50 protein-coding genes (2 of these 50 cut by a window edge) are annotated in these 57,671 nt (G+C 47.2%); 29 read left to right on the top strand and 21 right to left on the bottom strand.

What is annotated here, in order from left to right; all coding sequences use genetic code 11:
- Together ASC49_RS13935 and ASC49_RS13930 are read right to left on the bottom strand one after the other, a co-directional pair.
- A protein-coding gene (locus tag ASC49_RS13935; RefSeq protein ID WP_055463868.1) for a response regulator crosses the window boundary here: on the bottom strand, nucleotides 1-592 show its 5' portion. The gene continues 218 nt to the left of window position 1, outside the view; only the first 592 of its 810 coding nucleotides appear in the window; the start codon lies at nucleotides 590-592; its stop codon lies off the left edge, out of view.
- 212 nt (nucleotides 593-804) lie between these two features.
- Entirely contained in the window at nucleotides 805-2,586 is a 1,782-nt protein-coding gene (locus tag ASC49_RS13930) for a Na/Pi cotransporter family protein (RefSeq protein WP_055463867.1), read from the bottom strand.
- 242 nt (nucleotides 2,587-2,828) lie between these two features.
- Here ASC49_RS13930 and ASC49_RS13925 point away from each other — a divergent pair, with 242 nt between their 5' ends.
- Complete coding sequence (locus ASC49_RS13925) at nucleotides 2,829-3,848, top strand: alpha/beta hydrolase family protein (protein WP_055463866.1); 1,020 nt, start codon at nucleotides 2,829-2,831, stop codon at nucleotides 3,846-3,848.
- Nucleotides 3,849-3,917: 69 nt separating this feature from the next.
- On the opposite strand, the gene ASC49_RS13920 is transcribed toward ASC49_RS13925, so the two are convergent.
- Nucleotides 3,918-5,135 (bottom strand): BCCT family transporter, encoded by a 1,218-nt coding sequence (locus tag ASC49_RS13920; protein WP_055463865.1) that lies wholly within the window; start codon nucleotides 5,133-5,135, stop codon nucleotides 3,918-3,920.
- 808 nt (nucleotides 5,136-5,943) lie between these two features.
- On the opposite strand from ASC49_RS13920, the gene ASC49_RS13915 reads away from it, so the two are divergent.
- Nucleotides 5,944-6,159: a VF530 family protein gene (locus ASC49_RS13915; RefSeq protein ID WP_055463864.1), complete on the top strand. Its 216-nt coding sequence runs from the start codon at nucleotides 5,944-5,946 to the stop codon at nucleotides 6,157-6,159.
- Between the two features lie 229 nt (nucleotides 6,160-6,388).
- Entirely contained in the window at nucleotides 6,389-8,275 is a 1,887-nt protein-coding gene (gene gss, locus ASC49_RS13910) for a bifunctional glutathionylspermidine amidase/synthase (protein WP_055463863.1), read from the top strand.
- Nucleotides 8,276-8,372: 97 nt separating this feature from the next.
- On the opposite strand, the gene ASC49_RS13905 is transcribed toward gss, so the two are convergent.
- Nucleotides 8,373-9,263, bottom strand: a complete 891-nt coding sequence (locus ASC49_RS13905) for a LysR substrate-binding domain-containing protein (RefSeq protein WP_055463862.1) — start codon at nucleotides 9,261-9,263, stop codon at nucleotides 8,373-8,375.
- Between the two features lie 179 nt (nucleotides 9,264-9,442).
- On the opposite strand from ASC49_RS13905, the gene ASC49_RS13900 reads away from it, so the two are divergent.
- Nucleotides 9,443-10,222, top strand: coding sequence for a HalD/BesD family halogenase (locus ASC49_RS13900; RefSeq protein WP_055463861.1), 780 nt, complete (start codon nucleotides 9,443-9,445; stop codon nucleotides 10,220-10,222).
- A gap of 119 nt (nucleotides 10,223-10,341) precedes the next feature.
- Here ASC49_RS13900 and ASC49_RS19645 read toward each other — a convergent pair whose 3' ends face one another.
- Nucleotides 10,342-10,566 (bottom strand): EamA family transporter, encoded by a 225-nt coding sequence (locus tag ASC49_RS19645; RefSeq protein WP_245624724.1) that lies wholly within the window; start codon nucleotides 10,564-10,566, stop codon nucleotides 10,342-10,344.
- Between the two features lie 330 nt (nucleotides 10,567-10,896).
- Entirely contained in the window at nucleotides 10,897-11,208 is a 312-nt protein-coding gene (locus ASC49_RS13895) for a DUF1840 domain-containing protein (protein WP_055463860.1), read from the bottom strand.
- 302 nt (nucleotides 11,209-11,510) lie between these two features.
- Between ASC49_RS13895 and mqo the strand changes: the two genes are divergently transcribed.
- Nucleotides 11,511-13,148 (top strand): malate dehydrogenase (quinone), encoded by a 1,638-nt coding sequence (gene mqo / locus ASC49_RS13890; RefSeq protein WP_055463859.1) that lies wholly within the window; start codon nucleotides 11,511-11,513, stop codon nucleotides 13,146-13,148.
- 162 nt (nucleotides 13,149-13,310) lie between these two features.
- On the opposite strand, the gene ASC49_RS13885 is transcribed toward mqo, so the two are convergent.
- Both ASC49_RS13885 and hutF read right to left on the bottom strand, forming a co-directional pair.
- Nucleotides 13,311-14,531 carry a ribose-phosphate diphosphokinase gene (locus tag ASC49_RS13885; protein WP_055463858.1) on the bottom strand — a complete coding sequence of 407 codons (1,221 nt, stop codon included), beginning with the start codon at nucleotides 14,529-14,531 and terminating at the stop codon, nucleotides 13,311-13,313.
- Nucleotides 14,532-14,828: 297 nt separating this feature from the next.
- Nucleotides 14,829-16,187, bottom strand: coding sequence for a formimidoylglutamate deiminase (gene hutF, locus ASC49_RS13880; protein ID WP_055463857.1), 1,359 nt, complete (start codon nucleotides 16,185-16,187; stop codon nucleotides 14,829-14,831).
- Nucleotides 16,188-16,301: 114 nt separating this feature from the next.
- Between hutF and hutC the strand changes: the two genes are divergently transcribed.
- The 8 genes from hutC (at nucleotide 16,302) to ASC49_RS13840 (ending at nucleotide 26,175) form a co-directional block, all read left to right on the top strand.
- Nucleotides 16,302-17,057, top strand: a complete 756-nt coding sequence (hutC, locus tag ASC49_RS13875; protein WP_072242121.1) for a histidine utilization repressor — start codon at nucleotides 16,302-16,304, stop codon at nucleotides 17,055-17,057.
- A gap of 148 nt (nucleotides 17,058-17,205) precedes the next feature.
- The gene (gene hutU / locus ASC49_RS13870) at nucleotides 17,206-18,885 is read left to right on the top strand and encodes a urocanate hydratase (protein WP_211262065.1); all 1,680 of its coding nucleotides are present in this window, start codon (nucleotides 17,206-17,208) and stop codon (nucleotides 18,883-18,885) included.
- 21 nt (nucleotides 18,886-18,906) lie between these two features.
- Nucleotides 18,907-20,445, top strand: a complete 1,539-nt coding sequence (gene hutH, locus ASC49_RS13865) for a histidine ammonia-lyase (RefSeq protein ID WP_055463855.1) — start codon at nucleotides 18,907-18,909, stop codon at nucleotides 20,443-20,445.
- A gap of 13 nt (nucleotides 20,446-20,458) precedes the next feature.
- Complete coding sequence (gene hutI, locus ASC49_RS13860; protein ID WP_055463854.1) at nucleotides 20,459-21,685, top strand: imidazolonepropionase; 1,227 nt, start codon at nucleotides 20,459-20,461, stop codon at nucleotides 21,683-21,685.
- The gene (gene hutG, locus ASC49_RS13855; RefSeq protein ID WP_055463853.1) at nucleotides 21,682-22,485 is read left to right on the top strand and encodes an N-formylglutamate deformylase; all 804 of its coding nucleotides are present in this window, start codon (nucleotides 21,682-21,684) and stop codon (nucleotides 22,483-22,485) included. The genes hutI and hutG overlap by 4 nt, the downstream gene beginning before the upstream one ends.
- A 177-nt stretch (nucleotides 22,486-22,662) precedes the next feature.
- Complete coding sequence (locus ASC49_RS13850; RefSeq protein WP_211262064.1) at nucleotides 22,663-23,736, top strand: cobalamin-independent methionine synthase II family protein; 1,074 nt, start codon at nucleotides 22,663-22,665, stop codon at nucleotides 23,734-23,736.
- Between the two features lie 10 nt (nucleotides 23,737-23,746).
- On the top strand, nucleotides 23,747-25,234 hold the full coding sequence (locus tag ASC49_RS13845) for an ATP-binding protein (protein ID WP_055463852.1): 1,488 nt from the start codon (nucleotides 23,747-23,749) through the stop codon (nucleotides 25,232-25,234).
- Between the two features lie 245 nt (nucleotides 25,235-25,479).
- Nucleotides 25,480-26,175: a phosphoglycolate phosphatase gene (locus tag ASC49_RS13840; protein WP_055463851.1), complete on the top strand. Its 696-nt coding sequence runs from the start codon at nucleotides 25,480-25,482 to the stop codon at nucleotides 26,173-26,175.
- Between the two features lie 71 nt (nucleotides 26,176-26,246).
- Here ASC49_RS13840 and ASC49_RS13835 read toward each other — a convergent pair whose 3' ends face one another.
- Entirely contained in the window at nucleotides 26,247-27,737 is a 1,491-nt protein-coding gene (locus ASC49_RS13835) for an FAD-dependent oxidoreductase (RefSeq protein WP_055463850.1), read from the bottom strand.
- A gap of 233 nt (nucleotides 27,738-27,970) precedes the next feature.
- Complete coding sequence (locus ASC49_RS13830) at nucleotides 27,971-29,437, bottom strand: DASS family sodium-coupled anion symporter (RefSeq protein ID WP_055463849.1); 1,467 nt, start codon at nucleotides 29,435-29,437, stop codon at nucleotides 27,971-27,973.
- A gap of 333 nt (nucleotides 29,438-29,770) precedes the next feature.
- Between ASC49_RS13830 and ASC49_RS13825 the strand changes: the two genes are divergently transcribed.
- Both ASC49_RS13825 and ASC49_RS13820 read left to right on the top strand, forming a co-directional pair.
- On the top strand, nucleotides 29,771-31,216 hold the full coding sequence (locus ASC49_RS13825) for an FAD-dependent oxidoreductase (protein ID WP_245624723.1): 1,446 nt from the start codon (nucleotides 29,771-29,773) through the stop codon (nucleotides 31,214-31,216).
- 86 nt (nucleotides 31,217-31,302) lie between these two features.
- On the top strand, nucleotides 31,303-31,839 hold the full coding sequence (locus tag ASC49_RS13820; protein ID WP_211262066.1) for a DUF924 family protein: 537 nt from the start codon (nucleotides 31,303-31,305) through the stop codon (nucleotides 31,837-31,839).
- A gap of 6 nt (nucleotides 31,840-31,845) precedes the next feature.
- On the opposite strand, the gene ASC49_RS13815 is transcribed toward ASC49_RS13820, so the two are convergent.
- On the bottom strand, nucleotides 31,846-32,253 hold the full coding sequence (locus tag ASC49_RS13815; RefSeq protein ID WP_245624722.1) for an acyl-CoA thioesterase: 408 nt from the start codon (nucleotides 32,251-32,253) through the stop codon (nucleotides 31,846-31,848).
- On the opposite strand from ASC49_RS13815, the gene ASC49_RS13810 reads away from it, so the two are divergent.
- Nucleotides 32,252-33,283 (top strand): DUF3080 family protein, encoded by a 1,032-nt coding sequence (locus ASC49_RS13810; RefSeq protein WP_055463846.1) that lies wholly within the window; start codon nucleotides 32,252-32,254, stop codon nucleotides 33,281-33,283. The genes ASC49_RS13815 and ASC49_RS13810 overlap by 2 nt on opposite strands.
- Here the strand turns inward: ASC49_RS13810 and ASC49_RS13805 are convergent.
- Complete coding sequence (locus tag ASC49_RS13805; protein ID WP_055463845.1) at nucleotides 33,280-33,603, bottom strand: hypothetical protein; 324 nt, start codon at nucleotides 33,601-33,603, stop codon at nucleotides 33,280-33,282. The two genes, ASC49_RS13810 and ASC49_RS13805, sit on opposite strands and share 4 nt — an antisense overlap.
- A 208-nt stretch (nucleotides 33,604-33,811) precedes the next feature.
- Between ASC49_RS13805 and ASC49_RS13800 the strand changes: the two genes are divergently transcribed.
- The 5 genes from ASC49_RS13800 (at nucleotide 33,812) to ASC49_RS13780 (ending at nucleotide 38,649) form a co-directional block, all read left to right on the top strand.
- Nucleotides 33,812-34,876 (top strand): GGDEF domain-containing protein, encoded by a 1,065-nt coding sequence (locus tag ASC49_RS13800; protein ID WP_055463844.1) that lies wholly within the window; start codon nucleotides 33,812-33,814, stop codon nucleotides 34,874-34,876.
- Nucleotides 34,877-34,983: 107 nt separating this feature from the next.
- On the top strand, nucleotides 34,984-35,958 hold the full coding sequence (gene glk, locus ASC49_RS13795; RefSeq protein WP_055463843.1) for a glucokinase: 975 nt from the start codon (nucleotides 34,984-34,986) through the stop codon (nucleotides 35,956-35,958).
- 21 nt (nucleotides 35,959-35,979) lie between these two features.
- On the top strand, nucleotides 35,980-37,455 hold the full coding sequence (zwf, locus tag ASC49_RS13790; RefSeq protein WP_055463893.1) for a glucose-6-phosphate dehydrogenase: 1,476 nt from the start codon (nucleotides 35,980-35,982) through the stop codon (nucleotides 37,453-37,455).
- Between the two features lie 18 nt (nucleotides 37,456-37,473).
- Nucleotides 37,474-38,097 carry a bifunctional 4-hydroxy-2-oxoglutarate aldolase/2-dehydro-3-deoxy-phosphogluconate aldolase gene (locus tag ASC49_RS13785; RefSeq protein ID WP_055463842.1) on the top strand — a complete coding sequence of 208 codons (624 nt, stop codon included), beginning with the start codon at nucleotides 37,474-37,476 and terminating at the stop codon, nucleotides 38,095-38,097.
- A gap of 168 nt (nucleotides 38,098-38,265) precedes the next feature.
- Nucleotides 38,266-38,649, top strand: a complete 384-nt coding sequence (locus tag ASC49_RS13780; protein ID WP_055463841.1) for a RidA family protein — start codon at nucleotides 38,266-38,268, stop codon at nucleotides 38,647-38,649.
- 41 nt (nucleotides 38,650-38,690) lie between these two features.
- Here the strand turns inward: ASC49_RS13780 and ASC49_RS13775 are convergent, their stop codons facing one another.
- The 4 genes from ASC49_RS13775 to ASC49_RS13760 all read right to left on the bottom strand — a co-directional run bounded on the left by ASC49_RS13775 (nucleotide 38,691) and on the right by ASC49_RS13760 (nucleotide 41,607).
- Nucleotides 38,691-39,455, bottom strand: a complete 765-nt coding sequence (locus ASC49_RS13775; RefSeq protein WP_055463840.1) for a M90 family metallopeptidase — start codon at nucleotides 39,453-39,455, stop codon at nucleotides 38,691-38,693.
- 74 nt (nucleotides 39,456-39,529) lie between these two features.
- Nucleotides 39,530-39,901, bottom strand: coding sequence for a glutathione S-transferase N-terminal domain-containing protein (locus tag ASC49_RS13770; protein ID WP_055463839.1), 372 nt, complete (start codon nucleotides 39,899-39,901; stop codon nucleotides 39,530-39,532).
- 86 nt (nucleotides 39,902-39,987) lie between these two features.
- Nucleotides 39,988-40,434 (bottom strand): pseudoazurin, encoded by a 447-nt coding sequence (locus ASC49_RS13765; protein WP_055463838.1) that lies wholly within the window; start codon nucleotides 40,432-40,434, stop codon nucleotides 39,988-39,990.
- A 78-nt stretch (nucleotides 40,435-40,512) separates the two neighbouring features.
- Nucleotides 40,513-41,607, bottom strand: coding sequence for an ABC transporter substrate-binding protein (locus ASC49_RS13760; RefSeq protein WP_055463837.1), 1,095 nt, complete (start codon nucleotides 41,605-41,607; stop codon nucleotides 40,513-40,515).
- Between the two features lie 175 nt (nucleotides 41,608-41,782).
- Here ASC49_RS13760 and ASC49_RS19970 point away from each other — a divergent pair, with 175 nt between their 5' ends.
- Complete coding sequence (locus ASC49_RS19970; RefSeq protein WP_082443847.1) at nucleotides 41,783-42,646, top strand: N-acetyltransferase; 864 nt, start codon at nucleotides 41,783-41,785, stop codon at nucleotides 42,644-42,646.
- Between the two features lie 5 nt (nucleotides 42,647-42,651).
- On the opposite strand, the gene ASC49_RS13750 is transcribed toward ASC49_RS19970, so the two are convergent.
- From ASC49_RS13750 to ASC49_RS13740, 3 genes are all read right to left on the bottom strand, one after another.
- Nucleotides 42,652-45,078 carry a putative bifunctional diguanylate cyclase/phosphodiesterase gene (locus tag ASC49_RS13750; RefSeq protein ID WP_055463836.1) on the bottom strand — a complete coding sequence of 809 codons (2,427 nt, stop codon included), beginning with the start codon at nucleotides 45,076-45,078 and terminating at the stop codon, nucleotides 42,652-42,654.
- Nucleotides 45,079-45,094: 16 nt separating this feature from the next.
- Complete coding sequence (locus ASC49_RS13745; protein WP_055463835.1) at nucleotides 45,095-45,889, bottom strand: substrate-binding periplasmic protein; 795 nt, start codon at nucleotides 45,887-45,889, stop codon at nucleotides 45,095-45,097.
- Nucleotides 45,890-46,066: 177 nt separating this feature from the next.
- Nucleotides 46,067-46,981: a LysR family transcriptional regulator gene (locus tag ASC49_RS13740; RefSeq protein ID WP_055463834.1), complete on the bottom strand. Its 915-nt coding sequence runs from the start codon at nucleotides 46,979-46,981 to the stop codon at nucleotides 46,067-46,069.
- An 87-nt stretch (nucleotides 46,982-47,068) separates the two neighbouring features.
- On the opposite strand from ASC49_RS13740, the gene ASC49_RS13735 reads away from it, so the two are divergent.
- The 4 genes from ASC49_RS13735 (at nucleotide 47,069) to ASC49_RS13720 (ending at nucleotide 54,501) form a co-directional block, all read left to right on the top strand.
- Nucleotides 47,069-48,409, top strand: coding sequence for an aspartate aminotransferase family protein (locus tag ASC49_RS13735; protein WP_055463833.1), 1,341 nt, complete (start codon nucleotides 47,069-47,071; stop codon nucleotides 48,407-48,409).
- Between the two features lie 42 nt (nucleotides 48,410-48,451).
- Nucleotides 48,452-49,948, top strand: a complete 1,497-nt coding sequence (locus tag ASC49_RS13730) for a CoA-acylating methylmalonate-semialdehyde dehydrogenase (protein ID WP_055463832.1) — start codon at nucleotides 48,452-48,454, stop codon at nucleotides 49,946-49,948.
- Between the two features lie 253 nt (nucleotides 49,949-50,201).
- Nucleotides 50,202-51,347 carry an efflux RND transporter periplasmic adaptor subunit gene (locus tag ASC49_RS13725; protein ID WP_055463831.1) on the top strand — a complete coding sequence of 382 codons (1,146 nt, stop codon included), beginning with the start codon at nucleotides 50,202-50,204 and terminating at the stop codon, nucleotides 51,345-51,347.
- Nucleotides 51,348-51,363: 16 nt separating this feature from the next.
- Entirely contained in the window at nucleotides 51,364-54,501 is a 3,138-nt protein-coding gene (locus ASC49_RS13720; RefSeq protein WP_055463830.1) for an efflux RND transporter permease subunit, read from the top strand.
- 64 nt (nucleotides 54,502-54,565) lie between these two features.
- Here the strand turns inward: ASC49_RS13720 and ASC49_RS13715 are convergent, their stop codons facing one another.
- Complete coding sequence (locus ASC49_RS13715; RefSeq protein WP_055463829.1) at nucleotides 54,566-55,492, bottom strand: LysR family transcriptional regulator; 927 nt, start codon at nucleotides 55,490-55,492, stop codon at nucleotides 54,566-54,568.
- A 231-nt stretch (nucleotides 55,493-55,723) separates the two neighbouring features.
- On the opposite strand from ASC49_RS13715, the gene ASC49_RS13710 reads away from it, so the two are divergent.
- The 3 genes from ASC49_RS13710 (at nucleotide 55,724) to ASC49_RS13700 (ending at nucleotide 57,504) form a co-directional block, all read left to right on the top strand.
- A complete protein-coding gene (locus ASC49_RS13710) occupies nucleotides 55,724-56,167 on the top strand; it encodes a YkvA family protein (protein WP_055463828.1) in 444 nt (147 codons plus the stop codon).
- On the top strand, nucleotides 56,164-56,856 hold the full coding sequence (locus ASC49_RS13705; protein WP_055463827.1) for an aspartate/glutamate racemase family protein: 693 nt from the start codon (nucleotides 56,164-56,166) through the stop codon (nucleotides 56,854-56,856). The genes ASC49_RS13710 and ASC49_RS13705 overlap by 4 nt, the downstream gene beginning before the upstream one ends.
- 111 nt (nucleotides 56,857-56,967) lie before the next feature.
- Nucleotides 56,968-57,504 (top strand): NADPH-dependent FMN reductase, encoded by a 537-nt coding sequence (locus ASC49_RS13700; RefSeq protein WP_055463826.1) that lies wholly within the window; start codon nucleotides 56,968-56,970, stop codon nucleotides 57,502-57,504.
- 69 nt (nucleotides 57,505-57,573) lie between these two features.
- Here the strand turns inward: ASC49_RS13700 and ASC49_RS13695 are convergent, their stop codons facing one another.
- Nucleotides 57,574-57,671, bottom strand: partial view of a PhoH family protein gene (locus tag ASC49_RS13695; protein WP_055463825.1) — the 3' portion only. It continues 1,300 nt past the right edge of the window; the window shows 98 of its 1,398 coding nt (coding positions 1,301-1,398); its start codon lies off the right edge, out of view — the gene reads right to left on this strand; the stop codon is at nucleotides 57,574-57,576.

Below are 57,671 nucleotides of genomic sequence, written 5' to 3'. Positions count from 1 at the left end.
GATTGAACAGCTGAATGGTATCATTGTCATTGAGTGGTATGCTGATGTGCATTCTAATATTGGAAAATAGTGCGAGAGCAGAGTGGAATGGTAAATCCAATAGAGCCCCTGATCGACTAATGTTTTGAATTCTGCCATCCAGCATTTGCTCGGGTGTGGCAATTTTCAAAATATGTTGCGGTAATCCAGCATAGCGCATTTCTTTTCGTTTACGAGAGGATGTCCATGAGCGACGAATAGCGTCCTCAAGCTTTTCCGTTGTAAACGGTTTAACCACATAATGACTTACACCATTTTGTATCGCTTCTAGAACCGACTCTTTGCCGCCTCGTGTCGTCATCATGATAAATGGTATTTTACTGAGCTTTTTGGACTTTTTCACGAAAGCTAAAAGCTCTTGCCCACTCATCTTCGGCATTTCCCAATCGGAAATAATCACATCCACTTCTTTGGACAAGAGAATATCTTTAGCTTGAACGCCGTTACTGGCAGTAAAAATTCGATTTGAGCCAAATTGAGTAAATATAGCCGTTTTTACTAAACTACGAACTGTTTGCGAATCATCCACGACTAAAAAAGTTAAGTCTTTCATTTGTCTCACATAGCATCCATCTTTGCACTTTGTTGAAACAATATGCAAAAAAAAGTAGACGTTTCAAGTTATTGTTTTATATATATATTTTCTAATTCCATCAAATCTAATTAATAAAGAAGCTGAATATTTTTATTAAAACGTAAAGCTAACCCTGATTGAGCTCTTTTAGTACATGAGATGAACCAAGCTAGTTTAGAGTTATTTCTAACTTACACACTTTCACTTAACTGCATCTTGGCAATACGATCGGTCATGGCGTAGATATTCTTCAAAATATGCGCCCATTCCATTTCATAGCGGAACACGCGTAGGCGGTTAGGCTGGTCATCCGATAAATGCAGCGCTTGATGCGCCAATACCGCATCCAATAGCGTGTAGAGCTCTTGTTTTGCTTCCACCGCCCGTCGGGCCAGTTCTGGCTCATTACGACGAATACCATTCACGCAATCCAACAGCAGGCTATTCACCATGTCTTGAATGGTATCCAAGGTTTGGCGCATGGTGGCGCTGACGGTGAGCTGGTCATTAAGTGCTTTATTGGACAAGGGGAGCAGGCCGTGGATGACCAAGTCGGCGATGTTTTCCAAGTGATCAGTCATGCCCACCAAGGTTATTTGCCTTGTGCTTTGCTCGGCAGAAAGCGGGCCGCGGCGCAGTTTCCCGAGATGAATCAAGATGGCGACGTGCAGTTGATCCACTTCTTCTTCGATGGCTTCAATGTCTTTAAAGGTGGCGCGGACTTGTGCTAACTGCGCTGGTGTTTTGGCGTTGGGTGCCAAAGGAGGCAGTTGCGATAGCATGCGACAGACGCGGCGGCCAAGGCGGGCCACTTCCAATTGGGTTTGTTCAAGAGCAATGTCAGGCGTGGCCAGAAAATCGTCATTGATATACTGAGGTGTGATGGGCGTTGCGGCATTTTTATCGGTTGGTGTTGGCGGGATCAATTTGCGCACGGCCCAGACAAACGCTCCAGCAAACGGCAACATAATCGCGGTGTTGAGCACGTTAAAGAGGGTATTGGCGTTGGCTATTTGGCGTGGAATCTCCGCGGCAAGACGCTCAATGCCGTCAAGCTCTGGATGCGTCGGTGAAATGGCGATACTGCCTTGTCCCAAGTAGCTGATCAGAGGCAACCAAATAATCACCCCGATCACGTTAAACAATACGTGTACGGTGGAGGTTTGCAGCGCTTCACGACCTTTACCTATGGCGGCCAAAATAGCCGTCACGCAGGTACCAATATTCGCGCCCATAGATAAGGCAATACCCGTTTCTAGGGGAATAAAGCCTTGGGCTGCCATGACAATCACAATCCCCGTGGTGGCCGAAGAGGATTGCACCAGTGCGGTAAACAGAGCAGCAATTAGGATGGCTAATAAGGCATTGTCCATTTGTGTCATTAGATTGATAAATGGCTCATAGCTACGCAATGGTGCCATGGCATCACTCATCAAATTCATACCGAGGAAGATCAAGCCAAGGCCAAAAATCATATTGCCGTAGTGCTGTATGCTTTCTTTTTTGGAAGCAAAAAACATCATAAAGCCAATCCCTATCATCCCTAGGGCGGCTTTGGTAACTTTAAAAGCGATGATTTGAGCGGTCATCGTGGTGCCAATATTGGCGCCCATAATGACGCCAACGGCTTGCGGCAACGACATTAAACCCGCGGAAATAAAACCGACCACCAGTACTGTGGTGACTGAAGAGGATTGAATCACCGCAGTGAGCCCAGCGCCGCTGAGCATGCCACTGAAACGGTTGGTGGTGAGTTTCCCTAACAGGTTTTTGACCTTGGTACCGGCAACCCGTTTCAACGCATCCGACATGGTTTCCATACCGAATAAAAAGAGTGCGAGCCCGCCTAACAGCCCAATCGACATAGAGATAAAGGCTATGTCTTCACTGCCATCGGCGGCTAGCGAAGAAAGAGAGAGTAGCAGTAGAGCAGGCAAGACGAGCCAATGGGGGCGCCGGAGTCCTTGAAGCATGTGTGTGTCCGTTTGTGTTTTAAATATTATTTTTTCAAAGGTTCCTAAGAATAATCACAAAGTGACCACTTGGGAATGATGCAAGTTAAGACAAAAGGTGCTGTCAGTTAAGTGGGGCTAGGTGAGTAGCTGTTTGGTCTCTTTTGGCTAATATCCACGTCCTGAATCCTGTTCTAGGACGATTTTTAGCTGTTTTCTGCCTATTGTGGTGTTTTTTAAAACACTTGAAGGGATATAAAACCATGAGACGATTTGTGTGTTTGATTCTGTCAGTCGTGGCGTGTTGGGTGTCGAATGTGTCGGCGTATTCGGTAGGGTTTGATCAAGTTCAGCTGTTCTCAGATAGCGATCGGCCGTTAAAGGCAAGTGTGTGGTATCCGTCTCAGACGCATTTTCCGTTGGAGCGAGTGGCTGAAAACGCTGCGTTCTTAGGGACTGATGTGGTAAGAGTTGGCACGCCGATGGTTGGTAAATTTCCCGTGGTGGTGATGTCCCATGGTTATCGCGGTAACTGGCGCAATCAGAATTGGCTAGCGACGCGATTAGCGCAGGATGGCTTTATTGTAATGGCTGTTGATCACCCTGGAACTACGTCGTTTGATCATTCTGCTCAAGCTGCTGCCCAGTGGTGGCAGCGACCAAAAGATTTGTCACGTCTATTGAATTGGTTATTCAATGAATCCTACTTGAGGCAGGCTACAGATGCCGAGGATGTTACTGCAATTGGGCATTCATTAGGGGGTTGGACGGTGATGTTATTAGCCGGAGCTGAGTTTGATCGCGAACAACTAGCGCGAGAATGTAGCCTTAAAAGTAACCCTAGAGTATGCGGCTTGATGGTGGAGCTAGGTTTAGACCATAAGCAAGTCGGTGAACCGACAGGCACTTTAGCTGACGAACGAGTTAAGCGTGTTATCTCGTTAGATTTGGGGTTGGCGAGAAGCTTGTCACGTCAGAGTCTACAGACGCTGACTTCGCCCGCGCTAATCCTCGCTGCTGGGGTTGATATCGGTGATCTTCCGCAGTCCGAAGAGTCGGGTTTCCTCGCACAATATCTACCAAAAAATAACAATGAGTACCTTGTCTATCCGGACGCCGCGCATTTTAGCTTTATGCAGCTTTGTAAAGAGGGGGCTGTTGAGATGATTGAGGAAGAAGCTCCCGGAGATGGCATTGTTTGTTTGGATGGTAACGCGCGTACTAGAAACGAGCTTCATCAATTTATGTATCAGGATATATTGCGCTTTATTCGGGGTAATTAGAGAGAGCTAGGGGCAGATAAAAATGAGTCCTCATATTCATCTGCCCCGGATTTTACCAAATCTTATCTTCTAGTTCGTTGCATCGACTTCCCTTAGTTGGAAAGTATTGGTTTTGCTAGGGCATTCGATGCTGGCCACTTCGGTACGCTTCTTCAGCATAATGTAACCAAAGCAGCTGAAGTAAAGGCCAATCACCAGTGCGCCAACCCATTCGATGCGAAGGAAGTCGAGTTGGAAGAGCAAGGTTAGGGCACACATTAGCACTAAGTTACCGATTAGATAGGGAACCAAGCCAAAGCGTTCCACTGTCAGGTTAAGGTTGTCGGTATACAATCGAATCAGTGAGTCCAGTGAATTGACGACCATCAAGATGCCAACGATGATCATCAAGGCATTGATAAAGCCAGCAATCTGCACACCTTCAACATGGTAGTGGTAAAGAATGGTGAACCAAACACCAATTGCGATAGATGGAAGCACAACCATCGCTAATAGTAGCTGCCAAGTGCGAATGCCGCTGACAAAACGTGCGGTGAATTGTCCGATCATGATGCTCCAAGAGAACCACCAGAACAGGTAGAAAGCATGGTAGTCATTCAGTGGTAGCATGAATTGGTGAATGTTAGTGAAGTACTCTCCGATTAAGCCCGCTTTATTTAAGAAGTCCGCAGGATTGCCGTTGTCCATCATAAAAGCTCGGAACCACATAATAGCGATCAGAGCAATGAACAGAATACTGGAACCTAAGCTAAGCAATCGCAGAAGTTTCATACTGCTGCTTGAATACACCGCTAGTGCGATAGAGGCGAGAACGATCAAGTAGAAGGCTGGCACCACTGATTCACCATCACCAATTTGTGGCATATACCAAGGTAAGTTAATCAGTAATAGACAGGCGGTAAACGCACAGGTACCGATGATCACCACATTATTGATCAGTTTGACTAAAGGGATTTCAAAGAATTTCACGCGTGGTTCGATGATGCAGAAGTAGAAGCAGGTCAGGAAGTAGAAGCCCCAGATCAAGAACGCCCAGAAGCCAAACTCGATTGCTAAGGGGTTGGCAAAACTGTACTCAGGACTCTCGACGAGATTTGCATAGCCTGCAAACTCTGTCAGTGGAAACATGATCAAACCCACATCCAACCCTGAGGTAAACAGAATCGCGATAAAGGTCAGAGTATTTACGGGGGTGACTCCAATACATTTGACGTCCCACCACTTAAATAGAATCACCGCGATGGCGATGAAAGAGAAGATTAGACCGGACGATAGTAGGATGTTCATACCGTCACCTCGTGTCTAAGCACTTTACTGCTCGTTAAAGGGCTGCTTGTCAGCCACAGCTTGTTGCTAGGCTCGGTGTTAGCTAACTGCTTGGAAGGCACATCACTAACAGAGTTTCTATCAGCAACAATGTGGTCATATTGTATCGCTTGCATCGAATGTCTCCTGGTCGGTTTACCGACTTAAAGCACTGCAAATGTTCTGCATTTCCGTTCTTTAATCGAAGCGACAGAGGCATGATCTGCTGTGGCGCTCGAGTTCCTTTAGACGGCTTTAGGTCTTCTAATTATTGGGTTTTTATTTTTAATTAAATGTTTAATTAAAAATAAATTTATAAGAACTATGGAAATATTTCAATAATATTAAGAATGAGGAATTGCTGAGATCAGGAAGATAAAATGCTCTTGGAAGCGATCAGAAGAGAAAAAATTGGTTAAAAAGAGATTGAAAATATCGGCTATCCAAGACTGAGCGTATAGGCCATTTTTATCGAAAATGGACGGTATTTACCGTTTTTTAGCCACTATATTGTTTATTTTTCGTTTTCTTCTAAATTAATCACCTATCGCTGTGGGCTATTTAAACGGTGGTATGATCCTTGTCATGGTTTGAGTGGGTTTTTATGTGGAGTGTCGCTTTTGGTTATTTTTTGGTCGTGATTTTTGTTTTCTTGAAAGGTGAAACCGGTCTTAAGCTCCACGTCGGGAGCGTTTCCCCACTCAGGAACTGGCGCGCTACTAAGTTCGTTTGAGTGTGTAGCATGCTCAAAGCTGATAAACTGCGTTTTTACGTAATTTAGGAATTCTGAATGAGTCAGCCCAACAATCCTTTGCACGGTTTATCATTAGAGAAAGTGTTAACGCGCCTAGTAGAGCACTATGGCTGGAATGGTTTGTATGACCACGTCCGTGTCAATTGTTTTGCAAATGATCCGTCGATCAAATCTGCTCTCAAGTTTTTGCGCAAGACGCAATGGGCGAGAGATAAGGTTGAAGCGCTGTATATCGAAACATTTAGTTCCTAACCTGTATTTTCTTGCAAAACACCCGACCAGATGTCTCAGCGTGATGTCGATCAGAATAGGGTGTCTCGTTTACATATCATTTCTTCAAATAATAAGAAGTTTCGCCAATCCCCTGATCAAGGATTGCTGAGCTGGTTTCCTTACCCTATATTCCCATTAAAGGCACAGAGCTGTGTCTTATCCTTTCTCGCACTTTCTGTGCTTTTATTGTTCTTTTCTGAGGACATTTATGACATCTGATACAACCGCTTCAGTGGCAACATTCGGTACACTTTTGGGCATGGCTCTAGGTGGTGTGCCTGTCTATTCGTCTGATTATGATTCGGTGGACGAAACAGAGTTTCCCAATCGTCATGCTTATCGCAGCTATGTGGACGGGGTCTACATGGGGCATAAATGGCAGTGTGTCGAGTTTGCACGGCGCTGGTTGTATCTTAACAAAGGTTACGTCTTTGATGACGTTGCCATGGCCTATGATATTTTCCAATTAAACTCGGTACGGGTGATAGCGGATGAACGTCGCTTACCATTGAAATCGTTTCTGAATGGTTCCCTGCGTCATCCAGAAGTTGGGGCTTTGTTAATTTGGAGTGAAGGTGGGGAGTTCGAAATCACTGGTCATGTGGCTGTGGTATCTGAGGTCTACCCTGATCGTTTGCGTATTGTAGAGCAAAACGTAGGCCATAAAGTCTGGCCAGAAGGGCAAAATTACTCACGTGAATTACACGCGCGCATCAGCGAAGATGGTGGTTACTGGTTAGAGTGCTCATTTGGCGATGCGTCCATTTTAGGCTGGGTCATACAGACCGATGATGATCAATACTCCGAAGTGATCGAGCCTGAAGATCCTCAGTTATTTGAGTTAGCGTTACGACATGTGTCAGGCAAAGGGCAATCGTTACGCGCGTCTTGGTTGAATGTTGCCAATCCTGAAGAGGAAGCGTATGTCGCCATGATGGGCGGACATAAGCTTGCTACGCTTCCTGAAGATGAGCATAAATATATGGTGATGTCGCAAGCTGCAGAACGCGTATTAAAACGAGCCACAAATGAATTACATGCCTTGTTTATGCATGCCACAAACTATGTTTTGCAAAATGAAGCGTTATTGACACACTTTAATATTCCACCATCTATCTGGCCAAAGATTCATCAATCTTGGGACAACCGTAGAAACCAGATGATCACAGGACGCTTTGATTTCAGCATGTCGTCCCGTGGTATCAAGGTGTATGAGTACAACTGTGACTCAGCTTCCTGTTATATGGAGGCGGGTTTGGTACAAGAGAAATGGGCCAAGCACCATGGATGTCATGATGGTAAAAGCTCAGCGACCAAGCTGGTGCGCAATCTGATTGATGCATGGAAAAACAGTAAAGTCGATGGCGTTTTGCACATCATGCAGGATACGGACTTAGAAGAAAATTATCACGCTCTCTTTATGAAGCGTGCCATCGAAAAGGCCGGTATTCACTGTAAGATCATTAAGGGTGTAAAAGGCCTTGCATGGGATAAGGATGGTGATGTGGTCGATCCTGAAGGTGAGAAAATTCGCTGGGTTTGGAAAACGTGGGCGTGGGAAACGGCATTGGATCAGATTCGCGCTGAATGCGATGACGATGAGCAGCGACTGCGTGATTACCAAACAGATGTACCGCGAGACCATGCGCCGCGCTTGGTGGATGTGTTATTACGCCAAGGTGTGATGGTCTATGAGCCACTGTGGACTTTGATCCCGAGCAACAAGGCGATTTTGCCGGTGCTGTGGCAGTTGTTCCCTAATCACCCTTATTTGTTGAATGCTTCGTTTGATCTAACCGAGACGTTGCAAAAGAACGGCTATGTCAGTAAGCCGATTGCGGGACGTTGTGGCTTTAATATTAGTCTTTTCGATGGTTCTCAAGCATTGGTGGAAGAGACGGAAGGGCGCTTTGCTCATCAAGACCAGATCTATCAAGAGCTTTGGAAGTTGCCCAATGTCGAGGGATACAATGCTCAAGTTTGTACTTTCTCAGTGGCTGGGCATTTTGCAGGAAGCTGTGTACGTGTCGATCCCACACTCGTGATTACCAAGGATAGTGATTTGATGGCACTACGAGTTGCTGATCGCATTTAGTTTTATCGTGTTAGGGAATATGACCATCTGGCGCTCATTTGTCTCCAAATAAGTGAATTTGGCTATTGAGCGTTTTGCTTCATTTTTTGCTTAGGCGTTATGGGACAAGGTTTTTGAGTTGTTCTATTAACGCTAAAGCCCCTGGTTTATATAGCGTTCTGTTCGGGTAAACGAGGTAGTAAGCTTTACCTAAAGGAAGTGTCAGAGGGCTGAGTGTCACCAATTGTCCTGATTCTAGCAAGTGTTGGATAAATAACCCTTGGCCGAGAAGTAAGCCTTTGCCTTGTACTGCGGCGTCAATAGCCATACTCGATAGGTTGAACTGTGGGCCTTTATTTGGTTTTCGATGAGATTGACCGGCTGCGTTAAGCCAATCTTGCCAGTTAGGAAGATAAGGATTTTCATCTCCCCAGTCGATGTGAATCATAGGTTTTTCGAGCAGCGAATTGATATCGCTTGGCTCGATACCATTCATCAACTTTGGACTGGCCACCAGCTGTACGTGATCTTGAAATAAAAAGTCGTGTTGCAATAAAGCATCTTGTTTACCAAAGCTAATGCTAGCGTCGCATTGGCTTAAGTTGAAGTTAACGATTGCGTGGCTAGCTTCGACACGTATTTCTAAGTCCGAGTGCTGCTCCATGATTTGTAGCACCTTTGGCATCAGCCATAAACTTGCTACCGATGGCAATGTATGAAGCGTGAAAATAGCCTGTTGTTTCAATTGGTCGATACAGGCTTGCCCTCTTTGTAAACTTTCCAGTGCTTGGTTAGCAAAGTATAGGTATTGCTTGCCAGCTTGTGTCAGTTCTACTCCCTGTTTTGAGCGTTCAAACAAAGAAGTATTTAGAACTGATTCAAGTTGTTTGATTTGCTGGCTAACGGCCGCAGGGGTAATACATAAGATCTTTGCTGTTTTTGCAAAATTGCAAGTCTGTGCAGCGTTTATGAAGGTAACTAAGCAATTCAAGTTAGGTAGTTTGAGCATGGTTGTATCGTCAATGCGTTAAGCTTGAGGAGCGGCATTAGTCGTTTCAAAATAAAGTTCATTGTTAAGTAAAATTTAACGATGAGTATTCAAAATATTGATTTAACGGTACCGCTAACTTCACTAACCTTAGTGATAGTATTGATTCGAAAAAAGCCTAAATCAAAGAAGGAACACTCATGACGCTATCAAAAATTATTAATGAAATAGCTTACCCTCTTGAAGATAAAGACTTTCGAGAAGAATGTAAAAGGATCTTGGCTGAAAGTGGCGCTTTAGTTTTACCTAAATTTCTTCAACCTGAAGCCATAAAAGCTATCATCCAAGAAGGAAATGCAAAGGCTAGCCTCGCATGGTACACCCAATCTACTCATAATGTTTACTTAACACCGATTGATCCAGCGTTCGATACTGAGCATGCCAGAAATAAGCAGGTGACTTCCTCTAAAGGCTGTATAACAGATGATCAGATTGATAAAGAGTCGCCTTTACGGCTGTTGTATGATTCCACAGTGTTTAGAGAATTTCTTGCCAGTGTACTAGATGAAGATAAGCTATATAACTACGCGGATAGTCTTTCATCTATTAATTTGCACTATGCTAGTGAGGGCCAAGAGTTAGGTTGGCATTTTGATAACTCATCCTTTGCTATTACTTTATTAATTCAAAAACCCGAAGCTGGCGGGGTATTTGAATACTTAGAAGACATGCGAAATGCCGATGCTGGTGAAATGAATTATGACGGTGTCAGTGATGTGCTATCTGGGAAAATAAAGGTCAAAGAATTAGCTATAGAGCCGGGAGCTCTGGTTATGTTTCGCGGTCGAAATGCCATTCATCGAGTCACTCCAACTCGAGGAAACGTAACGCGTATGTTAGCTGTGCTTGCTTATAACTCTCAGCCTGGAATTGCTTTATCCGAAGCAGCAAGTAAAACTTTTTACGGGCGTGTCGGTTGACCATAACTTAGTTCTTTGAGGTTAAGCCTATATTTATCTTGATCCATGTTTTAACAAAAGCTCCCAACATGGGGATGACCAAGGCGTTGGGAGCTTTGAAGTGTCTTATTTCAATAAAGTTATGAAGTGGTCGCCGCCGCTTTGCCGTTTATTCGCGGCTGTAATTTTTTACTAACTCTAGGAAGCAGTAAGCCTGTGATGACAGTCAACATGCCTAATAGTTGTAGACTCGTCACAGTTTGACCGTAGGCAAAGGCAGTCAATGCTGCAAATACCGGGACAAAGTTAAATGATAGGGAGGCGGTGGCTGCACCTAATTGCTTAACCCCGGAGATCCAAAGCAAGTAACCAAATTCGTGGTTGCCAAATGCTGTATCGTGATCGAGATAATATGCCTTTAAGGCTGCGTCTATTGATCGATTTTATGTTGGCGTGTTTCAAAGAACAGACATACAAATCGGAATAGAGCTGAAATCCCTAGAGGCCTTCACCTGCCAAATCTCACTAAATTAGATTTTTTCCACCTGATGCTTTAATGCGTTGTCCTGTGAGCCGTTGCGCAACAATAGAGCCAATGTCTTCTAGCTTTCCGGGGCGGCCTAGAGCAGTAATGCTCGGCACCATTTTTTGATATACGCATTGCATTTGCTTGCTAGGTGAGTAACTGGGTGACGTTATTTACTGTCCCAAACGATATCGCATTCATCTTGCATGGCTCGGTTGAGCATATCAATCAGCGGCACCGCACGATTAGCAAGGCTCACTGGCGCTTCGTCGTCTTCACTTTCCTCGGGGGCTTGTGGTTGGGGTGTTTCTTTTTCAATGGCAATAGCCGCTGTTAGGCGCTCTAGAGCTTGAGGAATGTTTTCAGCTTTAATTGCGCCGGATGTGTTGTCTTTGTATCCCATCATTTTGATCATTTGCAGGCCGATGTCGCCAAACATGGTAATGTCAGCGCAAGCGTGGCAGTGAAAAGTCATTAACATAGTCGAACCTCGGTTATGGATCGGTTTTAAACATTAAATAGTGACGAAGGCCTCAGTATAGTTTGTGTACGGTTGCGTGACTAAAAATAACTTACATAACCTATCAAAACTCTCGAAACCTTTCCTATTTACCAAAGATTTCCTGTGATCTGGCTCAGTGTTAAGTTAACGCCGTTTTAGGGCAGTCGACACCAAAATGGTGCGCGCTGCAATGATCTAAGCCCCCAATATCTGTTCGTTCAAGATTCACGAGCCTGCCTTGTTGTACCCCTTGGCGAATAATTATCACAGAGCCAATCACTATGTCGAAAATTAAACTGGCATTGCTTACCGTTGTCGTAAGTGTTGCTAACGTGCTGACACCAGCACAAGCGAAAGATGAGCAAGTTGATGTATTGCTCATCGGTGGCGGTATTATGAGCGCCACGCTAGGTACTTACCTGCAAGAATTAGAGCCAAACTGGTCTATGACCATGGTGGAACGTTTAGATGGTGTTGCTCAAGAGAGCTCAAATGGCTGGAATAATGCGGGGACAGGCCACTCTGCATTAATGGAGTTGAACTACACACCTGAAATGCCAGATGGCAGTATTAATGTCGACAAAGCTATTAAGGTAAACGAAGCATTCCAAATCAGTCGCCAGTTTTGGGCCTACCAAGTGAACAACGATGTGATGCACGATCCAGAATCGTTCATTCGTACTGTAAATCACATGAGTTTTGTTTGGGGGGATAAGAACGTTAACTTTCTTCGTAAACGTTACGCTGAGTTGCAGAAGCACACTTTGTTCCAAAGCATGGACTACAGTGAAGATCCAGCGCAAATCGCTGAGTGGGCACCTCTGTTGATCGAAGGTCGTGACCCAAACCAGCCAGTGGCGGCAACACACTCGGTGCTAGGTACGGATGTCAACTACGGTGAGATCACTCGTCAACTAGTGTCTAACCTTACGACGAAAGATAACTTTGAGCTGCAATTAAACAGCGAAGTACGTGCGCTTAAGCAAAATGCAGACAAGAGCTGGACGGTCACCATTGCTGATCTTGCCAATGGTGAAAAAGAGCATACGATCGATGCGAAGTTCGTCTTTATCGGTGCTGGCGGCGCAGCATTGCCTTTGTTACAAGCCTCTGGAATTCCTGAGGGCGATGCGTACGGTGGTTTCCCTGTGGGCGGTCAATTCCTCATTACAGAAAACCCAGAAGTTGTGGCGCAGCACGTTAATAAAGCCTACGGTCAAGCCGAAGTGGGGGCGCCACCAATGTCAGTGCCGCACCTAGATGCACGTCGTATTGATGGTAAAGAAGTACTGTTGTTTGGCCCTTTTGCCACTTTCTCTACGAAGTTTCTGAAAAATGGTTCCCTATGGGATCTGCTAGGGGCAACCACGACTGATAACGTGGTACCAATGATGGAAGTGGGTCTAGATAACTTCAACTTGGTTCAGTACCTCATTCAACAAGTGATGTTGACCGATGACGATCGTTTTGCGGAGCTGCAAAAGTACTACCCAAGTGCGAAGAAAGAAGACTGGAGACTATGGACCGCTGGCCAGCGTGTACAGATCATCAAGAACGATCCTGAAAAAGGTGGCCGTCTACAGTTCGGTACCGAAGTGGTATCTTCCGCTGACTCAAGCCTAGCGGCGCTATTGGGCGCATCACCAGGTGCATCGACTGCAGCGCCAATCATGTTAAACGTGATGGAAAAAGTATTCGCTGACAAGGTGGCGGGCGAGTGGAATGCTAAGCTAAAAGAAATCATTCCATCGTATGGTACTAAGCTAAACGGCAATGTAGAAGCCACTCATCAAGAGCTGACGTACACCAGCGAGATCTTGAAACTGCATCCGCCACAGAAACCGAAAACTGAAGCGCCAGCAGGTGATGAATCGATCACCATGCCTGAGAAAGAAGACGTAGCCAACATCGAGCTATAATAGCTCCCGTTGCTTTGATCTTAGAAAGCCCTGCTCATTGAGTGGGGCTTTTTTTGCTCAAGCCGCTTTTTTCAAACAATAACACGTTTCACCGATTCCCAGCCCCGCGATTGCTGGGGCTGAAAAAACAAAGCCCGTCGAAGACGGGCTCTGTGATTCTACTTAACCGTGTTTGTTCAGGTCGTGTAGTTCGTCGCTGTACCAGATCTTGCGTTTAAAACGAGGGTTTTTAGACGACATATCGATCTTGTAAGGGTTGAGCTCTTCGCTTTGTGGCGGTAGGCCAAGGATTTTGCATAGCTCTTGTGCCAGCCATTTCTCAACTTTAAGCACCACTATCTTCTTACGCAAACGGCCTTGCTCGTCTCGGTTTAGGATCGTTGGCAAGGTGTTTAGCGTTAGGATTTCACCTAGCGCTGGGTGTGCCATACGTTCGCGGCCTTCATTACTTGCGTAGAAGTGTGATACGGCAAACACCATGCGCTCTGGATTGATTTGCTTAAGGAACTGGCACGATTGAACCACGGTAGAACCCGTACGAACCATGTCATCAAACAAAACAATACTGGCGCCGTCTAAACCTTCAAAGGTGTGCTCACTTTCTTTGTGAAGAGTGATTTCAACTTTACGTTCGGCAGTGCGCTCTTTGTCCAGCATGATGAATTTGGCTTTGTTCAGGCCAAGCGTGTTGTACATCTGCTTAACGAAATCGCGCGCGCCTTTGTCAGGTGCGCACAATACTAGGCCTTCACCTTCTTCACCGTAACTTAGGATGTTAGAGTTTAGGAGGTAGTGGGCGTAGATTTCGTATGGGATCAGGTTGTGGAAATCACCGTCGAACACTTCACTAAAGATCTGCTGAACCGAATCTGAGTGGTTGTGGATCGTCATCACCGTATCAACGCCAGACAGTTTTAGCATTTGCGCGTAAAGCTTAGCGGTAAACGGTTGGCCATCGAACTTCTTGATATCTTTGATATCGCGCTCGAAGCTCGTTTTGCCTAGGTCTTTGCTTGGGCCACGGTCTTGTGCACTGTAGAACAAGTCTGGCTCAACTAGGATAACGCGCGAAGCACCGTTTTCCTTTGCAGCACGAGCAATGACGAAGTTTGCCATGGCCAGTTCTTGACGGCTTTGCACATGGCTAGTCGTGCTTACAATAACAACAGATTTGCCTGTAAGCTTACGTCCGATGTTGTCAAAATCCGCTTCATCAGAGATGAATCGTGGACAAAACTCGGAGTTCATAAATTGCTTCATGCTAATGATGTCTGCAATGTCTTCATGCTGGCCCATGGCATAAGCGACATCAATGGCAAAAGGGTTGTCAGAAGAGTTACTAACAACAACGACGTTGGTTGACTGGCTGGTCGACAAAGTCATGAATGATCCTTTACTAGAGGAAGTGAGATTTTCGCTATTTTAACACGGCTAGGTTAAGAAAATCCTTATCCCCTAGCGCTTCGTTCATAGATTTTAGTAGGGGGTTTAGCAAGTTTTAATATGGCTGACCTACTAAGTGTGCTAAGCGAGGGGGCTTGAGTCAGCATTTCGCTTGCTTAAGTGCTGGATTGCATAAAACTTAGACAGCTCGTAGACAGCATTCTTAATGTCGTTATCTCTTAAGTACCTTACCCTGCGTTTAAAATAATGGGTTAGACCCAGCACACAGGGTTGTAACTAGAAATATTGGCGTACGAGGTCAGCAAAGGCTTCGTTGGTCTGTTGATCGAGGGCATGTTGACCTTGTTTGATGACCTGTTGTCCGGCCACATAGACATCTTTAATGGGATTGCCGCTCAGGCCAAACAGCCAGCGGTTGATCAAGTCTTCTGCTTTACTGGCTTGGATAAAAGGTTCCTTATCATCCCAGACCATCCAATCGGCGCGGCTGCCCTGAGCTAAGCCCAGTTGTACGCCACAGGCTTGGTTGCCTCCTTGCAGTGTGCGATCAAACAGATGATTGCCAATGCGTGGCTGTGCCTCGCTGTAAAGTCGATTGCGTTTGTGCTCGCTAAGGCGTTGACCGTATTCAAACCAGCGCAGCTCCTCCTGTAATGAGGTACTGACATGGCTGTCAGTGCCGATCCCCCAAATGCCTCCCGCTTGCTCAAATGCCCGAGCAGGGAATAGACCATCTCCAAGATTCGCCTCAGTCGTGGTGCAAATGCCAACACAGGCTCCGGCTTGGGCAATCGCTCGCAGTTCTTCTTGTGATAAATGAGTGGCGTGAATCAGCGTCCAATGTTGGTCCAGCGCGCATTCTTCCACTAACCTCTGTACTGGCCGTTTGTCACAATAGTGGAGGCAGTCGTCCACTTCTTTAAGTTGTTCAGCGATGTGTATATGTATTGGCTGGCTCTGATGGAGTTTGCTAAGGACTTGTTTAATAGCGGCAAAGTCGGTGGCGCGCAGAGAGTGAAAACACAGACCTAATCGATGCAGAGGATAGGAATCGATACTTGCTTGATAGGCGCGATACTGATCAATATAAGCTTGAGTGGATTGTACAAAACGCTGCTGTCCGGCCTTAGGCGCTTGTTGTCCGAAGCCAGAATATTGGTACAAGGCAGGTAGGAGAGTAACGCCCATGCCCACGTCCTGTCCTGCACGTAACATGGCGTCACCCAGTTCCGTTACTTTGGGGTAAGGGCTGCCATCTGGCTGATTATGCAAATAGTGGAATTCGGCCACTTGGGTAAAGCCGCCTTTTAACAACTCGATATAGAGTTTACTGGCAATCACTTGCAAGGCTTCAGGGCCAAGTTCTCGGGCGGTTTGATACATCACATCGCGCCAGCTCCAAAAACTGTCTTCGGGATTGAGGGCAATTTCTGCCATGCCCGCCATCAGTCGTTGAAATCCGTGGGAATGCAGGTTAGCCACTGTGGGTAGCACGGGGCCATTTAGTACCACATCTGCCAGCGCTGGATCGCTGTCTTCTTCAATTTGATCAATATGGCCGTTCACAACGGTCAGCAGAACGTTTTTAGCCCAACCATGTTGCAGATACGCCAATGAGGCAAAAAAGCGAGTCATACCCAAGTAGCCTTTTAATGATTTGTCTAATATGTATATACAAGCTAATGTTTTTAAATACAAGCAACAAGGGTATACTTTTACTTTCTATATCACGCTTAACAGGGAGCCACTGTGGCCGATTCGACTTCAACTTTGTTGGACAACTTCTTTGCCGATTTGCCGGACACACCAGCGCCGATCTATGCGCGCTTGAAGCAAGCGATTGCCCACAAAGTCGCTTCGGGCCAGTGGCAAGTCAATCAACGAGTTCCCTCTGAAGCCGAGTGGGTGAAGGCGCTCAATGTCAGCCGTATGACGGTCAATCGTGCTTTGCGAGAATTAACCGCCGAAGGGGTGCTGACTCGTCAGCAAGGCCTCGGCACCTTTGTGGCGCAGAAAAAGGCTCATTCAGCCTTGTTTGAAGTGCATAATATTGCCGAAGAAGTGGCTTCCCGTGGCGCAGTCTATCGCGCCGAACAATTGTTATTAGTCCGTGGTAAAGCCACCGTGGAAGAGGCCATTACCCTTGGTGTGCGTACTAATCAGGAGATTTTCCGATCAATCATTTTACACTTTGAAAATGACCTGCCGATTCAGCTCGAAGAGCGTACCGTCAATGCGGCCTTAGCCCCAGCGTACGCTGAGCAAGATTTCACTCGCCAGACCCCCTATGTCTATCTGATGCAAGCGGCCCCCATGACTGAAGGGGAGCATTTGGTGGAAGCCGTGTTGCCCAATGCCCGCGAATGCGAACTGCTGCAGGTGAATGCCAATGAACCTTGCTTGCAGATCAAACGTCGCACTTGGTCGGGTGAGCAAATCGTCACTGCTGCTCGTCTACTACATCCTGGTAGCCGTTTCCAACTGTTCGGTCATTTTAGTCGCTAGTCGCGGATTCTGATCTTTACGTCGTTCCAGCCTTAAAAAAAACTTGCATCAGTAAGCAATCCCTTCTATTTTCTAAAAATGACTTGTATATACATGTTTGTAAGATTACATCACCCCTAGAGACGATTAACAATAAGAAGGTATGACCATGACAGACAATCGCTATCGCCAAGGTGAAATTCGCGCTCCACGCGGCACCACTCTCAACGCCAAAAGCTGGCTCACCGAAGCACCGCTGCGCATGCTGATGAATAACCTCGATCCCGAGGTGGCTGAGAATCCAGAAGAACTGGTGGTGTATGGTGGCATTGGCCGTGCCGCGCGTAATTGGGAATGCTATGACCAGATCGTTGCCACTCTGAAAAATTTGGAAGCCGACGAAACTTTGTTGGTGCAATCGGGCAAGCCTGTAGGCGTCTTCAAAACCCACAGCAATGCACCGCGCGTGTTGATCGCCAACTCTAACTTGGTTCCCCACTGGGCCACTTGGGAGCATTTTAACGAATTGGATGCCAAGGGGCTTGCCATGTACGGTCAGATGACCGCAGGCTCTTGGATCTACATTGGTAGCCAAGGCATTGTACAAGGCACCTACGAAACCTTTGTTGAAGCGGGCCGTCAGCATTACGGTGGGGATTTAACCGGACGTTGGATTTTGACCGCAGGCTTAGGCGGCATGGGCGGAGCACAGCCTTTGGCGGCGACCTTGGCTGGAGCTTGCTCGCTAAACATTGAATGTCAGCAAAGTCGTATCGACTTCCGCTTGCGTACCCGTTACGTGGATGAGCAAGCGAGCGATTTAGACGATGCGTTGGCGCGTATCAAACGCTATACCAGTGAAGGCAAAGCCATTTCGATCGCCTTGTGTGGCAATGCGGCAGACATCCTACCTGAGTTGGTCAAACGCGGTGTTAAACCCGATATGGTGACCGACCAAACCTCCGCCCACGATCCGCTCAATGGCTACTTACCGCAAGGCATGACTTGGGAGGGGTACAAAGCGGCGGCGCAACAAGATCCTGCAGCGACTACGAAAGCCGCGAAACAGAGTATGGCGGTCCATGTAACAGCCATGCTGGCATTTCAGAAAATGGGCGTGCCGACGTTTGATTACGGAAACAACATTCGCCAAATGGCGCTGGAAGAAGGTGTCGAGCATGCCTTTGATTTCCCCGGCTTTGTGCCGGCTTACATTCGTCCCTTGTTCTGTCGTGGCATCGGCCCGTTCCGCTGGGCTGCCTTGTCGGGTGATCCGCAAGACATCTATAAAACCGATGCCAAAGTCAAAGAGTTGATCCCTGATGATGAGCACCTACACCATTGGCTCGATATGGCCCGAGAGCGCATTCAGTTTCAGGGTTTGCCCGCGCGCATCTGTTGGGTCGGACTTGGTCAGCGGGCCAAACTTGGCCTAGCCTTTAACGAAATGGTGCGCTCCGGTGAATTGTCAGCGCCTGTGGTGATTGGTCGAGACCATCTGGATTCTGGCTCTGTGGCGAGTCCTAACCGAGAAACGGAGGATATGAAAGATGGCTCTGATGCAGTATCCGATTGGCCACTGCTGAACGCGTTGTTGAACACAGCCTCTGGCGCGACTTGGGTATCTTTGCATCACGGTGGTGGTGTGGGCATGGGCTTCTCGCAACATTCTGGTGTGGTGATTGTCTGTGACGGTACTGATGAAGCCGCCGAGCGCATTGCCCGCGTGTTACACAATGACCCAGCTACAGGGGTGATGCGCCATGCGGACGCAGGTTACGACATCGCCATTGAATGCGCCAAAGAGCAGGGTTTGCACCTGCCAATGATTACTAAGCCAACTAAATAACGGACGGATGAGAAGCAAAGTATGTTTGAACTAACCCTAAAACCTGGTCAATTGAGCCTAGCGCAGTTACGCCAAATCAGCCGCCGTCATGTCAAAATCAGCTTAGATCCTGCGGCGATCCCAGCTATTGAAGCCAGCACTCAAGTGGTCAACGATGTGATCCGTGAGGATCGTACCGTATATGGTATCAATACCGGTTTTGGTCTGCTTGCCAATACCCGCATTGCTCCGGAAGACCTTGAGGAACTGCAACGCAGCATTGTGCTGTCCCATGCGGCAGGTACCGGTGCGCTGATGGACGATGCCACGGTTAAGCTGGTCATGACCTTGAAAGTAAACAGTTTGGCTCGTGGTTTTTCTGGTATCCGTTTAGAAGTGATCGAGGCGCTGATTACCTTGATTAATAAAGAAGTCTATCCTTGCATTCCCAAGAAAGGCTCGGTCGGGGCATCCGGAGATTTAGCACCGCTGGCTCATATGAGTGCCTTGCTGCTCGGAGAGGGTAAAGCCCGCTATCAAGGGGAAATACTGTCTGGTAAAGCGGCCTTGGCAGTAGCAGGACTGGCGCCCATTACTTTAGCACCGAAAGAAGGCTTGGCGTTACTTAACGGTACCCAAGCGTCGACAGCGTTTGCTCTAGAGGGCTTGTTTGAAGCGGAAGACTTATTTGCTACAGCCATTACCTGTGGTGCGTTTTCTGTGGAAGCTGCATTAGGCAGTCGTCGTCCATTTGATGATCGTATTCACCAAGTGCGTGGCCATCGCACGCAAATCGATGTGGCCGCGGCTTATCGTCATTTGTTAACAGACAGCAGTGATATTGGAAACTCCCATGTGGGCTGTGAAAAGGTACAAGATCCATACTCGTTACGCTGTCAGCCCCAAGTAATGGGAGCTTGTTTGGAACAAATTCGAAATGCTGCTAACACTTTGGTTGTGGAAGCGAACTCGGTATCGGATAACCCGTTAGTGTTCGCTGAAGATGGTGACATCATTTCGGGCGGCAACTTCCATGCGGAACCTGTCGCCATGGCAGCGGATAACTTGGCCTTGGCGATTGCTGAGATTGGCAGCTTGTCAGAACGTCGTATGGCGTTGTTGATTGATAGTAGCTTAAGCAAATTGCCACCGTTCTTGGTGGACAATGGCGGTGTGAACTCCGGCTTTATGATTGCTCAGGTGACCGCGGCGGCGCTCGCCAGCGAAAACAAAACCTTTGCTCATCCTGCGTCGGTAGACAGCTTGCCGACTTCTGCCAACCAAGAAGACCATGTATCCATGGCAACGTTCGCGGCGCGTCGTTTGCGAGATATGGCGGAAAATACTCGCGGTATTCTGGCAGTTGAGTTGTTGGCCTCCGCGCAAGGCTTGGATTTTCGTGCACCGTTGAAAACCACGCCCATCTTAGAACAAGCCAAAGCCGAATTGCGCTCTCATGTAACTTTTTACGATAAGGACCGCTACTTTGCCGCAGACATTGAAAAGGCGACGGAACTTATTAAGAGCGCCGCACACAATGGCCTGATGCCCGCAGAACTCTTGCCGAGCTTTGGTCAATAAGTAGGGGATGAGTATGACAGAGCATGAAACTCAACATGATTGGGACAGCGTATGGCTTGGGGCTAATATTGCAACCATGGAAGATGGTCGCTATAACCTGATCGAGCAAGGCGCCATCGCCGTGAAGAATGGTCAAATTGTCTGGCTCGGCGTTGCTTCAGATCTGCCTCAGTATCATGCGGCGTATACCTATGAATGGGATGGTGGTTTGATTACACCGGGCTTAGTGGACTGTCATACGCATCTGGTATTTGGCGGCAATCGTGCCAACGAATTTGAAATGCGGCTCAATGGGGCAAGTTATCAAGACATTGCCAAAGCGGGTGGTGGCATTCTTTCTTCGGTCAATGCAACTCGCGCGGCAACTGTGGCGCAGCTTGTGGACAGTGCGGAGCCTCGTTTGCGCAGTTTGATGGCCGACGGCGTTACTACACTGGAAATTAAGTCGGGCTATGGCTTAACGAGCCAAAGCGAAATTGCCATGTTGCAGGCGGCCAAAGCCTTGTTAGACAAGCACTCTGTGGATATTAAAACCACCTGCTTGGCCGCCCATGCATTGCCTTTGGAATACGCTGATCGGGCTGACGATTACATCGATTATCTGTGTGATGAGTTGTTGCCCAAGGTCGCGCAACTGGGTCTCGCAGATGCGGTGGATGCCTTCTGTGAGGGCATTGGTTTTAGCGTCGAGCAGACGGAGCGTTACTTCAAGGCGGCTCAGGCATTAGGTTTACCGGTTAAACTGCATGCCGAGCAACTGTCTGCGCTCGGTGGCGCTTCCATGGCGGCGGGGTATCACGCCCTGTCGGCAGATCATTTGGAGTATGTCACCGAAGCCGATGTGATTGCCATGGCGCAGGCGGGCACTGTGGCAGTAATCTTACCTGGGGCTTTTTATGTATTGCGGGAGACGCAAAAGCCCCCCATCGAGCTGTTTCGTAAACACGGTGTGCCCATGGCCATCGCAACGGATGCCAATCCTGGTACCGCGCCGGTGTTGTCGTTACGTCTAATGATGAACATGGCCTGTACTTTATTTGCCATGACACCAGAAGAAGCGCTCGCGGGCGCTACCCTTAATGGCGCGAAAGCCTTAGGCATAGCGGATCAAGTGGGATCGTTAGCCGTGGGGAAAAAGGCCAACTTTATCCACTGGAATGTCGCAAGCCCCGGGGAACTGAGCTACTGGGTTGGCGGTCAACTGTTACAACATCGGGTATACAACGGAGAGCTAACATGACCAAGGTGCCAGCGTTCAACTTTTCTCAAGGCGATTCACCATTATTGGTCAGTATGCCTCATTCGGGGCTAGCGTTAACGCAGGCCGTGGCGGCTGGGCTAACGGAGGCTGCCACGGCTCTGCCAGATACGGACTGGTACATTCCTGAGCTATATGACTTCATAGATCAGCTGAAGGTCAGCCGTATTACTGCCAACTACTCTCGCTATGTGATCGACCTGAATCGTCCCTACGATGATAAGCCCTTGTATCAAAGCAAAACGACAGGCTTATTCCCCGAGATTCTTTTCAGCGAGAGGCCTCTATTTAAAGCGGGCCAAACGCCGACCGCAGAGCATCGTCACTGGTGCAAAGAGCACATTTGGGCGCCTTATCATCACACCATTGCACAGGAATTGGCGCGACTAAAGGATAAGTTCGGCTACGCGATCCTGTTTGATGCCCACTCCATTCCTGCTCAAGTCCCCATGCTATTTGAGGGGACCTTGCCTGACTTTAACTGGGGCACAAACGATGGTAATGCCTGCGGCGCCGCTTTACTTGATGCGGTAACAGGTGTGGTCGAAAGTCGTTTCAGCCAAGTCAGCAATGGCCGTTTTAAAGGGGGTTATATTACCCGCCACTTTGGTCAACCCGAGCAGGGGATTCATGCGATCCAATTAGAACTCTCTCAAGCCACCTATCTGGACTTAGATAAGGCGGCGCAGCAGCACTATCAACTTGATGCTAAGAAACGGCCAGACATTCGTGCGCAACTGCAACGGATCATCGAAGCGCTGTTGAACGAGCCCCCAAAGTGAGTTGTGTTCTGTTTTCTTAAGCGCTGCTCATTCGATCTGCTTCCATTTAAGCTCAAATTCTACAGACTGCTGCAGTATGAAGGCTGGTTTCTTTTTCCATAACGGGAGAATGGTCTAAACTGCTAGTTAGCAAAGCAGTTAGGATATTGCTTGAGTATTTGAGAAAGGAGTTAAGCAATGATGTTGATACCTACGGAAGCCATTGGAAGCATCCCAAGATCACCTGAGTTAATGCAGGCGCAGCGACAGTTTGATGAAGGTAAGATTGACTCTGTGGCAATGGAGGCCCTCTATGAAGAAGCGATTGAAGAGACCATTCACGCTTTTGCAGCGACTGGTTCACCGATTCTAAGCGATGGAGAGCAACGCAAGTCGCACAGTTTTGTCACCTATTCTGTCGAGGGGGGTAAGAATTTCGCCCCCGATGGTTTCGAAATTCCCTTTCAAGATGGTCACGTTCGACGTTTACCGCGTCTTACGGCGGGCCCGTTTCGTTTTATACTCAACGCATACAAAACGTTCGATGTTGCTAAACGTTTCACCGATCTTCCGATTAAACAGTCTATTATCTCTATTTCCGCTCTAAGTTTATTGTACCCAGCAGAAAGCCTAGCGGATTATAGCCGTGAAGACTTTTTAAATGACTTAGTCGATGAGCAGGAAAAAGAAATTCGTGGCTGTTTTGAGGCGGGCGCCTATAAAGTACAAATTGATTTTACGGAAGGGCGTCTGGCCATCAAGCTCGACCCAAGTGGTAGCTTATTGAATGCCTTTATTGAGCTTAATAATCGAGTATTGGAACGCTTTAGCGAAGCAGAGCGAGCCCTGATTGGCATCCATACATGCCCCGGCGCGGATCACGACTCGACCCACAGTGCAGACGTCGATTACGCCGAGCTTTTGCCGAGTCTATTTGAGCTGAAAGCAGGCAACTTTTACATTGCCATGGCGGGAGAAACCAACCCAGAGCGCTCCTTAAAGATCGTGGCGCGTTATTTAAAACCGAATCAACGTGCCTTTATCGGTGTTATTGATGTCATCGATCCTCACATTGAAACTCCGGAAGAGGTTTGCCAGCGGGTTTTACTGGCGGCACGTTATATTCCCTTGGAACAGCTAGGCACCACAGATGATTGTGGCTTTTCACCTTTTTGTGATGACGTCTCTACTACGCGTGAAACGGCTTTCGCTAAAATTCGTGCGCGTGTGTTAGGAACCGCCATGGCCGCGGAACAATTAACGCATCAATAAGGAATGTTTCATGGATAAACAGCGATCCTTCAGCCGTAGTTTTGCCGTGTTCGATGCTCAAAAGCGTTTGCTCGACTGGTCTGAAGGCTTTGCCGATGAGTTTGCCGATGCGGCACCGATTCTAGCCGTTGGTATGAGTGTCAGAGACATTTATGACGCCTGTTTGCTACCTGAGCGTGCACTGGACTTATCATGGGTAGACCGTGCTGGTAGCGTCAATACTTTAGAGTACATTAATAACCGGCAAACAGTTGTCGTCGAACAAGAGGTCAGTGCCTCAGGGAATATTGTTCGCATGGCACGTAGTACGAGCATCGTGTCTCAAGTGCATCCTTCCATGTGTGAAAGTAGCGATGAGCTGCTTCGTTCTGCCGCTCTGCAAATGTCTGTTGCCGTACTCAAGCAACGTGAGGAAGAAAATTCTCGCTTAAGTGAACAAGCGCAAGCGGCTGAGCGCACGTCTAAAGTAAAGTCGGAGTTCTTGGCGAATATGAGTCATGAGATTCGTACGCCAATGAACGGCATATTAGGCATGGCGGCACAGTTATCGAATACGGATTTAGATGAAACACAACAGGAAATGCTCGATATTATCCTCTCATCTGGGCAAAGCTTGCTGGTCATTATTAATGATATTTTGGACTTAAGTAAGATCGAAGCCGATAAAGTTGAGTTAGAAAATCACCCAATAGTGTTGAGTAAGTTATTGAAAGAACTTGAGCTGTTATTTAAGGGGGTGGCTGTTTCTAAAGGGGTTATCTTATCGACTCAAAGCCAGTTTGATAGGGGAGATCTTGTCTTCATGGGGGATGAGACAAGAATCAAGCAAGTACTGATTAATTTGCTCGGCAATGCAATAAAGTTCACTGATCAAGGCGAAGTCACGCTGGCTGCACAGGTCACTAAAGGACTGGCTGAAAGGGTTAGTATTGTGTTCAGTGTCACGGATACAGGGATGGGCATCCAGCAAGAAAATGTCGAAAAACTGTTTGAAGCGTTTTCACAAGCAGACACGTCTATTACGAGAAAATTTGGTGGAACAGGGCTTGGGTTGACCATCGCCAGCAAGTTACTCACCCTGATGGGATCTGAGCTCAAAGTAGAAAGCGAAATTGCAAAAGGATCGAAGTTCTTTTTTGCTATTGAGACGAATGAATGCGTTGTCGAACAGCCTGCGACACCCATACGGACTCTAGGTAATGGGCCTGAGCGGGTTGATTATTCGCATGTATCAGTATTGATCGCCGAGGATAATAAGACCAATCAACTTGTGCTTAGCGGATTTCTTAACCAGCTAGGTGTTGGGGTCATCACCGTCGCAGAAAATGGTGAGCAAGCCATTACCTTGTGCAAAGCAGGGCACTTTGACCTCATCTTTATGGATATGCAAATGCCCATTAAAGATGGGCTTCAAGCCACTATTGAGATCAAACAGATGGACAACTATCGTGAGGTGCCCATTATCGCGCTCACGGCAAATGTATTGGAAGAAGACTAAAAAAGCTGTTTAGACGTAGGCATGTGCGATTTTATTGGTAAGCCGATCAGTTTAGCGCAGCTAAAGTGCGCCCTTAATACATGGTCTTAAGCAACGAACCAATAGTATAGTTGATCTGCATTCCAAGCTAAGAATATGCCACATATAGAAGGGGTCAGATCCCTTTAGTGATGGCTAGAAAAATTTAAAGCATTTCTAGAAAAGGGATCTGACCCCTGAGTGTAAAAGATCGAGAGAAGTGAACCGTGAGATTAGAAGATAAGCGCGTATTGCTATTTGATTTGGATGGCACACTGGTTGACAGTGCGCCGGATTTGGCTGCTGCCGTTAACCAAACCTTAGAACATTTAGGCCGTGAACCGTTTCCAGAAGCAACGGTGCGTAACTGGGTTGGTAATGGTGCGTTGGCACTGATTTCCCGTGGACTAAGTGGCTCAAAAGAAATCGACCCTAATTTGCCTCAAGCGTTGGTGGATCAAGCATTAGCGGCGTTCTTAGAGTTTTATGCTGCAGGGGTTTGTAAGCAAACGGTGCTGTACCCAGAGGTTAAGGAAACCTTGTTAGCGCTTAAAGAGCGCGGCTATCGTCTGGCGATTATTACCAACAAGCCTGAGAAGTTTATTGAGCCTATGCTTGAGGGGTTAGGCTTGTCAGGCGTGTTCGAATTTTCCCTAGGGGGCGATTCGTTACCGGAGCGTAAGCCGAATCCACTGCCGTTGTTCACTGCTTGTGCCATGATGAATGCCGAGATCGCTGACTGTGTCATGATTGGCGATTCAAAAAATGACATTTTAGCTGCGAAAGCGGCCAAAATGGACAGTATTGGTGTCAGTTACGGCTACAACTACGATGAAGATCTAGGCATTTATGAGCCAAACTATTTGTTCGACCACTTCAACGAGCTACTTAGCGTTCTAGACGATCTGAAAACGCTAGCGTAACCCAAATAGTAAAGGGTCAGACCCCTAAGACTAAAAAAGGCTTGGCGATTTGATCACCAAGCCTTTTCTATTTAGTCTTGAAATACGCGTGCTAACGCATCTGGGTATTGACGATCTCGGGCGAATTGTTCTGCTTGTGCTGTGACTTCTTCGCTTTGACATTGTTGTGTTACGGGGAAATAGTGATCATGCAAATGCTGCTTAGCCAGCTGCGATTGCACGATGCCTGAATCGAGCAAGTCTTTTAGAATGGCGTCCGCGGTCGCCAGTGCTGAAGACGCTTTGACGATTTCCGCGCGAGCATAACCTTGTCGACCAAAAGAGACGTCCGCCGCACGTAGATCTGGGTCTTCTCCTGGGATTTGTTGCGCCCCAAACAATGGCTTGGACGCAGTTTTTGCGGTGATAAAGTTGGGAATAAATTGCGCGATGTGCGCAATATTACCTTCGGTACGTTCATGCACCAGTTGCTCTGGCCACTCACCATCTATCTTCTGCAGGAAGTGTGGGGCAAGCTTCGGCTGAGAGCTTTGTTCACAACTGGTCACTAAGCCATCTTTGAATAGAGTAATGGCTTGAGTCATGCCATGCAGCTGAAAGTAACCGCCAGGGTAGGGCGTTAGTTGCGCCATGCCTTGCGGTGTGCCACGCTCGCCATGAAACACCACTTCGGGCCACAATCCTTGGCATTCCGGCCAATAGGTGACGAACGACGCTTTAAACTCCACCATTCGCTGGCGCTTGGCTTCGACCATATCGTCCAGCTCACCACTCTTAAAACCACAGGCGTTGACCACGTAATCGTATTCGGCCACTTCAAGCGTGTTGCTATCTGTAGTAGCAGTAGGCTGGGTACAGACTTGCCAACGCTTACTACTGGCACAAGGTCGAATATCCACCACACTGGTGTTGGTTTTTAGCTGACAGGCGTCTAAGCGTTCAATAGCAAGGTTGGCGATGGCCGCCCAACGAAACGCGGACAAACCGTATTCTTGCACCATTACGAGCGGGAATTTGAGTGTGTCGAGATTGGTTTGCTTGGCAAATGCGACCAGCCAATCCTCATCGCATTGTGCGTGCTCCGGAAGTTCCCGTTGTGCTAAAAATTCGATCTCACTGCGCTCGTAGAAACGAAAGTAATCCGCCGGTTTGCCCAATACTTCATTGCTGGCGTCTTGATCCACTAAGGCTTGGTAATGCGCGCGCAGTTTTTCTAAGCGTGTTAATAAATCCTGTGGCTCGCTACGATCAGACTTAGGGACTGCTAATAGGGTTGGACGAATATTAATGCTTTGCGGATACACCTTTACCGTATCAATGGACTGCTGTAACAGCGTCAAACATTGTTGATCGGAAATTTCACGATACAGGTTGCCGCCTGCGTGCAAGTGGCAGAACGGCGGGCCATTAACTAAGCTCGGTCCACGTTCAATTAGTGTGGTGTCGATGCCTAGTTCCGCTAACCGTAACGCAATGGTTGAACCCGCGACACCTGCGCCAACCACGGCGATCTTAGGTGTGCTTAAGGTGTCAGCGGTTGCACCGGTAAGTGTTTGAGTCATGAGCTTCGCTTATTCAGTAAAAGGTTCAAAGTTTGGCCGCTATTCTACGTGGCTCACTAGTCTATTTGTAGCAACAAAAGTGAAGATCTTTTAGCCAAAAGAAAAGCTGTCTCAAAGAGGCAGCTTTTGTATAGCAGTTTGATGTCATTGGCTTACGTACAATTGCTTCTAGTTAGATCAGTTTAGGGCTTTATCTTTTCTAAAAGCGTTACTAAATAAAGCTTGGTTTTGGTTTACCAAAATCCCAGCACTTTCCACCATAAACCACCAACAATGCCCCAAACCGCTAAGTTCACAACACTCATGATAAAGCCCATTTGCCACCAGTTTTCCATGGAGACATAGCCTGAGCCAAAAATAATCGGTGAGGTGCCGGTGGCATAGTGGGTCAAAGACATCATCAAAGAGGAGGCGCCCGCGAGCAGCAAACCAAGGTACAAAGGTGGAGCACCTAATGCTAAGCCCGCCGCATAAAATGCAGCGAACATCGCCGTAATGTGGGCAGTGGTGCTGGCAAAGAAGTAATGGGCATAGAAGTAAATCGCCACCAAAATCAGCACTGAAATCGGCCAATCAAAACCGAGCTGAGCAATATTGCCTTCCACCACAGAAGAGAACCAAGCGACTAAACCGAGCTTATTAAGGAAGGTCGCCATCATCACCAGAGCCGAGAACCAAATGACCGTGTCCCAAGCAGACTTCTCTTTTAGCACATCTTCCCAGCTCAACACCCCAGTGATCAGTAGAATCGATAAGCCAAGAAATGCCACGGCGGTGGTATTTACCGCAAAGCCAGAACCCAGCAGCATCGCTGGAAGGCCAGCCCAAAGCAGCAGTAGTAGGGCAAACACAAACACCATGATTTTTTCGTCGAACGACATAGGACCCATGTCAGCAAGCTTAGCTTTGGCAAATACCTTAGCATCCGGAGTGTTTTTGATTTCCGGCGGATAAACGAGATATACCACCAGTGGAACCAATGCGATACACACTAAGCCTGGTAACAGTGCAGCCAAGGCCCACATGCCCCAAGTAATGTGGATGTCAGCGCCTGTTGCATCGGCAATAAACTGCACTATCAGTGGGTTGGGCGCAGTTGCGGTGATAAACATGGCCGAGGTAATGGGGTTGATATGATAATTTACCAACGCAAGATAATGACCGATTTTGCGAGAGGTGCCATCTTCTGGATGGGAGCCAAAACTGCTGGCGATGGATTTCATAATCGGATGAATCACACCGCCACCTCGGGCCGTATTGCTCGGCGTCACGGGGGCAATAATCAATTCCGAGATCGACAGTGCATACCCAATCCCGACGGTTTTCTTACCAAACAGGGAAATAAAATAATAACCGACCCGATTGCCAAGGCCGGTTTTTGAGAGGCCACGGGAAATGATGATGGCGATACCAATTAGCCAAATCAGCGAGTTAGAAAAGCCACTTAAGGCATCTTTTATCGCGCCAGACGGAGAATCATTGGTCACACCCGTTAATGCCACCAAAGTGATGGCTAAGACTGCAATAGCACCGATTGGCATGACCTTACCAATAATGGCAGCGATGGTGCCGACAAACAGTGCCAGTAAATGCCATGCGTTGGCCGACACGCCTTCTGGAATCGGTACCACAAACCAAATACCTAGGGTTAATGCCATCGATATCATACCGGGGACAAGCTTAACTCCACCCGCTTTCATACTCGCTCCTTGGGATTGTCGGTTCGTTTTGAATAAGAATTACTAATAGAGTACTGAGCTATCAATTCTGGAATGCTGACATTTGTCATGAGAGATCTTGTGGGATGTGATTAAGCCGATGGCCAATGAGAACTTGGACAATTCTTGCGTAATCACCTCTGACTGGCATGAAGAGAACAGGGTATTCATGCAGTCATTCGCTCCGTGCAAGATTTAGTTCTGTGTCAATGCTTGATGATACAGGCAAACAACTAGGTGATAGTTTTCTTACAAAGGCTTCAAGATCCGTTATTATTCGTGCCATTGAATCTCTTTATTATCAGGCGATTAGAATTGAGTAACTCAGTAAATGACTCCCAGTTTTGGGTAATGTGTCCCGACTGCCAAGGACGTGGTAAGCGTAGCCGCCGCTTGCGTAAGAAAGTGCGCATGGAATATCAAAAAGCGTTGGAAGCCTTCGCTAAAGATGCCTCAAATCAGGAGGAGCCGGTCAAACCAAAAGGGCATTTGGAGGCCTGCGCACACTGTTTCGGTCAAGGTGTAATTCGTGCTTCGGAGCCGATGCCAGTCGATACCGAACGTTTGCCCCATGTGGCGATTATCGGTGCGGGGATTGGTGGCATGGCCTTAGCTGTAGCCTGCAAACATCGCGGTATTCCCTTTACCTTGTATGAACGTGATACAAGCTTTGATGCTCGCTCACAAGGCTATGGCTTGACGTTGCAACAAGCCAGTCGTGCGATCTCTGGTCTAGGTATAACCCAGCTGGATGAGGGCGTGGTGTCAACCCGCCATATGGTGCATAACACTGAAGGTAAGGTAGTGGCCGAATGGGGTATGCGCCGTTGGTTAGAAGGCAAGCCTAACGCTATCCCCAAACGCTCTAATATACACATTGCACGTCAGTCCTTACGATGGCAAATGATGCAACAGCTTGGTGGCGCCGACCAAGTGCATTGGGATCATCAGTTGCTCGATTTCAATCAAGAAGCGGGTGATAAAGTGCAATTGACCCTGAATGCTAAGGGGCAAGTAAAACAAGTCGAAGCGGATTTAATTGTCGGTGCGGATGGGATTCGCAGTGTCGTGCGTCAGCAGATCATTGGTGAGCAGGCAACACCTTTACGATCTTTGGATTGCATGGTGATGTTAGGAATTTGCCCTCTGTCTGAACTCGGAAACTTACAGTCGGACTTACTAGACGGTGCGACCGTATTTCAGACGGCTAATGGTAATGAACGTATTTACATGATGCCCTACAAAGCAGATTCGATCATGTGGCAGTTGAGTTTTCGCATGGACGAAAAAGACGCTAAGGTGCTCAGTGCACAGGGGGCAGAAGCATTAAAAGCCGAAGCTTGCCGCCGTTTGCCTTGGCATTCGCCGATTCCAGAAATTCTCGCGGCAACGCCAGCCGAGCTAGTATCTGGCTACCCAGTTTACGATAGAGAGTTACTGACACCGGAACATTTTGCTAACAGTCCGCGCGCCACCTTGATTGGCGATGCAGCTCACCCGATGACACCCTTTAAAGGGCAGGGAGCGAACCAAGCTATCTTGGATGCCTTGTCCTTGGCAAGGGAAATTACCCAAGGCTGTTGGTCGGCATCGGTATGGCGCGAGACAGGTATTCGCCAGTCTGTATTGAATGCTTATGAAGTCGCGATGCTTGAGCGTAGCTCAGTCAAAGTGGAAGGCTCAGCCGCGGCAGCGGAGTTTTTACATTCGGACATCGTGTTAGAGCCGATTGATCAACCTCGTCGTCTGCCAGAGAAATAATCAGGATCGAATATAATGTGAATGTGGCGCGTTCGGATGGTTTCGCTCACACTTAGAGTAAATGAAGTGATGGGTGGTAGAAGATGATGTATCAAGAGGTATTAGAATTTTGGTTTGTGGACAGTAAACCTGAGCAATGGTGGCAAAAAGACACTGGGTTTGATCGAGAAATTGAACGCCGCTTTTTGAGCCTGCATCAACAGGCAAAGGCGGGAGAACTGTGTGACTGGCGTTCAACGGCAGAAGGCAGCTTGGCGGAAATCATCGTCCTAGACCAGTTCTCTCGTAACCTATTCCGCGATCAGCCCGAGTCGTTTGCGAGTGACTCCTTGGCACTAGCGTTGGCTCAATTTGCCATCAATAAAGGTTTCGACCGTGCGTTAGAACCAACCGAGCGCAGTTTTTTATATATGCCCTTTATGCACAGTGAATCCAAACTGATTCATGAGCAGGCGCTAGTCTTGTTTGAAGATTTAGGTAACGCCAATAACTTAGACTTTGAACGCCAACACAAAGCCATTATTGATCGCTTTGGTCGTTACCCCCATCGCAATGCCATCTTAGGTCGAGAGTCGAGCGCAGAAGAGCTGGCGTTCTTAGCGCAACCCAACTCCAGTTTTTAAAAGGTTTTATTCGTCTTCATCGAAAATAGGAGTGGGCTTTTTATTTTCATCGATGGCAACAAAGTTAAACGCGCCAGTGATGGCTTTTTCACGTTTATCGCTGTAAAGCTCTTCTAAAAAGATGTCCACTTCGACCTTAAGGGACGTGCGGCCAACTTTGACGACGCGGGCCACTAACTCAACCAAGATGCCTGATGGAATGGGACGTTTAAAATCTACTTGTTCGGTTGAAATCGTAACCACTTGTTTACGAGCAAAACGAGTTGCTGCGATGTAAGCCACTTCGTCCATCCATTTTAGCGCTTCACCGCCAAATAAGGTGTCATAGTGGTTAGTCGTACTGGGAAACACCATTTTTGCGACTCGTGTTTCGGAAATTTCTTCGCGTTTTTGGATTAGAAGAGTATTCATCATGACGTTACTGCTCTCTCGAAAGTCAATTATAGTCGTGCTTATGGGCATGTTGCTGGTTGGTTGCGATGGCCAATTTGCTCCACAGACAATGTTTGAGTCGTATTTAAAAGACTTGAACAGATCAGAACACGTGCAAATCGAGCTGGATTCGGAGGTGTCATGGCGGTCGCTGCCGGCTTTAAGAGCGCGGCAAATGGAGCTGAGTCAATTTGATGTTGGCTTATTAGAATTTTTGTCGCTGCAACGGTGTGATGTCGGCGCATTAGCGGGACAGCGCAATAGTATACTGGGGCGGGTGATGGCGACAAGCCAGCGCTTTGTCTATGAGCTGGATATTATCCGCGCGATTCGCAGTTGTGAAATACAGGATACTGAATTGCGAACCAAACTGACGGAAGTCGCCAATATCAAAGTCAGTGAGTTGCCGATGGCTTTTTCTAATATGCTTTGGGCCGGTGAGGAAACCGCGAGTTTTTTTAGTTTAGCCAATGGTTATATCCCAGTATCCCCTGAGGCCTCACAATACCAAGACTTAGTTGCAGCTTTACAACGTTTAGAACGTATTAGCCGGCACCTTGATGAGATTCCTTTCCTGCGCAGCGCCGATGTGGAAGCCGATATGCAGGCAATTTATGAGAGTGAATACCTCGGTAAGTTGCTTTATAGCATTGTTCATATTCGTCGTTATCTTGAGCACACGACGCAAGCATTAGAACCACTAAGTCAAAATCAAGCTGTGTGCGGTGCGCCGCTTAACTTTTTGAAACAGCAGTTTGAGTCCCACTACATCAAGATTCTACAGCCCTATATGGCACGTATTAATCGTGTTGCTTATGAAGTGTTGCCGCTTGTGGATAGCCTGCTGCAGCGTAGCCCGCTGCAAGATCCCGAGTGGCGTACTTTTATGCGCCAGTTTGATTTACAAGATAGCCAAGGTGCTTGGCAGCAATACCTCAATGCATCGCGCGAACATGGTCAAGCTTGGAGTCGTGTCTTTGCTGTGTGTGGTGAAGCGGTGGGCAATGCTTAAGCGTGGGTAGAGATGAGATTATCCACCGCGGCCACCGCGTCGTAGGCGGCGATGTTGCCTTGCGCCAAAGGCTCTTGGCTTAGGGCTTTAAGTAACGCTAAGTTGGCGGTTGGGTTAGCACCAATACCACCGGAAAACTGAATCGGTCGGGTGACCGCATGGGGTTCGTGTACGCTCAAGGTATCTTCGGCGTTACGCAGACTGGGTCCTGGTTGCGTAAAGAGACTCATAAACAGCGCAAAGTTGGCATTGCCGGATACTCGGCTGCCCGCTTTTACCTCATGGGTTAACTGTGTTTCTAAGACGTCTCTAATATTCATAATAAAGCCAACTCTCTGGATAAGATGTTTATCGGCTAAAATGGATTTTCTTTAATAAAGACAGCAAATTAAGCTAAAGTTTTTCATAGATGGTACGTTTATAAGAGTATTCCATTTAAAAACATTTGCACAAAAACTAGACAGGCAAAAAAGGATAGTGTTAGCTGGCTAGTAAAGTTGTCCATAGTAGTCTGATTAGGTTGGTTGGATGCAAAATATTAATGAGCTAATAGAGAACGTTAGGCATAACGAGCAGATCGCGCTGAAGTTTTTCGACATTGAGCGTTGTATCTTATCTATTGGCCGTTGTGACCAATTTGTTTCCACCTTAACCAAAGAAGTGCAAAAACAATTTAATGTGCCCTTTGTTTGGGTCAACTTGATCAGTGAGCCTCCTCTAGCGCATCTGGTTGAGACTTTAGAAAAGACCATCGGTCTTCGCGATCGAGTGCTGTTTACCCGTCGTGGTGCCATGATAGATGCCATTGGCGCAGGTAATAAAACCGTACTGATGAATCAGGATATTGGCCAGTACTGGGAAATAATTCCTCAATCTTATCGCAGTATCATAGGATCCGTTGCGATTTCTCCCCTTACAATGGACGGTGAGCTGGTAGGTTTGTTTTGCCAAGCGGATCAGGACGTTGGTCGATATGACCCGACCGCTAAAGACACCTTCTTGCTTGACCAGTTGTCGATCAAGATCTCTATCTGTCTAAGCAATGTGACCGCCCGTGAGAAATTAGAGTATCTCGCGACTCGTGATCCATTGACTGGCTTATTGAACCGTCGCCAACTAGAGTTGATGTTAGAGCGTGAATTTACGCGTTGTAAAAGTCAAAACCGAGACCTAACCGCGGTATTTGTCGACTGTGATGCGTTTAAGTCGATCAACGATACTTTAGGCCACAATTGTGGTGATGAAGTGTTAGAATACATAGCGAAACGTCTTTTGAAGCATGTGTACAAGCAAGGGTTGGCATTCCGCTTTGCGGGCGATGAGTTTGTCTTTGTAATGCCCGGGAAAAGCTATGAGCAAGCGATGGAAGTCGCTGACTCAATTCATGACTATTTGCATGCTAATCCGTTGCGTTACAAAAGTAACTTAGTGCCGATCACAGTCAGCTATGGTGGCGCCAGCGTGTTGTCTGATTCGCCTACCAGTTATAAGCACTTGCTGAAAATAGCGGACGAGCGCCTCTATAACTACAAAAACAATCGCAAGCGATCTGTTCCCACAAAAGTCTTCAAGTTTCTGAACAAAATTCGTTAAATTGTAATTAAATTACGATATTAACGGCTAATATTTTTGTTTTCAGGTGTTTTTACACGCTTTTTCGTTGTAAAATTTCAAAAAATAGAACTCCAAAGAGGTTTACTATGTCTCATGCTTTGATCGCGGATTTGGGAGGGACAAACGCACGTTTTGCCTTAGTACCGATCAATCAATATCAGCCACAGGAAGTGAGCGTTTACTCTTGTAAAGAGTACGAGTCTTTCTTTGATGCTGTTTCCGCTTACGTTGAGCAATGTAGCGTAAACTTCGATTCCATTGATGCGATTGTTTTAGCCATCGCTGGCCCCGTTAACCAAGAAGTGATTCGCTTCTCCAACAATCCTTGGCATTTTACTCGCCAACAGATTCAAGACCACTTCGGTCACGATAAAAAGATCGCGCTACTGAATGACTTTGATGCAATTGGCCACAGCTTAGAAGTCATTCCAAAAGAAGAATTGGTGCAAATCGGCGAGCCTTCTGAAATTGATCCAAACGCCGCGTCTTGGGTGTTAGGCGCGGGTACCGGATTAGGTGTGGCCTGTGTGGTACCGCAAGACAATGGCGCCAACATTGTTTTGCCCGGTGAAGGCGGACACGTTGACCTAGCCACTTGTAACGATCAAGAAGACTACATTTTGCGTTTCCTACGTGAGCGTCATCATCGAGTCTCGGCAGAGCGTGTCTTGTCTGGTATGGGCCTTGAAAACATTTACGAAGCCTTAGCACACCGTCAAGGTATTGAGCGTCGTCTGACTGCACCAGAAATCGGTGCAGCGATTGAAGCGGGCACCGATCCGATCGCTGATGCGACCTTGGATCAGTTTTTCACTTTCCTAGGCCGTGTCACAGGCGATCTTGTATTGTCCGTGGAAACACGCGGTGGTGTGTACATTGCTGGTGGCATTGTGCCACGTTACCTAGAACAAATTAAACGCAGCGCGTTCCGTGATGCGATGCAAGACAAGGGTCGTATGAAGGCATTTGTATCGCCGATCCCGACGTTTGTTGTGATGTCAGAATTCCCAGGGCTGATGGGGTGCGCCAACTACGCATCGTATCTTGTCAATCAAGCCTAAATAAGAACCGGAGAGAAAATGATGAAGGCAAGTTTAAAAGCCTGTGATGTGGTGATTTTTGGTGGCGGTGGCGACTTAGCCATGCGCAAGCTTCTTCCAGCTCTCTATCACTTGGACCAAGACGGTCTACTCGCCAAAAATACTCGCATCATTGGTGCATCACGCCGCGAAATGAGCGCTGCAGACTACCAAGCGAAAGTGCGTGAAGCACTGGACGAGTTTGTGCCAAAGAGTATCGGCGATGAGAAAACTTGGCCACGCTTTAAGGAGCGTTTGAGCTACGTATCAGTAGACGCTCAGCAGGAGTCAGATTTTGCGCGCTTTAACGATGCTAAGGTTGGTGCAGATGATAAAGATGTCGTGTTTTACTTAGCAACGTCCCCAGATCTATTCGGTTCGATCTGTTCTTCATTGGCTAACCACGGCTTGAACCAAGAGCGTATGCGTGTGGTATTAGAAAAACCACTGGGGCGTGATTTGACGTCTTCGCGTGCGATCAATGATGAAGTCACGCAGAACTTTGGTGAGAAACAAATCTTCCGTATCGACCACTACCTTGGTAAAGAAACGGTGCAAAACCTATTGGCGATCCGTTTTGGTAACACGCTGTTTGAACCTTTGTGGGACAGCGCTCACATCGATAACGTACAGATCACTGTATCTGAAACCGTCGGAGTAGAAGGTCGTTGGGGATACTACGACAAAGCTGGCGCGTTACGTGACATGGTGCAAAACCACCTTGTACAGCTGCTATGTTTGGTGGCGATGGAGCCGCCTGGCCGTAACGATGCAGACTCTGTTCGTGATGAAAAGATCAAGGTATTGAAAGCACTGCGTCCCATCGAAGGCGCTAACGCTTACACTAAGACGGTTCGTGGTCAGTACGCCAAGGGCATGATCAACGGCAAAGAAGTAAAAGGCTACTTTGACGAAGAGGGCTCTAACCCAGAGTCACGCACGGAGACTTTCGTCGCGCTGCGTGCCGATATTGATAACTGGCGTTGGGCGGGCGTGCCGTTTTACCTACGTACCGGTAAGCGCCTAGGTCAACGTTACTCTGAGATCGTGATCCAATACAAAGCGATTCCACACAGCATCTTTAACGATGAGAGTAATCGTCAGCTACAACGTAACCAGCTGATCATTCGACTACAGCCAGAAGAGAAAATCTCGCTAACGGTAATGAACAAGGTGCCGGGAGCGGGTGAAGGTATGAATCTTCAGCCAGTAGACTTGAACCTAAGTTTGAGTGAAGCCTTCCATAACAAACGTAGCCCTGAAGCCTACGAGCGTCTATTGCTAGACGTGATGCGCGATGACGCCACACTGTTCATGCGCTACGACGAAGTGGAAGCGGCTTGGAAATGGGTTGATGGCATTATGGCGGCTTGGAACCAAACCAGCGAACGTCCAAAAGAATACGCTTCAGGGTCATGGGGCCCAGCGGCGTCGATGGCATTACCAATCAAAGATGGCCGTAACTGGCACGATTACTAAGCAAAAGAGGATTTACCTATGACAACTTACACAGCCGCTCAAGTCATGACGGCAACCCCTGTGGTTCCCGTCATCGTGGTTGATGATGTGGAGCAAGCGGTCAACCTAGGTAAGGCCTTGGTCGCTGGTGGTGTGCCTGTACTGGAAGTGACGTTGCGTACCGAAGCGGCGTTGGAAGCGATCACTGCTTTGCGTAAAGAAGTACCGGATGCGATTGTTGGTGCAGGTACAGTGTGTTCACGCGAGCAATATATCAAAGCAGTGGAAGCGGGTTCTCAGTTCATCATTAGCCCAGGCATGACGCCGGATTTGCTAAAAGTGGGTAAAGAGTACGACATTCCGTACCTACCAGCCGTCGCGACCATTTCTGATATTTTGTTAGGGATGGAGTACGGTTACGACCACTTCAAATTCTTCCCAGCCGAAGTGAATGGTGGCGTAAAAGCACTGAAAGCTTTCTCGGGTCCTTTGCCTCAGATTCGCTTTTGCCCAACTGGCGGTATTAATGAAAAGAACTTTAAAGAGTACTTAGCTCTAGACAGTGTGCTATGTGTCGGTGGTTCTTGGATTGTGCCGGCGGACTTGGTGAAAGCGGGTAAATGGGATGAAATTACTGAACTGGCGAAATCGGTTCAGCAGTAATCACTTACTTACTATTGGTTATCTGAAAAAGGCCTCCCTAGACTCTAGGTGAGGTCTTTTTTATTTAGGTACCCTGACTGTAATCGTAAAAGGCCATCTATGGTTAAAGAGTTTTGCTTCGTGCTGTTCATTGCTATGATGCCTAACTATTTTTCAGGAGTGTAAGGCATGACTATTCATCGAATTAACCCTTGTAAGCGTTGGTCAGATGTGACCATTTTCAATGGCATAGCGAACTTTGTTGAAGTACCAGAAAGCGATACGAGTGCAGACATTACTGGTCAAGTTGAACAAATTTTTGCACAGGTAGAACAGCGTCTAGCGTCCATCGGCAGCGACAAATCACGTATTCTATCGACCACTATTTATATTACTGACTTTGCTAATCTTAGTGCATTAAATGACGTGTGGGATGAGTGGTTCCCAGAAGGCTGTGCCCCAAGTCGAGCTTGTATTAAGGCTGAATTAGCGGATCCGGAGTTTCTAGTGGAGATGGTTTTCACCGCGGCGGCTGGTGAGCAATTCTCTTCATCTTCGTTACAGATAATATAAAAGAGGAGGCTCATTATCTGATTGTGAGCGGCTTTTCAGAATTAAAGGGTTTGCCGGTAAAACAAACAGAGTAAACGATAGACCTCCGATAAATACTGTTCTAAGCGTCTTGGGTCTTCAAAAAATGTTTCACTGCAGACGGCAAAAAACTCTGCAGGATTGGTTAGAGCGTATTCATCAATGGGGAGGCCATGCTGCAGCTGATAGTCCTGTTGTAGCCTTGCCCATGCTTTGCTGAAAACATCATGCCATTCCCCAGCCTGCATGTCTTTATGCATTGGCGGTGCGCCATTGGCGCCATCGCGCAGCATATCCAATTTATGGGCAAATTCATGAATCACCACATTGCTTGCATGACCATGGCGGGCATGAGCACCGCTGTGTGCAATCGACTCCCAAGATAAAATCACTGGGCCGCGTAACCAAGCTTCGCCGCTCAAGCCAGGTGCTTGGTTATGCACCACGCCATCTTCGCTACGGTAGGGGCGGTTAGGAACAAAATCTCCCTGATAGACAATCACGGTTTGCCAATTATCGTACCAATGCAAGCCAAGCTCTAGAATTGGTACGCAGGCCATGGTGGCAACACGTAGGCAGATTTCATCAGTGAGGACAGCATCACCACCTGGAGCAATGGCTTTATGAACTAAGAAGCGTAATGTCAGTTGATACAGCTCATCACGTTTTTTGCTCTGATAATGCGCCATCACCGGCCAATCAGACATGACACTTTCCCATTGCTCTCGGGTAACCGGGAGCTGGCGAATGCGACGGTTTTCCCACCATGTCGAGATCCATTTGATCATGATTTGTCTGCCTAAGTTTGCATTGACTGGAAATAAAAACGGCTTCCTAAGGAAGCCGTTTTCAGACGAGTGAGTTACGCGAAGCGTTGCTCTAAATAACGAATAATATCATTTGATTCGTACATCCACTCTACTTGACCGTCTTTCTCAATACGAAGGCAAGGCACTTTCACGCGACCACCACCGACTTCTAGCTCTTGACGGTATGGAGAACCTTGAGACGCACTGCGTTTTTCAATCGGCAGATTCAACTTATACATGGCACGACGCGTTTTAGTGCAAAACGGGCACGCAGTGAAGTGGTACAGGGTAAGGTCTTTTACCTGTTCGTTTACTACTTTCTGCTGCTCAGGTGAGCGTTTCTTTTTGGCACCTCGTGTGATTAGGTCCAATAAAACAATAATGCCACCAAGTAGGTTACGGATTAGCTTGATCAATAATTTCATGGTTTAAACTCTCTCGGCTGATCAGGACTTTCAAATTGGCGAATATTCTAGCGGCAAAGCATGTCGAGTATAAGTGTCATTACTGTCTATTGTTGAATATTCGCGACAATTTGGTCAGCCCGTTCTGGTGATAAGGCGATCTTTGAGCGTAAACGCGGGTATTTGCTTTCGATGGTATCTAGGTTGTTCGCTTTGCCAACTTGGATAACACCTATCATGCCCATCATGAGATGTGGTGGACAGTAATATAAGTGAACCCCCTCGTGTTGTAACGCTAGCGTGTAGCTTTCATTGATTGGGCTAGTCCAAGCCTTCGTATCCCTTGGCACCACATAAGATTTAGCATTATGCCCAGATTGAGTCGGTACGAAGGTTACGGTATCGCCAATCTGAGCATGAATATAGCTAGGCTCGAATACCATCGAGCCAGCGTCACCGTAATTGAGCATTTGTACTTGCCAATCTTTGGCTTGGACAAACCAAGGCAAACAAATGGTACTTAAGACAACAGCGATACGATGTTTAAAAGTCATAACATTACTCTTCCATAAATATGAGCACAGGATGGCGCACTGAAAGTGCGCCAAAGTAGAGATGAGTTTTGCTAGTGATTAGTCTTGCAGGCTAACAGTAAACGTTCCGGTGGGAGTGACAGGAAGGTAACGACGATAGAACTCTAGGTAATTTTGTTCTGGCGTTAGGTCGTGAAATAGCTCGGGGTACTGTGCTTTGGCGATAAACTGCAACATACTGCCATCCATAATGGTGCGCGAGGCGCCTTGATAAATGCCGTAGACACGATTGTTTTTAACGGCCTCTAACTCGCTCCAACCTGAACGATGAGTAAAGCCTTCTAAACGCTCCTTTGCTATGGTTCGATCAATGTTTTGCCCTATGATCATGGCATCCGATTTCTTACCTGATTCGGTGCCTGCGATAAAAATTACTTCAGGATTTGATGCGATCACTTGCTCGGGGTTGATAGGGCCCCACCATTCGACAAACGGTGCGGCGATGTTATTGCCGCCAGCACTAGAGACCATGGCCCCCCACATATTTTTACCATAAGTAAACGAGTATTCATTTGGGCCTTGGTTGCCGAATTCAACGTAGACACGTGGTTGTGGTAAACCAGCGTCGGCGATTTTGCGATGGATATGCGTAACGGTTTGCTCATATTCATTGGCAATTTGGTTAGCGCGCTCAGCTTGTCCTGTGAGCTCTCCGATAATATGCGTGCTTTGAAGGTGTCGCTCTAGTGTCTGCGCATTGTAATCGATTACAACAATAGGAATTCCAGCATCCTCAAGCGTTTCTACGTCCATGCCTAACCCTTTGTATTGCCAGTCAGCAAGCAAAACAACATCAGGATTAAGGCTGAGAACTTTTTCAATAGAGAATGTTTGGGCTTCTACTTCACCTACATCAGGAATGTCTTTAAGAGCAGGGCGATAGTCAGTGTAAAGTTCCCAGCTGGCAGGTCGCCAACCTTGCCAAGTATCTCGAGAAATCCCCACCACATGATCAAAGGCCTGCTCGCTCCCAATTGCCATATAGTCCTCTGCGTAAAAACCTAAAACGACTCGTTTTACAGGTACATCTAGTTCCACTGATCGCCCAAGGACATCCTCTATGGTGGTGATCTGAGCGTGTGTTGCAGAGCTGATTAGAGTCGCTCCTAAAATAGCAAGCAGGTTAGTTTTCATATGCGCTTCATCCTATGATGTTTGAAAACGTTTTAATTTAAGAAGCGCTATTTAATAGTAGAATATTCTCTTTTGCAAATAGTTCTCATTTATATGTTGCGTGATTTCCTCAAGGAACAGAGGCGATAATTACGCTACTATGTATGCACGCATTGCAAAAGCATGAGGATCTATTTTGTTTGAAAAGCTAAGTTTTAAGAAAAATAATCGTCAGCAAGAAAACGACACATTACCGTTGCTTACGCCAGTGTCCATCGAGGATGTGGCCGAAGAATACGCTGAGGTTTACGACGAACAGGGATTCTGGAGTAAATGTAAACGTTACGCGCGCTCTATCGGTCGCGCAGGCTTAGAAAAGGCGTTTACGCTGTATTACGCAACAGAGCATAAAGACTGTACCTTGGCTCATAAAACAGCCATTTATGGAGCCTTAGGCTATTTATTAACCCCTATCGATGCGATTCCTGATTTAACTCCTTTCTTGGGTTACAGCGATGACATTAGTTTGATTGGTGGCGCTTTGATCGCCGTGGCATCGTGCATTGATGACGGGGTGAAATACAAAGCAAAAAATCGAGTCAGTCGATTATTAGGTGAGGGCGCTCTGGAAGGCGTGCGTGAATGCAAAGATGAAGACATGAATACTGTATTGAGCATTTGGCTAACGGCTTCGATCAAAGCTCACGACTTCGTTGCCCCCGATTTCTGGGCCGCTCAGGTTGAAGCAATGCGTGATCAATATTTACCTTGTGCCAAGGTGTATGTGTATGAAAGAAATGGCCAAGTCGTGGGCTTTTATGCCTTGTGTAATCATTCGCTAGAAGCGTTGTTTGTGGCGCCAGAGCAACAAGGTGAAGGGGTGGGTAAAGCGTTATTGGCCCATGCCAAGGCGCAGCAATCAACGTTGACATTAAGTGTATTTAAAGCAAATGACGCCGCTATTGGTTTTTATATGGCACAAGGCTTTAAAGTGGCGAGCGAGCAGCAGAATGCTGCCACTGGGATGCCTGAATTTGTGATGGTCTGGCTAGGTAGCTAGCCAGACTAAAATTCCAAGGATAAGTCTTCTTTGGATACGGGATAATGACTATTTTTAAGCAGCAAGGCATTTAAATCGTTTTTGTCTAATGGTTTTGAAAAGAAATAGCCCTGGAAGCGGGTGCAACCGATACTGGTCAGAACCTCTTTCTCAAACAGTGTCTCCACCCCCTCGGCAATCACGGACAGCTTCATATGTTTGGCCATGGAAATAATCGTATTGATGATTTCGTAACTGTTCGGATCTTCACTGATGTCGCGAATAAATGATTGATCAATCTTCAGCTGGCTTAAAGGCAAATGCTTTAAGTAGCGCAGGGAGGAATAGCCAGTACCAAAGTCATCAATGGAGAATTGCACACCATATTGTTGTAGGCGCTGCATTTTGGCTGCGACCGCTCTGATGTTTTCTACCAACATGCCTTCGGTGATTTCTAAATCGATGTACTTAGGGTCGACTTGCGTCTGTTGGAAAATGTTTACCATTTGATTGACGAAATCTTCCCGCGAAAACTGGTAAGGACTGATATTAATGGCCAAACTACGGAAGGTGTCAGGTAAACCTAACACCTGCTGCCAATGTTGTAACTGCTGGCAAGCTTCCCTGACCACCCATTCACCTAGCGGCACAATCAACCCTGTTTCTTCGGCAATGGGTATAAATTGACTTGGTGGAATATGGCCAAGCTCGGGGCTAAACCAGCGAACTAAAGCTTCCAAGCCGATTAACTCGCCTTTTTTATTAACCTGAGGTTGATAAACTAGGCGCAACTCACTGCGCTCCAACGCATGATGCAGAGCCTTTTCCATTTTCAGACGGTCTGTAGCGTACTGCTGCATCTCATTTTGATAAAAGTGGAAGCCGCTACGTCCATTTTCTTTAGCGCGATACATAGCTGTGTCTGCTTGTTGCAAGATACGCATACCGTCGGATTGATCCAAAGGAAACAAACTAATACCGATGCTGGCAGAGACATACAGCTCCACATCTTGAATGACAAATACTTGGTTAAGGGTTTCCAATAGCCGCTCTGCAAGGTGCGACACTTCATTCTGGGCTTCTTCTAGGTTGTTCGATAAATCCGGTAGCAAGAGAACGAATTCATCGCCGCCAATACGCGAAGCGGTATCGCCTTTCGCTAATAGGGTGGTAATGCGTTTTGAAACCTCTACCAGTAATTGATCACCTGCGTGGTGGCCCATGGAGTCATTAATGGTTTTAAAGCGATCTAGATCAATAAATAACACGCCACCGATATGACCGTGTTCCCGTCCGACAGCAATGGCGTTATCGAGTCGGTCATGTAATAAGCGGCGGTTTGGTAAATTGGTGAGTGCATCGTAGTACGCAAGGTATTTAACCTGCTCTTGATCTTTGATGCGCTGGGTGATGTCACGTACAGATACCAGATAGCATGGTGAGCTGTCTAAGTTAATCACACTGGCGCAAGCTTCCACTGGCACTATGGTACCGTTACGGCGGGTATAGTGCGTCTCAAACGTGGACACTTTCCCCAAGGCGTTTCTGGCCCATTCCAACAACTCCGTTTTATTAAACTCATGGTCAATGGCCTGCAAGTTCATCGACAATAAGTCTTGCTCACTGTAGCCCAGTAATTGGAGCGCAGCTTTATTACAATCAAGAATTTGACCATTTGGGGTGGTCAATAACATGCATTCGCGTGATTGATGAACCACTGCTCGAAAGTAGGCTTCCCGCTTTTCTAACTCTGTTTGCACTTTTTGGCGCTGATGCCAGAGTGCGGTGAAGGTCTTTGCTAGAACGCCAAGCTCATCGTCTCGTGATGATTCTGGGAAATAGACCCCGCCTTGGGTGGATTGGCTTTTGGCCAATTGGCTTAAGCGTTCAATAAATTGCGAGATGGGTCGTGATGTTTGAATATAAATGAGGGTTAAAATAGCGGCGCCGACGATGAGGATGGCAAACAGGGTACTTGATACTAAGCGAATACTGCGCCGAATAAAGTTCTCGGTGACCACAGCGTAATCAATTTCGGCTTTTAAGTGCCCCACTAGCGTGCTGTCGTAGGACAGGTCCAAAATATATTTTTTGGGAAGGTCTTTGGACAAATAATTTGAAATCCAGCCGAATGGTTTTTCAACCGGAGGGCGCTGGTATTGAGCCATTTCCCTATCAAGATCATCACACAGGCGCATGCGATAGAAAATATTGCTACGTGTGAGGCCAATCAATACCTTGTTAGCTAAATTATTATCTAAGGTGTAAGCCGCCTCTGTGGCCGCCGTTTGGACGATTTCTAATGTGCCAATGACCCGCTCGTTGAGATTGCTTTTTTCTTCCTGCCAATCGGAATAAATGTGGAACATACTGACAGAAACAGACATGATCAAAAGAAGTAGTAATGCCCATTTGGTCTGTTTGTAGGATAAACGCTTACGCAAGGCCAGCATGTTGTCTCTTCCTGAGTTATGGAGTAGTGGTCGGAGCCACTATCCCATATTTTTGATACAAAGCTTGAGTTCGGCCAGTTTCTTTTAAAACTTGAAGACCTTGGTTAAGACTTTGTAGCAACCGTTTTGAATCAGGGTACTTTTTACTAAAGCACACCCCATATTGTTTGTAGTCAATATTTTCAATGGTGTACAAGCTGAACTGATCACGCACATCAAGCTTGTCCAAAACATACACAAGGCTTTCTTTATCCGTCATAAAAATATCTTGGTTTCGGTGTAATACCAAAGACACGCCTTGGCTGATGCCATTAACCACGGAGTAACTGATACCATGATCGGTGAGTATCGCTTCTTGTGCCCAACCCGCCATAGTGATTGTTTTATGATGCAGTAGAGCATTGAGCGGTTGCTGGGGTTGTGCGCCGAGATAATCTTTAGTCGTGGCGAGCACCATGCTGGAATAGCTGACCGGATCCGAAAAATAGCTAAAACTGGCCCGTGACGTTATGGGGCGACAGGAGACACCTCCAAGTATCAGCCCAGCCTCGACATCACGCATAATGCGTTTCCATGGCCTCAATTTAAAGGTCACATTGATGCCTTGGCTTTTATAGGCTTCTCGAATCACCTCGATATCCACACCGTACATGCCGTCAGGATTTTCCTGTTCCGAGGGCGACTGAAGGACTCGAGAGTCAATCGCGTAGGGTGGAAAATAAATGTTATAAAGTTCGATGTTTTCTGCACGGGCCTGAACATACGTCAGCAGCATCAAGGCAATAATCGGCAGATTGAATCTATGCTTCAAGGTTGTCTTCCAATATCCAAGTAATGACGTTCGTTGCAAAATTATGAATTAACAAAGTACCCTTATACTAATTTTTTACACGCTTTTGTAGTTTTAAGGCTTAATTCAGTTAAGTTGCCTGCATTGTTGTCGCGAATCAACATCCTCTAAGAGCGTTATTTAAGTTGATTTAGCAATTTAGGTGCCAATAAATTCCAGAAATTGGTGCAGAATTTGGTTGTGCTGAAGCCCTCGTTTAGTGACTAGACTGATACCCTGTTGAAAATGATAGCGCTCAGTTAGCAGTGCTTTCATGCGTCCTTGTGTTACCCAGTAATTGGCATAGTGCTCAGGTAAAAAGCCAATGTAAGTACCCGTTAAGATTAAAAATGCGACGCCCTCATGATCGGACGCGGTGGCGCTACAGCGTAACAGTTGGTGCATGCCAATGGCATCGGGTGTCATGCGATGGCCGGTGATGACGGTGTTGGTTTGTTTCAGCATGGTGGCCGTTACTTGCGCCTCACTAAAATAGGGGTGCTGATCGCTGCAATAAAGTAGATATGGCTCGTTGTATAAATCTTGGTAGTTCAGCCCAGAGCTTCTGTTCGTGGCAGGTATGGCGCCTACGTGAAAGCGCCCCTCAATGACACCTTTTTCAATATCACTTGGAGTCGCCATGGTGATGTTGATATTGATTTTGTCACTCATGGTACGTAAGTCTCGAAGCGCATGAGTGATGCGCATTTGAGGCTGGGTGACCAGATTGTTGACCAGCGCAATATTTAACTCGCCACGCAGGTCGTTATTGATTTGATTCACATCGTTACGAAATTGCTCAATGGATGCCAGTAAGACTTCTATGGACGAAAGTACTGCTTCGCCCTCGTCAGTGAGGGTAATACCGCCGCGGCCACGGTGACATAGTTTCATATTCAAACGTTTTTCAAGATCGCTCATTTGGATGGAAATGGCCGACTTGGTGATGCCGAGGATGGCTTCAGCGGCGGTGTAACTGCCGCATTCGACCACTGTTTTAAACAGACGTAACAGCTTGATATCGAAATCTGTAATTTGGTTGATCAGTGGGCGCTGCTTTTTTTTGTTTTGCATTTACTTAACCCATGTAAAGTAAGTTTGTATTTAACTTAACTTAAACTCATGCGAAAACAAGCTATTCGTATTTGTCGGGGTTTAATAATGAGTCAATTTCAATTCTCTCACGGTGAAGTCGCGGTTGATCTTAGTGCGCACTGGATGCCGTTTTCTGGTAATCGTCATTTTCAACAAAATCCACGCATTATTACGTCGGCGTCAGGTTCGTGGTTTAAGGACCAACATGGACGTGATGTGTATGACTCATTATCTGGCCTATGGACCTGTGGTGCGGGGCACTGCCGTCCAGAAATTCAACAAGCTGTAGCACAGCAGTTGGGGACATTAGATTATTCGCCAGCGTTTCAATTTGCTCATCCCCTGTCTTTTCAATTGGCAGAACGCATGATCGAGAAAATGCCTAAAGGCTTAGATCACGTTCTGTTTACTGGATCGGGCTCAGAAAGTGCCGACACTTCGTTAAAGTTGGCGCGTGCTTATTGGCGTGCTAAGGGAAAATCAAGCAAAACCAAGTTAATTGGCCGCGCCCGAGGCTATCATGGCGTGAATTTCGGCGGTACCAGCCTTGGTGGAATTAATGGCAACCGTAAAACCTTCGGTCAATTGGTCGATGCGGATCACCTCCCCCATACTTTGCAAACGGAGCTAGCTTTTACCCACGGTATGGCTGCTACGGGGGGGATTGAATTAGCGAACGAATTTTTGAAACTGATTGAGTTACACGATGCGTCAAATATTGCGGCCTTGATTGTCGAACCCATGTCGGGCTCTGCGGGCGTGATTGTACCGCCGATCGGCTATTTACAGCGTTTGCGAGAAATCTGTGACCAGCACGACATCCTATTGATTTTTGATGAAGTAATTACCGCTTTTGGTCGTATGGGGCGTTGGACTGGCGCAGAGTTTTTTGGCGTTACGCCAGACATTTTGAACTGTGCTAAACAAATCACCAATGGCGCGATTCCATTAGGTGCAGTCATTACATCCGATGAAATCTACCAAACCTTTATGCAACAGGACTTGGCTGCACATGCCACCGAGTTTGCCCACGGTTATACCTATTCTGCGCATCCCGTGGCATGTGCGGCGGCGTTAGCGACTTTAGACTTACTAGAACGTGATCATTTGATTCAGCAGTCTTCAGAATTAGCCCCGATTTTTGAAAACAAGCTACATGGCTTAAAAGGCACTCAGCATGTGGTGGACATTCGCAATTGTGGATTAGCTGGAGCCTTACAAATTCAAGCGAAAGACGGTGATCCAACACTGCGACCTTTCCAAGCGATGCTAGCGTTGTGGGATAAGGGCTTCTGCGTTCGAGCGGGGGGAGACACCTTGCAATTTGGCCCGACATTTAATGCCGATCCTGATGATTTAGAGCGCTTATTCAACGCCGTACATGAAACGCTGGAAGCGCTTGATTGATTTAACTTTACGACTACGCAGAACTGATTAGGGTACTAAATTATGCAAAAAGTGACACACATGATCGCTGGCGAGATGGTTAGCCACAGCGAACAAACACTGGATGTTTTTAATCCTGCCACAGGTCAGGTGAGCTGTGTGCTGGAAATGGGCAATGCCGATACGGTGGCATCTGCCATAGCGGCGGCAGAAAAGGCCTTGCCTGAATGGCGCGCAACACCACCGTTAAAACGCGCCCGTGTTATGTTTCGCTTTAAAGAATTGTTAGAGAAACACCAAGATCAGATTGCACAATTGATTAGTGAAGAGCACGGTAAAACCCTGCCGGATGCCTTGGGCGAACTTCAACGTGGTATTGAAAATGTTGAATACGCCTGCGCGGCACCAGAGCTGCTTAAAGGTGAATACTCGTCTAATACGGGGCCTGGGATCAATGCTTGGAGCGATTTCAAAGCGGTGGGGATTGTGGCAGGTATTACACCGTTTAATTTTCCCGCTATGGTGCCGCTTTGGATGTACCCATTAGCTCTGGTATGCGGTAACTGTTTTATTTTGAAACCATCAGAAAAAGACCCAAGTTCAACCCTATTCATCGCCAACTTGCTCAACGAGGCGGGTTTACCCAAAGGCGTACTCAACGTAATCAATGGCGGCAAAGAGGTAGTCGATGCCTTGATCGCCGCGCCACAAGTAAAAGCGATGAGCTTCGTGGGGTCAACGCCAGTAGCAGAATACATCTATTCACAAGGCACAGCGAACGGTAAGCGTGTTCAAGCGCTAGGTGGCGCGAAAAATCATGCCATCGTGATGCCAGATGCAGAGCTGGATGGCGCAGTGAGTGCCTTGATGGGCGCAGCGTTTGGTTCTTGTGGTGAACGTTGTATGGCCATTTCTGTTGCTGTATGTGTGGGTGATGAAACGGCGGATCGTCTGATCGCAAAACTAACCCCTCAAATCCATGAGTTACGCGTAGGTGCCTACACTCAAGAGGGCGTCGACATGGGGCCGCTGATTTCCAAAGAGCATTTTGACAAAGTGACTCAGTACGTACAAGAGGGCGTCGACAGCGGTGCAGAGCTATTGATCGATGGTCGTGGCTTAAGTGTGCCAGGTCATGCTGACGGTTACTTTATCGGTGGTTGTCTGTTTGACAAGGTGACAACAGACATGAGCATCTACCAAGAAGAAATCTTTGGACCAGTGCTTTGTGTGGTTCGCGTGAACAGCCTTGAAGAAGGCATCGCTTTGATCAATGAACATGAATACGGCAACGGTACCTGTATCTTTACTCGTGATGGTGAAGCGGCTGAACTGTTCTGTGACGAAGTGGAAGCAGGCATGGTGGGGGTCAACGTGCCACTGCCAGTGCCAGTAGCCTCGCACAGTTTTGGTGGTTGGAAGCGTTCACTGTTTGGCGACCTGCATGCTTACGGTCCTGATGGTGTGCGTTTCTACACTCGTCGTAAAACGATCAGCCAACGTTGGCCGAAACGCGCTTCCCATGAAGCGGCGCAATTTGCTTTCCCAAGCCAACAGTAACAGGACGTACCTTACCTCCGGGGCAGGATAGTGTGATCGTTATCTGCTCTACCTTGCATGGCGCTGTCTCTTAGAGATAGCGCCATTTTTTTATGCTATTGGCTGATCAGCTGGTTAAGCGCTTTCAGTTTACTTTTCTTTTAACTTTAGGTTTAAACCAATTCAACTTGGTGCTAGCTACAGAGTTAAAGGCCATTCGTAGATACTTGCCGACTTTCTTTTGAAGCTATCGTGACCAACGGGAGTTAGGTGCATGTCTTTGCGAATATTTTCTGTCTTGTTTTTAGCAACTGTCTTAGTTGGCTGCACAGCTGAGGCGGATTCAACGGTTGCTATGCAGCCTCCAGCTCAGCCTGTCGATGTGGCCAAAGTGGTGTATGCCCAGTACAGTCCTGAGTACACCTTTACCACACGTTTAGAATCGCCTCAGCAAGTGGACTTACGTCCACGTGTATCAGGTGTCATCGATGCGGTGTCATTTAAAGAGGGTAGCCACGTCAAACGTGGTGATCTGTTGTTCAAAATCGATCCACGACCCTTTTCAGCCGAAGTCGCGCGTTTGACCGCAGAATTGAACCGTGCGCAAGCGGCGTTAAGCCAAGCGCAGTCCGAAGCTGATCGCGCCAAAAGTTTGCAAGGCCGTAACGCCATGTCAGCGGAGCAAGCGGAGTCGAGAGTTTCCCTTGCACAGCAACGTCGTGCCGAACTGGCTTCGGTGCAGGCAGCGCTGGAAACTGCACTGTTAAACCTGCAATTTACCGAAGTGCGTGCGCCGATTGATGGTCAAGTTTCAAATGCCTTCATTACAGCAGGTAACAACGTTCAAGCAGGTCAAAGTGTACTCACCACGTTAGTCGCGACAGATTCTCTGTATGCGTACTTTGATGTGGACGAACGTACTTGGAACAGCGCTTTCTCCCAAGTCAAAGCAGATGGTCAAACCAAAGCCACTTTGATGCTATCAGGTCAAGCTCAAACGGAATATCAAGGCTACTTAGACTTCATTGATAACCAGATCAATGTCGAGAGCGGCACCCTACGAGTCCGCGCTTTGTTTCAGTCAGACAGTGAAGTACTTCGCCCAGGCGCCTTCGCCCGTATCCAGCTGCAAGCAGTGGCCAGTCAGCCAACTATTTTAGTCCCTGATCGTGCCGTCGGAACGGATCTAGAGAATCGGTTTGTACTGGTTGTGAATCAAGACAATGTCTTGGAATACCGCCAAGTGCAGTTAGGCCGCAGAGAAGGGGATTTACGAGTGATTGAATCAGGCTTACAGCCTAATGAGCGTATCGCGGTCAATGGTCCTGCTCGAGTTGGGCCTGGTATGACCATTGCTCCTAGGGATGTGTCGATTAAAACGGCTGAGTTGACTTTAGCATCCGCTAAACCATCGGCGTAACAAGAGCTTTTCTAACATGAAATTCAGTCACTTTTTTATCAGTCGACCTATTTTTGCGGCGATGCTGTCTTTGCTGATTCTCATTGGCGGCGGTATCTCCCTGTTTCAGTTGCCGGTCAGTGAGTACCCAGAAGTTGTCCCTCCCACCGTGGTGGTGACGGCCAATTATCCTGGTGCTAACCCCAAAGTCATTGCTGAAACCGTTGCGGCGCCTCTTGAGCAAGAAATGAATGGTGTGGAAAACATGTTGTACATGTTTTCTCAAGCGACGACCGATGGGCGTATGACCTTGACTCTTACGTTTGCTTTGGGAACGGACTTGGACCGCGCGCAGGTACAAGTGCAAAACCGTGTCTCCAGTGCTTTGCCAAGATTGCCAGAGGAAGTGCAGCGACTCGGCGTCGTGGCCGAAAAATCGTCGCCTAACTTGACCATGGTGGTGCACTTGTTCTCGCCTGAGGGTGATCGAGATATTAGCTATCTATCAAACTATGCAGATATTTATATCAAAGACGCTTTGGCCCGTTTGCCGGGCGTGGGTGATGTGCAGATGTTTGGTGGTGGTAAATATTCCATGCGCCTGTGGCTTGACCCAGATGCATTAGCCTCCCGTAACTTGATTCCAAGTGATGTGGTGCAGGCGGTTAGGGAGCAAAACCAGCAAGTCGCAGCGGGTAGTTTAGGTGCTCAGCCAGTCGCCAATGACAGTGAATTCCAAATCTTATTGAATGTAAAAGGTCGCCTTGAAAGCATTGATGAGTTCGAAAACATCATCGTCCAAGTCAATGACAATGGCGCCATCACACGCCTAAGAGATGTGGCTAGGATCGAGCTTGGGAAAGATTCCTATTCACTTCGTGCGCTACTGAACGGCCAAACTGCGGTCGCCATTCCTATTTTCCAACGACCAGGTTCGAATGCCATTGAGTTGTCGAACCAAGTTCGAGCGCAAATGGACGAGTTGTCCCAGAGTTTTCCTCAAGGGGTAGACTATGCGATTGCTTACGACCCGACAGTCTTTGTGCGTGGCTCCATTGATGCAGTGATCAATACGTTACTGGAAGCGATAGTCCTCGTCGTAATTGTGGTGATTTTATTCCTACAAACATGGCGCGCCTCGATCATTCCATTAATTGCCGTGCCCGTTTCCTTAGTCGGTACTTTTGCCGTCATGCAGTGGCTTGGGGTCTCAATCAACACCTTGTCTTTGTTTGGCTTGGTTCTAGCCATCGGTATCGTGGTGGATGATGCCATTGTAGTAGTGGAAAACGTTGAACGTAATATCGAGAATGGTTTGTCGCCAGTGGCAGCCACTCGACAAGCAATGAGTGAGGTCACCGGGCCGATCATAGCCATTGCTTTAGTGCTGTGTGCGGTGTTTATTCCAACAGCGTTTATACAGGGCTTAAGTGGCCAGTTTTACAAACAGTTCGCACTAACGATTACGATTTCAACGCTGATTTCAGCCTTTAACTCACTAACCTTATCGCCTGCGTTATCCGCTATTTTGCTGCGCTCTCATGATGCCAAACCCGATGCGTTAACACGTATGATGAACGCCATATTTGGTCGTTGGTTGTTTACACCGTTTAACCGCCTATTTGATCGTGGTGGGCGAGCGTACGAGAAGGGTGTGAAAAAACTGATCCGTTTAGGTGTGGTGGTTGGCGTTGTATACGTGGGCTTGCTTGGCGGCACGTTCAAATTATTCGATGAGGTGCCAGGTGGTTTTATCCCGATTCAGGATAAGCAGTACTTGGTTGCGATTGCTCAGTTACCAGATGCAGCAAGTTTAGATCGAACAGAAGCCGTGGTACGTGAAATGGAACAAATTGCATTGGCGACACCAGGTGTCATGCAAACCGTGTCATTCCCTGGCCTTTCTGTGAATGGTTTTACCAACAGCTCAAACAGTGCCATTGTCTTTGTGACACTGGATGAGTTTGCTGAGCGCAAAGCGCCAGAATTGTCTGCTGGAGCCATTGCAGGCCAATTGAATGGCCGCTTCAGTACCATTGATGAAGCATTTGTGGCGATCTTTCCTCCGCCGCCTATTTTGGGGCTTGGCTCAACTGGGGGCTTTAAACTACAGATCGAAGATCGTGCCAGCCTAGGTTTTGATGCCTTGTTTGCCAATCTGCAAAAAGTCATGAATGCGGCTTATCAAGATCCAGCCTTAACTGGCGTGTTCTCAAGCTTCCGTATTCAGGTGCCGCAAATGGACATTGAAGTGGATCGCGAGCAGGCCTTATTGCAAGGCATTCCGCTGGATCAGGTATTTGAAACGCTGCAGATCTATTTAGGTTCAGCGTACGTCAACGATTTCAATCTATTTGGCAAAACCTATCAGGTAAATGCCCAAGCTGAAGCTGAACATAGGGTGGACCCTGAGCAGATTTTGCGTTTGAAGGTCCGCAATAATGCCGGAGCGATGGTGCCGTTGGGATCGATTCTAACCGTGGAACCAACCATTGGCCCGGATCGAGTCATGCATTACAACGGCTACCCAACGGCGGAGCTCAATGGTAACCCAGCGCCCGGTTACAGCTCGGATCAGGCACAGGCGGCCATTGAGAAAATTCTAAATGAGCAGCTTGATAAAGGCATGGCGTTTGAATGGACAGAAGTGACGTACCAACAAATATTGGCAGGTAATACCATGGTGTATATCTTCCCGTTGGTGGTGCTGCTTGTGTTTATGGTGCTGGCAGCACAGTACGAGAGTCTCACGCTGCCGCTTGCGATCATTTTGATTGTACCTATGACCATTTTATCTGCTTTAGCAGGCGTATGGTTAACGTCAGGGGACAACAATATTTTCACTCGGGTAGCCTTAATCGTACTGGTTGCTTTGGCCAGTAAAAATGCCATCCTGATGGTTGAGTTTGCGCGTGATAAACGTCATCAAGGTGAGTCTCGCTTAGAAGCAATACTGGCCGCCTGTCGTTTGCGTTTACGTCCGATCCTTATGACATCCATTGCGTTTACCGCAGGCGTGGTGCCATTGGTGTTGGCTACCGGCGCAGGTGCAGAAATGCGTCAGGCGATGGGGGTGGCTGTATTCTCTGGCATGATTGGTGTTACGGTGTTTGGTTTATTGTTTACACCAGTCTTCTATATGGCCATGACCGCTCTGGAACGAAAGAAGTCCTAGTCAAAAGAATACTGACGACTCTGCAAAAAGGGGGGCTCCAATTTTGGAGCCCCCCTTTTGTTTTTTATAGATTGTGAATCATATCTTCGAGTTCATGAGGACACTGGTCTTTTACATTCGCCAGCATGTAATCAATAAACACACGGGTTTTGGCTGGTAGGTAATGTCGTGAAGAATAGTAAATCATGACGCGGATTGGATCGGCTTCGTAGTCTTTCAAAATACGACGAAAACCACCTTGCTCTAGACATGTTTCATAATTGCCGACGCCAACGGCGGCAATACCTACACCCATCTCCACTGCGGTCATGGCAGCTGAGAGGTTGTTGACGATCAGGTTGCCTTCCGGTTCCATTTGAATTTGCTCACCGTCGATTCGAAAATTCCAGATTTTCTTTCTTCCAGTGGTATCTGAACGATAGGCAATGCAGTTGTGTTGAAGCAGGTCTTGCGGGCAACTAGGTTCGCCATATTTATTGATGTATTCACGACTGGCTACCAGTACTGGTTGTAGTGAGTAAAACTCCCTAGCAATCAGGGCACTATCGATATTGCCTAAGACACCAATACCAACATCGGCTCCTTCTTTAACGAGATCCCCCATACGGTCGTCAAACTTTAAGTCCAACTCAATATCAGGGTACTTCTTCAGAAAATCAGGCACTAACGGCAGTACAAACATGCGTCCAAAACTGTCCGGAAGATTCACTTTCAAACGTCCATGTGGGGCTTTTTGCTTGTCGGTACTGAGACGAATTTGATCCTCAAGTTGCTCTATCAAATGCCCGGTGCGTTTGTAGAGTTCCTGACCGTCTTCGGTCAAGGTGAGGGAGTGAGTAGAGCGATGGAACAGTCGCAATTCTAAGTTTTTCTCAAGCTGCGAAATGGATTTACTGATGGCGGCCGAAGACACGCCCAGTAATCTTGCTGCACTGGAGAAACTGCCGTTTTTCACCACCGTGTTAAAAATATTTAGCTGGTTTGGAATCATTGACGGGCCTTCCAAGAAAAAAATAAAGCCAAGCGGAAGAGGGTCCGTAGGGGCTTCTGATTGACTGAAAATTATACCATTTTCGTATTTGGTTTGGCGGATTTAATGGACTCTAATGCCGAGTTAAATGAGGAAAAAAACGGGCTTAATTTATGAATTGATAGGCTTATCTATGGCTTTTCACAGAGAGTATGTCAGGCTGACTACATCAACGAAAAATAGGAGGTGGCTATGCAGTTTAGTCGATTTCAATTTCGAAAGTGCGCAGAGTCTAAGGACAAGAATCGCGACTTTATCGCCGAAGAACCTATTTCACTAGATCAAGCAGCGCAAGAGTATGCGGTAAAATATGATGAGCTCAACTTTTGGCAAAAATGTAAACGCTATGCCAACCGCATCGGGCGAGCGGGATTAGAGAAAGTATTCAGCCTCTATTACGCCACCCAACATAAGGACTGTACCCTGGCACAAAAAGCAGCAATCTATGGGGCGTTGGGGTATCTGCTCACGCCGATTGATGTGATCCCCGACTTGACGCCATTTTTCGGTTACAGTGATGACATCAGTTTGATCAGCAGTGCCTTGATTGCCGTGGCTTCTTTAATCGATGAGGGAGTCAAAGAAAAAGCTAAGGTCAAAGTGGAACAATTAATGGGAGAAACGGAGTCAGAATGAAAACAATCGGATTACTAGGTGGTATGAGCTGGGAAAGCACACAGGGATATTATCGGGCCATTAATGAGGGTGTGAAAGAAGCCCTAGGCGGTCTTCACTCTGCCAAGCTGGTTCTGAATAGTGTGGATTTTGCTGAAATTGAAGCCTGCCAACAAAGCGGAGACTGGCGCAAGGCAGGAGAGATACTGGCTCAAGCTGCCCAAGGAGTCGAAGCAGCGGGAGCGGACTGTCTGCTAATTTGTACCAATACCATGCACAAAGTGGCAGAGGACATTGATGATGCGATTTCCATTCCACTTATCCATATCGCAGATGCCACCGGTGAGGCTTTAAAGCAAGCAGGCGTTAAACGAGTCGGGCTGCTGGGAACAGCATTCACTATGGAGCAAGACTTTTATAAAGGCCGTTTAAGCGAGCGGCACGATCTAGAAGTATTGGTACCCAAAGCAGAAGATCGGGCTCTGATCCACCGAGTGATCTTCCAAGAGCTATGCGTTGGCATTACAACGAATGCCTCAAAAGCAGAATACTTACGCATTATTGAAGCATTAAAAGAGCAGGGCGCCGACGCGGTGATACTAGGATGTACTGAAATTGGCATGCTGGTCACCCAGGCTGATACAGATACTCCGTTGTTTGATACCACAGAGATTCATGCGAACGCAGCGGTTACTTTTGCATTAAAGTAAATAATCCATTAACTATCTGGTTTTCTTTTGCCATATTTGATCCTTAAAAGCGTGCTATGTTTAAGGTCCATTGTTAATAACTATTTTTACAACACATCTGAGGGATTACCTGTGAAAGTATTAGCCTTTGCTGCAACGAACCACAAAGCATCAATCAACAAACAACTAGTGACTCACGCAGCCAACATCGTGGCGCAAAATACGGGTGCTGAAGTTGAAGTGCTGGATCTAAACGATTACGAATTACCGCTTTACAGTATCGAGCGCCAGACGGAAAACGGTATGCATCCGTTGGCTCAACAGTTCTTCGATAAAATTGGTGCCGCTGACGCTGTGATTATTTCGTTTGCTGAACATAATGGTTCATACGCAGCGGTGTATAAAAACTTATTTGACTGGGCATCACGCATCGACATGAAAGTCTATCAGAACAAGCCAACGGTTCTGCTAGCAACGTCTCCCGGCCCTGGTGGCGCCAGCAGTGTATTAGCCAGCGCGGTTGGTTCAGCCGATTTCTTTGCTATGGATCTAAAAGGCAGCTTATCTGTGCCTACGTTTAACGACAACTTCGATACGGATAAAGGTGTTTTGGTAAACGAAGAGTTGGTAGAGAAACTTAAAGATATTCTTTCAGGTCTGTCTGAATAATTTATACAGTGTTCGATGATTTTAAAAAGCGGCTTAATGGCCGCTTTTTGTTGTTTGAAATTCTAAAGATTACAAATTTTCCTCGGCAAACTCAGCCAAGCGACTGCGTTCGATGCCATTCACATGCATGATACTGGCGTATTTGAAGGCCTTACAGCGCTCCACTA

The sequence above is a fragment of the Marinomonas fungiae genome (assembly GCF_001418205.1).
In the GTDB taxonomy this organism is placed as follows: domain Bacteria; phylum Pseudomonadota; class Gammaproteobacteria; order Pseudomonadales; family Marinomonadaceae; genus Marinomonas; species Marinomonas fungiae.
Note: the sequence above shows the minus strand (reverse complement) of the source record. Positions and strands in the feature narration are given on the sequence as shown.

Excerpts from the sequence above, each read along its gene's own strand:
- ASC49_RS13820 (WP_211262066.1), top strand. The coding sequence starts at position 31,303 with ATGTATCAAGAGGTATTAGAATTTTGGTTTGTGGACAGTAAACCTGAG.
- ASC49_RS13930 (WP_055463867.1), bottom strand. The coding sequence starts at position 2,586 with ATGCTTCAAGGACTCCGGCGCCCCCATTGGCTCGTCTTGCCTGCTCTA.
- ASC49_RS13885 (WP_055463858.1), bottom strand. The coding sequence starts at position 14,531 with ATGACTTTGTCGACCAGCCAGTCAACCAACGTCGTTGTTGTTAGTAAC.
- ASC49_RS13830 (WP_055463849.1), bottom strand. The coding sequence starts at position 29,437 with ATGAAAGCGGGTGGAGTTAAGCTTGTCCCCGGTATGATATCGATGGCA.
- ASC49_RS13730 (WP_055463832.1), top strand. The coding sequence starts at position 48,452 with ATGCAAAAAGTGACACACATGATCGCTGGCGAGATGGTTAGCCACAGC.
- ASC49_RS13810 (WP_055463846.1), top strand. The coding sequence starts at position 32,252 with ATGACGTTACTGCTCTCTCGAAAGTCAATTATAGTCGTGCTTATGGGC.
- ASC49_RS13900 (WP_055463861.1), top strand. The coding sequence starts at position 9,443 with ATGACGCTATCAAAAATTATTAATGAAATAGCTTACCCTCTTGAAGAT.
- ASC49_RS13765 (WP_055463838.1), bottom strand. The coding sequence starts at position 40,434 with ATGACTTTTAAACATCGTATCGCTGTTGTCTTAAGTACCATTTGTTTG.
- zwf (WP_055463893.1), top strand. The coding sequence starts at position 35,980 with ATGAAGGCAAGTTTAAAAGCCTGTGATGTGGTGATTTTTGGTGGCGGT.
- ASC49_RS13800 (WP_055463844.1), top strand. The coding sequence starts at position 33,812 with ATGCAAAATATTAATGAGCTAATAGAGAACGTTAGGCATAACGAGCAG.
- ASC49_RS13715 (WP_055463829.1), bottom strand. The coding sequence starts at position 55,492 with ATGATTCCAAACCAGCTAAATATTTTTAACACGGTGGTGAAAAACGGC.
- hutU (WP_211262065.1), top strand. The coding sequence starts at position 17,206 with ATGACAGACAATCGCTATCGCCAAGGTGAAATTCGCGCTCCACGCGGC.
- ASC49_RS13915 (WP_055463864.1), top strand. The coding sequence starts at position 5,944 with ATGAGTCAGCCCAACAATCCTTTGCACGGTTTATCATTAGAGAAAGTG.
- ASC49_RS13760 (WP_055463837.1), bottom strand. The coding sequence starts at position 41,607 with ATGAAAACTAACCTGCTTGCTATTTTAGGAGCGACTCTAATCAGCTCT.
- ASC49_RS13805 (WP_055463845.1), bottom strand. The coding sequence starts at position 33,603 with ATGAATATTAGAGACGTCTTAGAAACACAGTTAACCCATGAGGTAAAA.
- ASC49_RS13775 (WP_055463840.1), bottom strand. The coding sequence starts at position 39,455 with ATGATCAAATGGATCTCGACATGGTGGGAAAACCGTCGCATTCGCCAG.
- ASC49_RS13735 (WP_055463833.1), top strand. The coding sequence starts at position 47,069 with ATGAGTCAATTTCAATTCTCTCACGGTGAAGTCGCGGTTGATCTTAGT.
- mqo (WP_055463859.1), top strand. The coding sequence starts at position 11,511 with ATGTCGAAAATTAAACTGGCATTGCTTACCGTTGTCGTAAGTGTTGCT.
- ASC49_RS13920 (WP_055463865.1), bottom strand. The coding sequence starts at position 5,135 with ATGAACATCCTACTATCGTCCGGTCTAATCTTCTCTTTCATCGCCATC.
- glk (WP_055463843.1), top strand. The coding sequence starts at position 34,984 with ATGTCTCATGCTTTGATCGCGGATTTGGGAGGGACAAACGCACGTTTT.
- ASC49_RS13720 (WP_055463830.1), top strand. The coding sequence starts at position 51,364 with ATGAAATTCAGTCACTTTTTTATCAGTCGACCTATTTTTGCGGCGATG.
- ASC49_RS13895 (WP_055463860.1), bottom strand. The coding sequence starts at position 11,208 with ATGTTAATGACTTTTCACTGCCACGCTTGCGCTGACATTACCATGTTT.
- ASC49_RS13815 (WP_245624722.1), bottom strand. The coding sequence starts at position 32,253 with ATGATGAATACTCTTCTAATCCAAAAACGCGAAGAAATTTCCGAAACA.
- ASC49_RS13785 (WP_055463842.1), top strand. The coding sequence starts at position 37,474 with ATGACAACTTACACAGCCGCTCAAGTCATGACGGCAACCCCTGTGGTT.
- ASC49_RS13750 (WP_055463836.1), bottom strand. The coding sequence starts at position 45,078 with ATGCTGGCCTTGCGTAAGCGTTTATCCTACAAACAGACCAAATGGGCA.
- gss (WP_055463863.1), top strand. The coding sequence starts at position 6,389 with ATGACATCTGATACAACCGCTTCAGTGGCAACATTCGGTACACTTTTG.
- ASC49_RS13925 (WP_055463866.1), top strand. The coding sequence starts at position 2,829 with ATGAGACGATTTGTGTGTTTGATTCTGTCAGTCGTGGCGTGTTGGGTG.
- hutF (WP_055463857.1), bottom strand. The coding sequence starts at position 16,187 with ATGACTCGCTTTTTTGCCTCATTGGCGTATCTGCAACATGGTTGGGCT.
- ASC49_RS13740 (WP_055463834.1), bottom strand. The coding sequence starts at position 46,981 with ATGCAAAACAAAAAAAAGCAGCGCCCACTGATCAACCAAATTACAGAT.
- hutG (WP_055463853.1), top strand. The coding sequence starts at position 21,682 with ATGACCAAGGTGCCAGCGTTCAACTTTTCTCAAGGCGATTCACCATTA.
- hutH (WP_055463855.1), top strand. The coding sequence starts at position 18,907 with ATGTTTGAACTAACCCTAAAACCTGGTCAATTGAGCCTAGCGCAGTTA.
- ASC49_RS13835 (WP_055463850.1), bottom strand. The coding sequence starts at position 27,737 with ATGACTCAAACACTTACCGGTGCAACCGCTGACACCTTAAGCACACCT.
- ASC49_RS13705 (WP_055463827.1), top strand. The coding sequence starts at position 56,164 with ATGAAAACAATCGGATTACTAGGTGGTATGAGCTGGGAAAGCACACAG.
- ASC49_RS13850 (WP_211262064.1), top strand. The coding sequence starts at position 22,663 with ATGATGTTGATACCTACGGAAGCCATTGGAAGCATCCCAAGATCACCT.
- ASC49_RS13770 (WP_055463839.1), bottom strand. The coding sequence starts at position 39,901 with ATGAAATTATTGATCAAGCTAATCCGTAACCTACTTGGTGGCATTATT.
- ASC49_RS13710 (WP_055463828.1), top strand. The coding sequence starts at position 55,724 with ATGCAGTTTAGTCGATTTCAATTTCGAAAGTGCGCAGAGTCTAAGGAC.
- ASC49_RS13780 (WP_055463841.1), top strand. The coding sequence starts at position 38,266 with ATGACTATTCATCGAATTAACCCTTGTAAGCGTTGGTCAGATGTGACC.
- ASC49_RS13845 (WP_055463852.1), top strand. The coding sequence starts at position 23,747 with ATGGATAAACAGCGATCCTTCAGCCGTAGTTTTGCCGTGTTCGATGCT.
- ASC49_RS13905 (WP_055463862.1), bottom strand. The coding sequence starts at position 9,263 with ATGCTCAAACTACCTAACTTGAATTGCTTAGTTACCTTCATAAACGCT.
- ASC49_RS13725 (WP_055463831.1), top strand. The coding sequence starts at position 50,202 with ATGTCTTTGCGAATATTTTCTGTCTTGTTTTTAGCAACTGTCTTAGTT.
- hutI (WP_055463854.1), top strand. The coding sequence starts at position 20,459 with ATGACAGAGCATGAAACTCAACATGATTGGGACAGCGTATGGCTTGGG.